Annotated in this window: 64 protein-coding genes and 2 tRNA genes (2 of these 66 running past the window's edge); 16 read left to right on the top strand and 50 right to left on the bottom strand. The window is 37.7% G+C overall.

The features are described 5' to 3' along the window. Positions 1 to 1,325: the 3' portion of a DNA topoisomerase I gene (locus QEN48_RS05425; RefSeq protein WP_280107887.1), read on the top strand. 748 nt of this gene lie to the left of the window's left edge; only the last 1,325 of its 2,073 coding nucleotides appear in the window; its start codon lies off the left edge, out of view; its stop codon occupies positions 1,323 to 1,325. A gap of 84 nt (positions 1,326 to 1,409) precedes the next feature. On the opposite strand, the gene panD is transcribed toward QEN48_RS05425, so the two are convergent. Next, a complete protein-coding gene (panD, locus tag QEN48_RS05430) occupies positions 1,410 to 1,751 on the bottom strand; it encodes an aspartate 1-decarboxylase (protein WP_280107888.1) in 342 nt (113 codons plus the stop codon). 317 nt (positions 1,752 to 2,068) lie between these two features. Between panD and QEN48_RS05435 the strand changes: the two genes are divergently transcribed. Together QEN48_RS05435 and QEN48_RS05440 are read left to right on the top strand one after the other, a co-directional pair. After that, positions 2,069 to 2,743: a DUF4013 domain-containing protein gene (locus QEN48_RS05435; RefSeq protein WP_280107889.1), complete on the top strand. Its 675-nt coding sequence runs from the start codon at positions 2,069 to 2,071 to the stop codon at positions 2,741 to 2,743. Positions 2,744 to 2,906: 163 nt separating this feature from the next. Beyond that, complete coding sequence (locus QEN48_RS05440; RefSeq protein WP_280107890.1) at positions 2,907 to 3,308, top strand: pyridoxamine 5'-phosphate oxidase family protein; 402 nt, start codon at positions 2,907 to 2,909, stop codon at positions 3,306 to 3,308. 48 nt (positions 3,309 to 3,356) lie between these two features. Here the strand turns inward: QEN48_RS05440 and QEN48_RS05445 are convergent, their stop codons facing one another. The 13 genes from QEN48_RS05445 to QEN48_RS05505 form a co-directional block, all read right to left on the bottom strand. Continuing rightward, positions 3,357 to 4,301 carry a methyl-coenzyme M reductase family protein gene (locus QEN48_RS05445; protein WP_280107891.1) on the bottom strand — a complete coding sequence of 315 codons (945 nt, stop codon included), beginning with the start codon at positions 4,299 to 4,301 and terminating at the stop codon, positions 3,357 to 3,359. Between the two features lie 3 nt (positions 4,302 to 4,304). Continuing rightward, complete coding sequence (locus QEN48_RS05450) at positions 4,305 to 4,862, bottom strand: methanogenesis marker 17 protein (protein ID WP_280107892.1); 558 nt, start codon at positions 4,860 to 4,862, stop codon at positions 4,305 to 4,307. A gap of 29 nt (positions 4,863 to 4,891) precedes the next feature. Continuing rightward, positions 4,892 to 6,034, bottom strand: a complete 1,143-nt coding sequence (locus QEN48_RS05455) for an AAA family ATPase (protein ID WP_280107893.1) — start codon at positions 6,032 to 6,034, stop codon at positions 4,892 to 4,894. Between the two features lie 38 nt (positions 6,035 to 6,072). Next, the gene (locus tag QEN48_RS05460) at positions 6,073 to 6,354 is read right to left on the bottom strand and encodes a hypothetical protein (RefSeq protein ID WP_280107894.1); all 282 of its coding nucleotides are present in this window, start codon (positions 6,352 to 6,354) and stop codon (positions 6,073 to 6,075) included. 374 nt (positions 6,355 to 6,728) lie between these two features. After that, positions 6,729 to 6,899, bottom strand: coding sequence for a hypothetical protein (locus QEN48_RS05465; protein WP_280107895.1), 171 nt, complete (start codon positions 6,897 to 6,899; stop codon positions 6,729 to 6,731). 21 nt (positions 6,900 to 6,920) lie between these two features. Next, complete coding sequence (locus QEN48_RS05470; RefSeq protein WP_280107896.1) at positions 6,921 to 7,469, bottom strand: hypothetical protein; 549 nt, start codon at positions 7,467 to 7,469, stop codon at positions 6,921 to 6,923. 4 nt (positions 7,470 to 7,473) lie between these two features. Next, the gene (locus QEN48_RS05475) at positions 7,474 to 9,057 is read right to left on the bottom strand and encodes a hypothetical protein (protein WP_280107897.1); all 1,584 of its coding nucleotides are present in this window, start codon (positions 9,055 to 9,057) and stop codon (positions 7,474 to 7,476) included. Positions 9,058 to 9,106: 49 nt separating this feature from the next. Then, positions 9,107 to 9,535, bottom strand: coding sequence for a hypothetical protein (locus QEN48_RS05480; protein WP_280107898.1), 429 nt, complete (start codon positions 9,533 to 9,535; stop codon positions 9,107 to 9,109). Positions 9,536 to 9,898: 363 nt separating this feature from the next. After that, on the bottom strand, positions 9,899 to 10,543 hold the full coding sequence (locus QEN48_RS05485) for an endonuclease V (protein WP_280107899.1): 645 nt from the start codon (positions 10,541 to 10,543) through the stop codon (positions 9,899 to 9,901). A 73-nt stretch (positions 10,544 to 10,616) separates the two neighbouring features. Next, positions 10,617 to 11,771, bottom strand: coding sequence for an aminotransferase class I/II-fold pyridoxal phosphate-dependent enzyme (locus QEN48_RS05490; RefSeq protein WP_280107900.1), 1,155 nt, complete (start codon positions 11,769 to 11,771; stop codon positions 10,617 to 10,619). Between the two features lie 38 nt (positions 11,772 to 11,809). After that, entirely contained in the window at positions 11,810 to 12,301 is a 492-nt protein-coding gene (locus tag QEN48_RS05495; RefSeq protein WP_280107901.1) for an Lrp/AsnC family transcriptional regulator, read from the bottom strand. Between the two features lie 219 nt (positions 12,302 to 12,520). Then, the gene (locus QEN48_RS05500) at positions 12,521 to 14,281 is read right to left on the bottom strand and encodes a ribosome biogenesis/translation initiation ATPase RLI (RefSeq protein ID WP_280107902.1); all 1,761 of its coding nucleotides are present in this window, start codon (positions 14,279 to 14,281) and stop codon (positions 12,521 to 12,523) included. Between the two features lie 16 nt (positions 14,282 to 14,297). After that, positions 14,298 to 14,585, bottom strand: coding sequence for a hypothetical protein (locus tag QEN48_RS05505; protein WP_280107903.1), 288 nt, complete (start codon positions 14,583 to 14,585; stop codon positions 14,298 to 14,300). Positions 14,586 to 15,030: 445 nt separating this feature from the next. On the opposite strand from QEN48_RS05505, the gene QEN48_RS05510 reads away from it, so the two are divergent. The 3 genes from QEN48_RS05510 to QEN48_RS05520 all read left to right on the top strand — a co-directional run bounded on the left by QEN48_RS05510 (position 15,031) and on the right by QEN48_RS05520 (position 18,527). Continuing rightward, a complete protein-coding gene (locus QEN48_RS05510; protein ID WP_280107904.1) occupies positions 15,031 to 16,161 on the top strand; it encodes a hypothetical protein in 1,131 nt (376 codons plus the stop codon). A gap of 91 nt (positions 16,162 to 16,252) precedes the next feature. Then, complete coding sequence (locus tag QEN48_RS05515; RefSeq protein WP_280107905.1) at positions 16,253 to 17,563, top strand: hypothetical protein; 1,311 nt, start codon at positions 16,253 to 16,255, stop codon at positions 17,561 to 17,563. Between the two features lie 43 nt (positions 17,564 to 17,606). After that, a complete protein-coding gene (locus QEN48_RS05520; protein ID WP_280107906.1) occupies positions 17,607 to 18,527 on the top strand; it encodes a succinylglutamate desuccinylase/aspartoacylase family protein in 921 nt (306 codons plus the stop codon). A gap of 15 nt (positions 18,528 to 18,542) precedes the next feature. Here the strand turns inward: QEN48_RS05520 and QEN48_RS05525 are convergent, their stop codons facing one another. From QEN48_RS05525 to QEN48_RS05535, 3 genes are all read right to left on the bottom strand, one after another. After that, positions 18,543 to 19,181, bottom strand: coding sequence for a 2,5-diamino-6-(ribosylamino)-4(3H)-pyrimidinone 5'-phosphate reductase (locus QEN48_RS05525; RefSeq protein ID WP_280107907.1), 639 nt, complete (start codon positions 19,179 to 19,181; stop codon positions 18,543 to 18,545). A gap of 13 nt (positions 19,182 to 19,194) precedes the next feature. Further along, a complete protein-coding gene (locus tag QEN48_RS05530) occupies positions 19,195 to 20,049 on the bottom strand; it encodes a sugar phosphate isomerase/epimerase family protein (protein WP_280107908.1) in 855 nt (284 codons plus the stop codon). Between the two features lie 413 nt (positions 20,050 to 20,462). After that, on the bottom strand, positions 20,463 to 20,804 hold the full coding sequence (locus QEN48_RS05535) for an SHOCT domain-containing protein (RefSeq protein WP_280107909.1): 342 nt from the start codon (positions 20,802 to 20,804) through the stop codon (positions 20,463 to 20,465). A 123-nt stretch (positions 20,805 to 20,927) separates the two neighbouring features. On the opposite strand from QEN48_RS05535, the gene QEN48_RS05540 reads away from it, so the two are divergent. Both QEN48_RS05540 and QEN48_RS05545 read left to right on the top strand, forming a co-directional pair. Continuing rightward, positions 20,928 to 21,086: a hypothetical protein gene (locus tag QEN48_RS05540; RefSeq protein WP_280107910.1), complete on the top strand. Its 159-nt coding sequence runs from the start codon at positions 20,928 to 20,930 to the stop codon at positions 21,084 to 21,086. Positions 21,087 to 21,339: 253 nt separating this feature from the next. Then, positions 21,340 to 21,996 carry a hypothetical protein gene (locus tag QEN48_RS05545; protein ID WP_280107911.1) on the top strand — a complete coding sequence of 219 codons (657 nt, stop codon included), beginning with the start codon at positions 21,340 to 21,342 and terminating at the stop codon, positions 21,994 to 21,996. Here the strand turns inward: QEN48_RS05545 and QEN48_RS05550 are convergent. From QEN48_RS05550 to QEN48_RS05690, 29 genes are all read right to left on the bottom strand, one after another. After that, positions 21,993 to 23,147, bottom strand: a complete 1,155-nt coding sequence (locus tag QEN48_RS05550; RefSeq protein WP_280107912.1) for a transposase — start codon at positions 23,145 to 23,147, stop codon at positions 21,993 to 21,995. The genes QEN48_RS05545 and QEN48_RS05550 overlap by 4 nt on opposite strands. A 2-nt stretch (positions 23,148 to 23,149) precedes the next feature. Next, the gene (gene tnpA, locus QEN48_RS05555) at positions 23,150 to 23,539 is read right to left on the bottom strand and encodes an IS200/IS605 family transposase (protein ID WP_280107913.1); all 390 of its coding nucleotides are present in this window, start codon (positions 23,537 to 23,539) and stop codon (positions 23,150 to 23,152) included. Between the two features lie 229 nt (positions 23,540 to 23,768). Then, positions 23,769 to 23,856: transfer RNA gene (locus QEN48_RS05560), tRNA-Arg, on the bottom strand. A gap of 10 nt (positions 23,857 to 23,866) precedes the next feature. Next, on the bottom strand, positions 23,867 to 24,859 hold the full coding sequence (gene ilvC / locus QEN48_RS05565) for a ketol-acid reductoisomerase (RefSeq protein WP_280107914.1): 993 nt from the start codon (positions 24,857 to 24,859) through the stop codon (positions 23,867 to 23,869). Between the two features lie 5 nt (positions 24,860 to 24,864). Next, the gene (gene ilvN / locus QEN48_RS05570; RefSeq protein ID WP_280107915.1) at positions 24,865 to 25,359 is read right to left on the bottom strand and encodes an acetolactate synthase small subunit; all 495 of its coding nucleotides are present in this window, start codon (positions 25,357 to 25,359) and stop codon (positions 24,865 to 24,867) included. A 3-nt stretch (positions 25,360 to 25,362) separates the two neighbouring features. After that, positions 25,363 to 27,057 (bottom strand): biosynthetic-type acetolactate synthase large subunit, encoded by a 1,695-nt coding sequence (gene ilvB, locus QEN48_RS05575; protein WP_280107916.1) that lies wholly within the window; start codon positions 27,055 to 27,057, stop codon positions 25,363 to 25,365. 1 nt (position 27,058) lies between these two features. After that, positions 27,059 to 28,519 carry a 2-isopropylmalate synthase gene (locus tag QEN48_RS05580; RefSeq protein ID WP_280107917.1) on the bottom strand — a complete coding sequence of 487 codons (1,461 nt, stop codon included), beginning with the start codon at positions 28,517 to 28,519 and terminating at the stop codon, positions 27,059 to 27,061. Between the two features lie 457 nt (positions 28,520 to 28,976). Next, a complete protein-coding gene (locus tag QEN48_RS05585) occupies positions 28,977 to 29,633 on the bottom strand; it encodes a peroxiredoxin (RefSeq protein WP_280107918.1) in 657 nt (218 codons plus the stop codon). A gap of 154 nt (positions 29,634 to 29,787) precedes the next feature. Next, on the bottom strand, positions 29,788 to 30,057 hold the full coding sequence (locus QEN48_RS05590) for a metalloregulator ArsR/SmtB family transcription factor (RefSeq protein ID WP_280107919.1): 270 nt from the start codon (positions 30,055 to 30,057) through the stop codon (positions 29,788 to 29,790). Positions 30,058 to 30,130: 73 nt separating this feature from the next. Continuing rightward, positions 30,131 to 31,321: a redox-regulated ATPase YchF gene (locus QEN48_RS05595; protein WP_347985132.1), complete on the bottom strand. Its 1,191-nt coding sequence runs from the start codon at positions 31,319 to 31,321 to the stop codon at positions 30,131 to 30,133. Between the two features lie 202 nt (positions 31,322 to 31,523). Next, the gene (locus tag QEN48_RS05600; protein WP_280107921.1) at positions 31,524 to 31,880 is read right to left on the bottom strand and encodes a DUF2095 family protein; all 357 of its coding nucleotides are present in this window, start codon (positions 31,878 to 31,880) and stop codon (positions 31,524 to 31,526) included. After that, a complete protein-coding gene (locus tag QEN48_RS05605) occupies positions 31,870 to 32,844 on the bottom strand; it encodes a polymer-forming cytoskeletal protein (RefSeq protein ID WP_280107922.1) in 975 nt (324 codons plus the stop codon). Before QEN48_RS05605 ends, QEN48_RS05600 begins: the two co-directional genes overlap by 11 nt. A 1-nt stretch (position 32,845) precedes the next feature. After that, complete coding sequence (locus QEN48_RS05610; protein WP_280107923.1) at positions 32,846 to 34,063, bottom strand: 2,3-bisphosphoglycerate-independent phosphoglycerate mutase; 1,218 nt, start codon at positions 34,061 to 34,063, stop codon at positions 32,846 to 32,848. Positions 34,064 to 34,220: 157 nt separating this feature from the next. Further along, complete coding sequence (locus QEN48_RS05615; protein ID WP_280107924.1) at positions 34,221 to 34,991, bottom strand: DUF92 domain-containing protein; 771 nt, start codon at positions 34,989 to 34,991, stop codon at positions 34,221 to 34,223. 145 nt (positions 34,992 to 35,136) lie between these two features. Continuing rightward, positions 35,137 to 35,853, bottom strand: coding sequence for a 30S ribosomal protein S3ae (locus QEN48_RS05620; RefSeq protein WP_280107925.1), 717 nt, complete (start codon positions 35,851 to 35,853; stop codon positions 35,137 to 35,139). Between the two features lie 84 nt (positions 35,854 to 35,937). Next, a complete protein-coding gene (locus tag QEN48_RS05625; RefSeq protein ID WP_280107926.1) occupies positions 35,938 to 37,494 on the bottom strand; it encodes a serine--tRNA ligase in 1,557 nt (518 codons plus the stop codon). Next, positions 37,485 to 37,739: a KEOPS complex subunit Pcc1 gene (locus QEN48_RS05630; protein WP_280107927.1), complete on the bottom strand. Its 255-nt coding sequence runs from the start codon at positions 37,737 to 37,739 to the stop codon at positions 37,485 to 37,487. The genes QEN48_RS05625 and QEN48_RS05630 overlap by 10 nt, the downstream gene beginning before the upstream one ends. Further along, positions 37,732 to 39,057, bottom strand: a complete 1,326-nt coding sequence (locus tag QEN48_RS05635; RefSeq protein WP_280107928.1) for a DHH family phosphoesterase — start codon at positions 39,055 to 39,057, stop codon at positions 37,732 to 37,734. Before QEN48_RS05635 ends, QEN48_RS05630 begins: the two co-directional genes overlap by 8 nt. Positions 39,058 to 39,136: 79 nt before the next feature. After that, positions 39,137 to 39,550: a 30S ribosomal protein S15 gene (locus QEN48_RS05640; protein WP_280107929.1), complete on the bottom strand. Its 414-nt coding sequence runs from the start codon at positions 39,548 to 39,550 to the stop codon at positions 39,137 to 39,139. A gap of 146 nt (positions 39,551 to 39,696) precedes the next feature. Then, entirely contained in the window at positions 39,697 to 40,245 is a 549-nt protein-coding gene (locus QEN48_RS05645) for an XTP/dITP diphosphatase (protein ID WP_280107930.1), read from the bottom strand. A 123-nt stretch (positions 40,246 to 40,368) separates the two neighbouring features. Continuing rightward, positions 40,369 to 40,962, bottom strand: coding sequence for a Kae1-associated kinase Bud32 (locus tag QEN48_RS05650; RefSeq protein ID WP_280109099.1), 594 nt, complete (start codon positions 40,960 to 40,962; stop codon positions 40,369 to 40,371). Further along, positions 40,959 to 41,930, bottom strand: coding sequence for a bifunctional N(6)-L-threonylcarbamoyladenine synthase/serine/threonine protein kinase (locus QEN48_RS05655; protein ID WP_280107931.1), 972 nt, complete (start codon positions 41,928 to 41,930; stop codon positions 40,959 to 40,961). Before QEN48_RS05655 ends, QEN48_RS05650 begins: the two co-directional genes overlap by 4 nt. A gap of 36 nt (positions 41,931 to 41,966) precedes the next feature. Further along, entirely contained in the window at positions 41,967 to 42,113 is a 147-nt protein-coding gene (locus QEN48_RS05660; RefSeq protein ID WP_280107932.1) for a 30S ribosomal protein S27ae, read from the bottom strand. 2 nt (positions 42,114 to 42,115) lie between these two features. Beyond that, the gene (locus QEN48_RS05665) at positions 42,116 to 42,430 is read right to left on the bottom strand and encodes a hypothetical protein (RefSeq protein WP_280107933.1); all 315 of its coding nucleotides are present in this window, start codon (positions 42,428 to 42,430) and stop codon (positions 42,116 to 42,118) included. Next, the gene (locus tag QEN48_RS05670) at positions 42,427 to 42,933 is read right to left on the bottom strand and encodes a DUF359 domain-containing protein (protein ID WP_280107934.1); all 507 of its coding nucleotides are present in this window, start codon (positions 42,931 to 42,933) and stop codon (positions 42,427 to 42,429) included. The genes QEN48_RS05665 and QEN48_RS05670 overlap by 4 nt, the downstream gene beginning before the upstream one ends. 13 nt (positions 42,934 to 42,946) lie before the next feature. Further along, positions 42,947 to 43,135, bottom strand: a complete 189-nt coding sequence (spt4, locus tag QEN48_RS05675) for a transcription elongation factor subunit Spt4 (RefSeq protein WP_280107935.1) — start codon at positions 43,133 to 43,135, stop codon at positions 42,947 to 42,949. A 2-nt stretch (positions 43,136 to 43,137) separates the two neighbouring features. Next, a complete protein-coding gene (locus QEN48_RS05680) occupies positions 43,138 to 43,980 on the bottom strand; it encodes a DNA-directed RNA polymerase (protein ID WP_280107936.1) in 843 nt (280 codons plus the stop codon). Between the two features lie 16 nt (positions 43,981 to 43,996). Then, positions 43,997 to 44,437, bottom strand: a complete 441-nt coding sequence (locus tag QEN48_RS05685) for a hypothetical protein (protein WP_280107937.1) — start codon at positions 44,435 to 44,437, stop codon at positions 43,997 to 43,999. A gap of 65 nt (positions 44,438 to 44,502) precedes the next feature. Beyond that, complete coding sequence (locus QEN48_RS05690; protein WP_280107938.1) at positions 44,503 to 45,726, bottom strand: translation initiation factor IF-2 subunit gamma; 1,224 nt, start codon at positions 45,724 to 45,726, stop codon at positions 44,503 to 44,505. A gap of 295 nt (positions 45,727 to 46,021) precedes the next feature. On the opposite strand from QEN48_RS05690, the gene ilvD reads away from it, so the two are divergent. After that, on the top strand, positions 46,022 to 47,665 hold the full coding sequence (ilvD, locus tag QEN48_RS05695) for a dihydroxy-acid dehydratase (protein ID WP_280107939.1): 1,644 nt from the start codon (positions 46,022 to 46,024) through the stop codon (positions 47,663 to 47,665). A 26-nt stretch (positions 47,666 to 47,691) separates the two neighbouring features. Next, positions 47,692 to 48,540: a methanogenesis marker 8 protein gene (locus tag QEN48_RS05700; protein ID WP_280107940.1), complete on the top strand. Its 849-nt coding sequence runs from the start codon at positions 47,692 to 47,694 to the stop codon at positions 48,538 to 48,540. Between the two features lie 52 nt (positions 48,541 to 48,592). On the opposite strand, the gene QEN48_RS05705 is transcribed toward QEN48_RS05700, so the two are convergent. After that, positions 48,593 to 48,805 carry a hypothetical protein gene (locus QEN48_RS05705; protein WP_347985106.1) on the bottom strand — a complete coding sequence of 71 codons (213 nt, stop codon included), beginning with the start codon at positions 48,803 to 48,805 and terminating at the stop codon, positions 48,593 to 48,595. A 267-nt stretch (positions 48,806 to 49,072) separates the two neighbouring features. On the opposite strand from QEN48_RS05705, the gene QEN48_RS05710 reads away from it, so the two are divergent. Together QEN48_RS05710 and QEN48_RS05715 are read left to right on the top strand one after the other, a co-directional pair. Further along, complete coding sequence (locus QEN48_RS05710) at positions 49,073 to 49,627, top strand: hypothetical protein (RefSeq protein ID WP_280107942.1); 555 nt, start codon at positions 49,073 to 49,075, stop codon at positions 49,625 to 49,627. Between the two features lie 248 nt (positions 49,628 to 49,875). Continuing rightward, on the top strand, positions 49,876 to 51,015 hold the full coding sequence (locus QEN48_RS05715) for a tRNA (guanine(10)-N(2))-dimethyltransferase (protein WP_280107943.1): 1,140 nt from the start codon (positions 49,876 to 49,878) through the stop codon (positions 51,013 to 51,015). Between the two features lie 12 nt (positions 51,016 to 51,027). On the opposite strand, the gene QEN48_RS05720 is transcribed toward QEN48_RS05715, so the two are convergent. Next, positions 51,028 to 53,322, bottom strand: a complete 2,295-nt coding sequence (locus QEN48_RS05720) for an amino acid permease (protein WP_280107944.1) — start codon at positions 53,320 to 53,322, stop codon at positions 51,028 to 51,030. A 568-nt stretch (positions 53,323 to 53,890) separates the two neighbouring features. Here QEN48_RS05720 and QEN48_RS05725 point away from each other — a divergent pair. The 3 genes from QEN48_RS05725 to QEN48_RS05735 are packed head-to-tail and all read left to right on the top strand — an operon-like array spanning position 53,891 to position 56,253. Further along, positions 53,891 to 54,505, top strand: coding sequence for a hypothetical protein (locus QEN48_RS05725; RefSeq protein WP_280107945.1), 615 nt, complete (start codon positions 53,891 to 53,893; stop codon positions 54,503 to 54,505). 30 nt (positions 54,506 to 54,535) lie between these two features. Beyond that, positions 54,536 to 55,096 carry a 6-phospho-3-hexuloisomerase gene (hxlB, locus tag QEN48_RS05730; RefSeq protein ID WP_280107946.1) on the top strand — a complete coding sequence of 187 codons (561 nt, stop codon included), beginning with the start codon at positions 54,536 to 54,538 and terminating at the stop codon, positions 55,094 to 55,096. 35 nt (positions 55,097 to 55,131) lie between these two features. Next, positions 55,132 to 56,253 (top strand): aminotransferase class I/II-fold pyridoxal phosphate-dependent enzyme, encoded by a 1,122-nt coding sequence (locus QEN48_RS05735; protein WP_280107947.1) that lies wholly within the window; start codon positions 55,132 to 55,134, stop codon positions 56,251 to 56,253. 60 nt (positions 56,254 to 56,313) lie between these two features. Here QEN48_RS05735 and QEN48_RS05740 read toward each other — a convergent pair. Together QEN48_RS05740 and QEN48_RS05745 are read right to left on the bottom strand one after the other, a co-directional pair. Next, positions 56,314 to 56,386: transfer RNA gene (locus tag QEN48_RS05740), tRNA-Gln, on the bottom strand. Between the two features lie 107 nt (positions 56,387 to 56,493). Further along, the gene (locus tag QEN48_RS05745; protein ID WP_280107948.1) at positions 56,494 to 57,228 is read right to left on the bottom strand and encodes a hypothetical protein; all 735 of its coding nucleotides are present in this window, start codon (positions 57,226 to 57,228) and stop codon (positions 56,494 to 56,496) included. 81 nt (positions 57,229 to 57,309) lie between these two features. On the opposite strand from QEN48_RS05745, the gene QEN48_RS05750 reads away from it, so the two are divergent. Then, on the top strand, positions 57,310 to 57,671 hold the 5' portion of the coding sequence (locus QEN48_RS05750; protein ID WP_280107949.1) for a flavodoxin domain-containing protein. It continues 196 nt past the right edge of the window; the window shows 362 of its 558 coding nt (coding positions 1-362); its start codon is at positions 57,310 to 57,312; its stop codon lies off the right edge, out of view.

Here is a 57,671-nt window from a genome sequence, read left to right on the forward strand (position 1 = left end):
CAAACCAAATCCACAAAAACATCCAAAAAACAGCAACAGTCACATCAATAAAAACCAAAACCAAAAAAGACAAACCACCAACACCATTCAACACCACCGCCTTCATGAGAGCCGCCGGAGCAATAGGCCTAAACCCATCACGAGCAATGAACACCGCAGAAACACTCTACACAGCAGGATACATCAGCTACCCAAGAACAGACAACACAGTATACAGCGAAAGCCTAGACATCAAACAAAAACTAAACATGCTACAAAGCCATCCAGAATTCCAAAAAAACGTAAAAAAAATACAACAACAAAAAACAATCACACCAACACAAGGAGACAAAACAAGCAAAGACCACCCACCAATACACCCAACACAACTCGCAGACAAAGACAAACTAAACAAAACAGAATGGAAAGTATACGAACTAGTAGTAAGAAGATTCCTAGCAACACTCTCACCACCAGCAACCAAAAAACGAATAACAATAAAACTAAAAACAGGCGGCGAACCATTCCAAACAAAAGGAACCAAATACACCAACCTCGGATGGAGAGAACACTACCCATACTACAAAACAAAAGAAACAATCCTACCAGAACTCAAAGAAAAACAAGAACTAAAAATCAAAGAAAAACACAAAGAATCAAAACAAACAAACCCACCAAACCGATACAGCTCAAACAGACTAATAACCAAAATGGACAAAAAAGGACTCGGAACAAAAGCAACACGACACAACATAATATCAAAACTATACAACAGAAACTACATCTACGGAGACCCACCAAAACCCACCAAAACAGCCGAAGCAGTAATAGAAACACTCGAAAAATACGCAGAAAGAATAACACAACCAGACATGACCTCAACACTAGAAAAAGAAATGAACCAAATAATAGACGGAGAACTAGAAAAACAAGACGTAATCGAAGAATCAAGACAAATGCTAGAAAAAATATTCCAAGACCTAAACAAAAACAAAGAAAAAATAGCAGACTCACTAAGAACAGGACTCCAAAAAGACAAAATCATCGGCCCATGCCCCAAATGCGGAGAAAACCTCAGAATAATGAGATCCAAAAGAGGAAGCAGATTCGTAGGCTGCAGCGGATACCCAGACTGCAACCACTCACTACCACTACCAAAAAGAGGAAACCTAATCCGAACCAAAAAAACCTGCCCAGACCACAACCTAAACAAACTCAAAGTAACATACAACAAAAACAAAAAACCATGGACACTCGGATGCCCAAAATGCAACTACGACGAATGGCAAAAAAACAAAGACAAAGACAAAGACAAAGACAAAGACAAAGACAAAAACAAAAAATAAAAATATCTAAACCCCTCTAATTAAGGGGTTTACCCCTCTAGCCCGCTCAACCAATACATTTTTATTTTTGGTTCTTAGTGGTTTTTAGAGATAGGCCTTAAATCTATTCTCATCATCCACACTAACAACTTTAGGGTCAACCTGAGAATCAGATAAAACAAAACTCATTATAGTAACATTCTCACCAACACTGATTTTGTTGGCCGCAGCGCCATTAATGCAAATTTCTCCAGAACCTGGTTCACCAGGAATGACGTATGTTTCAAGCCTAGCTCCAGATGTATTACTAACAACCAAAACACGTTCATTAGGCCATAAACCAACATACTTTAACAACTCACTATCGATAGTGATACTACCCATATAATCGACATCTGCTTCAGTAACCCTAGCCCGATGAATCTTAGACTTCAAAACACTTCTCATTAGAAAACACTCCAAGATCTAAATCAAAAATCCTTAGCCCTTAAAAACAATAACAGTTTCGAATAACAAAAAAATAATAAATAGTATATGGAAAGAAACGGAGTATCGGTGATAACCACGGTTTTTTTGTTAGGACTGTTAAGTGATCTATTTTTATTTTAAAACGGTAATTTTTGATGAAGAAGGGAACATCATTCCCTACTTAAATAAAAAAAGGAGTCTGATGGCCCGTTTAACGATAATTTCGGGAACTCCTTTACTTTTTTTTGTTTTTGTTAGAAATCTTTTTATGTTTATATTTGATAAAATAGTTTGTTATGTTAATGGAAGCACTTAAGTATCCTATTAAGGAAGATAAAGGGTTAATTAATATATTAATTGGTGGTTTATTACTCATATTGTCGTTTTTGTTGATACCTGCGTTTATAGTGATTGGTTATTTAATTAAGGTTGGTGCTGAAACCTCTAAGGGGTCTGATAAATTAATAGAGTTTGGTGAATGGATTAATTTATTGGTAACTGGTTTTGTTGGCTGGATAATCACTATTATCTACTCAATAATACCTTTTTTGATTTGGGGTTTAATAGCATTTGTTTTAATTGGTGTATTAGGTCTTGGTGGTGATTCAGCGTTTGTAGCTGGAATTGGTGTTTTAGGTTTCATAGTACTATGGCTGCTCGGATTGTTGATTGGAATATTGATTTATTACACAGTTCCTGCTGCATTGATAAACTATGGTCGTGAAAGTTCATTTAAAGCGGCTTTCCGATTATCCCAACTTAAAGAAATCTGGATGACAAGAGAATACTTCACAGCAGCTTTATTACCAATCTTCTTGATGATCATACAGTACATAGTGATTACGATACTAGGATTTACAATAATAGGGCTTATTTTAGTTCCATTCGTTGCATTCTATTTCCATCTAGTGATAATACGAATATTCGGAATTGCTTTCCGACAAGTAGTAGGCGGAACATCCGGACTATAAACTAAAAACCAAATTAATATAGCCTAATGGGTTTTTAGGTTTCCCTCCAAAAAACCTTATTTATTCTATTTTTTTTCTGTTTTTGGGGAAAGTGATAAGTAATATAATTGAGAGAATTTTTATATAGGGATGGTGTTTAAAGCTGTCTCTGGAGGTAATTTATATGGTTAGAATACCTGATGAGGTTTTGGATTTGATTGGCGACCCTGATACTCAGATTGTTTTGGCGACTGCGGATGATGATTCTGTTCCGAATGCAGTGCCTATGAGGAATGTGTGGATAGTTGATGATGATAAAATGGCTTTAGGTGATGTTTTTTTCGATAAAACAAGAGAAAACATTGAGGCTAATGGAAGGATTAGTTTGAGTCTCTGGAAAGGTACTGAGGGATATCAAGTTAAAGGTAGTTGTGAAGCAATTAAATCCTCTGGTCCTTTGTTTGAAGAGAAAAAAGAGATGCTTGCGGAGAAAATGGATCTTGATTTAAAGGCTCTATGCATGATTGACGTAGAAGAGGTGTATTCCACTACTCCAGGACCTGAAGCCGGTTCTAAAATAGTTTAAATAAAAAAAGGGGTGTTGGGGGGGTTCATTCCCTCCGTTTTTCTTTTTTTAGGCTTTGATTTTGTTTTTTTGTTGTTTTTGGTTTTCTATGATTGATTTTGGTAATACTTGGAGTAATATGTCTTCGGCTTCGTTTTTGGATTTATTGAATTTTGCTATTTCGCTTAATTTTTTTTCCCCGACCTTGGTTTCTTTTACGAGGTCTATGTGTTCGTCGTATGGGAGTTTTATTCTTAATCCATCTAGGTGTAGTACTATGGGGCTGTGTCGGGCTTCATGTTTTTCTAGTGGAAGTTCTTTCTGTAGTATTTCTTTTATTTCTAGTGGATGAATTGTTAATGGGTCTTCGTTGATTTTTTGTCTTTCTTTTTCGATTAATTGGCCTAATGCGTCTGCGATTTCATCTAGTTTTTCTTGGTCTTCGGTTTTTCTCATTCTATCTACTTTGCGGCCGACTCCTGGTATGTATTTGTCTGCGTTTTCTAGTTCTTCTATTTCTGGAGCGCCGACTGCTATAACTGGTTTTTTTATGTTTTTAAGTAGTTTGTGTTTATGGTTGACGAGGCAGTTTCCGAAGTTTCCTAGAATGAATACTGCTGCATCGTATTCTTCGATCATGGTTTCTTCTTCTTTGGTTATCTGTGAGATTCTTCTGCCGACTCCTCTTGCTATGCTGACTATGTTTGTTAGGGCTCCTGCTCTACGTAGTCTTTCTGCTATGTCGCAGACTGGGTGTGGTAGGTGGTGTCGGGATATGCTTGGAGATACTACTGCTATTTCTGTTCCTATTAGTTTTTCTTTAAAGATTTTTCCTTTTAGTTGGCTTGCTAGTTCTTCGATTGTTGGTACGTCTTCTTGGGGGATTGCGGTTAGCATTGTGATTTCTCTTGATTCTTTGTTTTTTTGTATTATGTAGCCTCCGAGGTCTTCGATTTTCTCGATCATTAGGTTTGATTTATAGACTCCTCCTTGGTATGTGAGGAATTCGTACATCTTTTAGGCCTCCGTTATTTTGTTGTGGGTTTTTTGGAGACGTTCTATCCATTTTTCTTCCATTGGTTCTTCGGTTGCTAGTATTGTGAAGACTTTCTTGGATTTAAGGCTTCTTCGGACTCTAAATCCTTCTGGTATTATCTGCCAACTAAGGTTTAGTAGTGTGTCTGTTATTTCTTCGCTTGGGGTTAAAACCATGTCTTCTATTTCGCTTTTTTTTATGTCTTTACAGATGATTTCAAGTCTTGTTGGTTGTTCGACGTTTGATTTACCAAATTCTTTCCATAGTTTTGATAGGAGGTTTGATGCGTAGCCTTCGTCACGTATTTCAAGTGTACATCCTTCTTCTGTGTCTCGTAGTTTTGCTATGTTTTTGATTTTGATTGGTTCTCGAATTCCTTTTACTTTGATGGAGATTATGAATATTGGTTCTTTTACTTCTATAACCATGTGTATGTGTTCTACTAAACTTGATATACGTGAGTTTCTTATGATATCTCTAGCGATGTCTTTGTATCCTGCTCCTTCATCATTTGTTGGGCTTTCTACAGTTATCTTCAAGTTATTGGGCCTCCAATTTAGTGGTTATCTTAGGTTTTAGGTTTTTTATCGGGTTTTTCTATCTGTTTTTTTAGTAGGTTTGTCTCTGTTTCGATGTATTTTGCGAGTAATCTGGATTCGTTTTCTGATAGGTTGTATTCTAATCTGAGTACGTCTTTGTCTATATATCTTCCTTCTTTGGTTTTGTAGTTTTTTATGTATTTTTTGTTTTGTGTTTCTGTGATTTTGTCTCCGATTTTTTTGACTTTTTCTGTTATGCTGTCTTGTTTTTCTTTCCATCTCCATCCTGTTGATTCGTATGTATCGAATGTGTAGTTGGTTTTTGGAATTCCTTTGATTTTTAGTTCTATTTCCATTGGTTCGCCATCTGGACCTATATCTTTACAGAAAACGGCGTCTTTTTTTGTTAGTTTTTTTATTTTATCGCTGGATAGTCTTCTTATTTCTGGGTGTACGTCTTTTCCTGTGTGTCCTATTATTATTAGGTGTCCTTTGTGTTTTCTGAATTTTTTTAGTAGTTTTGAGAAGTATTTTGTTGTGTCATAGCTGTCGGAACCATATCCGGATACGTGGCTTGATGCTTCGTCGAAAACGAAGATTTTTTCTTTTTTATTGCTTGAAAGCCATGTTTTTAGGGCTTGGAAGTTATCGATGTATCTTTCTTTCTCTTTAAAGCTTTTGATGTTGCTGCCGATTTCTCTTCCATGTCCATTTGATTTCCAGAGTTCGGCTAGAAGTAACGCTAGGTCGGTTTTACCGGTACCCATTTTTCCATATACATAGCAGATCCAGACCGGTTGATCCATCTTTCTTTCTATTTTTCTGAGTGTTTTAATTCCTGAGATGTCTCTTCCACGGGTTTTCCGGCCACTAACTCTTTTCATAACTGATATGTTGCCATCTATAACTGCTTTGTTTAATAGTGATGTTGCTTCTTTTCTGATTATTGAGATTGCTAGTTCACTGTCCATGAATTCAAGTGGGAGTTCTTTTTCTACTTTTTCTGATTCTCTATGGATTTTTTGCCAGTTGTGTGATAGATAGCTAAGGAGGTCGAGTGTTTTTTTGTTTTGAACTAGCCCCATATGTCTATGTAGGTATTGTATGTCGTCGTTGTCGACTTTTTCTTTGAGTTCTGAAGTGGATATGGATAGGGCTGATGGCTTAACCAAAAAAACCAGAACTCCCGTTTTTATTTTGTTTTTTTGTTTTATTCGACATCTTTTTCATTCTCTCCGAATTCTTTTATCGTTTTCTCTACAACTTGGTTGACTATTTCTCCGTTGTATATTGATTGTTTTTCTATATGGCTAGCCATCTCCATTGTTATTTGATTTACTGCGTCCCTAACCATTGAGGGCATTCGTATTCTTGTTTTTAATCCTTTTTGAGCCATTTTTGTTAGTTTATCATGGATTTCTTGAATTTGTTCTTTATTTCTCAATAACTCGATATCGCTTACCGATCCTCGCCATGTGCCCTTTGCCTCCATTGTTTCAGGGTTGAATGATTTGCATATAAGTAGGTCTCCTTTTTTAGTTTTTTCTTTATGCAGTTTTCCTTCAACTACCTCTAGTTTTTGATATTGTTTTTCAGTTAACCTCCATAACCCGATTTCTCCCTCGTTAACTCCGATTTGAAGTATGTATCTTTGTTTGGGTTGAACTAACCAATCGATTAGTTTGGTTGCTGGTATGAAAGCGATTAAGCTACCTAAAACTAGTGTTAGGTAGAATACTGTGATGTATTGAGGCGGATCTAAGAAGGGTATTGTTAGGCCTATTGTTGTTATTAGAATTAGTGTTGTTGTGGCTGGCTGTTTTTTTATTTTATCTATCCATTTATCTATTGAACTACCTCCCTTTTTTATAGATATCTGTTTATTAGGTTAACCCACCATTCAACGGATTGGTTGAATATCTCTGTTATTGAGTCTACTCCACCCATTATTAGGGGTATTCCTAGGAAAAGTATCGCTAGTAGGAATATTATCTGTATTATTAGTTGGTATCTGGATTTCTTTTTGTTTTTAGACATGTTTTTACCTCTATAACTTGTTTATAGTATTCTATCTGGTTTGATTGATTCTTGTTGACGTTTTTTGGTTGCAATTAATGTGATGACTCCGATCCCGGTTATTATCCCTCCAATGGCTGCAGCTCTAACCTCCATCCAGCCGGGGTCTTCTTCTAACATACCTGTTTTTTCTATTAGTATCAGGGATTTTGTTGGAGTTGTTATTCCGAGAGCAGCTTCTCCTCGATTTTCGGTTACTTTATAACTGATTTTTTGGGTGCCTGGCTCTATTAAGAATGTTTCTTCGTTTATTATGATTAAATCAGTTCCAGTTGTTCTTATTCCGGTTGCATCACTTAGGGTTATTTTTAGGTGTGTCTCTGTTTCTATTTCTAGATTGAATTTATTGTCTGTAGCATCATAACTGTAATCTATTATGTAGGCGTTTCGATCTATCTGTATTGGTGTGCAGTATATTTGTTGAGTGGTTATGGATACTGATATTACTATTAGAAGTATTAGTAAACTGGATATCCGTATCCAGTTTATATAGTTGTTTTTGTTTTGTTTTGGCTTGAGTTTTTGTTTCACTTGTTTACCTCCGTAAGATGAGTATGGCTATTAGGATTGTTGTTATGATTATCCAGTAGTTTGTTTGGGTTGGTGGAGGATATATACTGGATTGGTTTATGTCTAATATTTCGTTGTACATTTCTTGGATTTCTTTGAGGTCTTCATTTAGTTTGTTTGGCTCAATGTTTTGATGGTTGTAACACTGGAAAGTAACTTCGTTTATATGGTTTCCATCGATGTCAATTATTTTTGTTACTTTAAACGTTGTGTCTTGTAGTAGTTGGATTCCATCGTTGTTCAGTATGTAGAGTAATGAGTCGTCTGTCCAGTTTGTTGTGTTGTAGGTTGATCCATTATTGATTGTTTTTGTACCATTGAAGTCATAGTTTGTGAACAACATTCCTGTAATCGATTTGTTTGTTTGTAGGTGTGGTGATTGTTTTATTTGGATTTCGAACCTTTCATGTAGTGTTGTGTTTATTCCTAGTAATGTGAGTTCGGCTGCTGCATATCCATAATAACCGGTCTGGTTATATTGTGTGTTAAGTTGTCCTGCTAGTATGTAGGGATCTATTAATTCGGTTTGGTTTATTTCTCCTTTTGTATATAGGTCATATACTTCAGTTATATATTTGTCTGCGTTGTCAACCATCATGTCGTGGCGGTCAATTAGTTTTTGTTGTAGGTTGTTCCATTTGCAGTTGTCTATCACTATCGATTGAGTTCCATGAGGAGAGCTAGCTTTTATACTGGATTCAATGCATTCTGCAGCACCATCCATTACAGGTTGGTCGCTGTATGTTATCAATTCGAATAATTTGGTTCCATGGTTGTTTGGTACACTGGAAACTTCTTTTGGTTCTAGGTCTGTTACCGTTATGTTTGTTCCATTTAGAAGTGTTACTGTGTTGTTATATGTTTTAATTTGGTCATGGGTTCGAGTGTCGGTCTGAGTGCTGCCGTCTTGCCAACTACTATATTTATATTTAAATTCAGCGTGGAATGGTTTTTCAATCGCTGTATTGCTTTGATTGTTCAGGTTTTTGAGATGTAGTAATGTTTTGATCTGACTGTTTAACTGCATGTCAAGGTTTTGTTGTATACCTGAGTAATGGTCTGAAACTATCTTTGTCGTGTTTGCTTTAGCAGCTGACAATGATACATCGTTTGATAGGTCTTGAGCCACCTGGATTTTAATTTTTGACCAAACAATGTTCTCCGTGTCTTTAAGGTGGTTTTCGGTTATTGTTAGGAAGGTGGATTCATCTCGATTCATGTGCAGGGCATAATCATAGATAATTGCTGAGTTGTATTCCGCTGTTTCATTAAGGTCTCCTATCGATAAAAATGTCCTTATCCAGTCCCAACCCATCCCTATCTGTAGGTCTGTACCTGGTATGTCGATTGGGTTTGTCATGACTCTGATGCAGTCATAAATAATTTCTTTACCAATTTCCTGGATTTTATCGTTTAATGAAGATTCTATTGTTTCTTCTGTATGGCTTGCTGAGGCAACTCCAGTTATTAGGTTTAAAAATAGTATTAATAGGATTGTTGTCGTCAACAATTGCTTAGGTCGATAGACAACTATAAGTGTTGCCTCCATACAACTGTTACCTGGGGGTTTTTATGGCTCGATGTTTTTTGGTCTATTTTCACTCCCCCATTGTTAGGAAGGCATATCCTAGTACTGTTGTAAGGAAGGCGGCCATTGTGAAGAGAGGATCGCTGTAAACCATGTTTGATAGCGGTTCGAAATGTTCGATACCAATAAGCAGGAATATTGTTGCTGCGATTGTTCCTAATTGATATCCCTGTAGTTTCATGAGTTCTTGTCCACCACTCTCCATGTAGCCTATCATTAATGCCATTAACGCGATGTAGTTGGCCTGGTCATCAATATTAATGTTCATGAACTCTAGAGTTCCAAGTCCAAATGTTATCATGCTTGTAGCTGTGAATACTAGGAGTAGTAGTGGTGCTGTGGGGTTTTTTCTAAAATCTTTTATTCCTATATTGATCAACTCCTTTTTAGGGCTTTTTAGGCCTTTGTTATAGGTGGTTAGGGTTGGTAAATAAAACAACCGATTAATAGACTAAAATTAGACTAAAAACGTTTTTATTGGAGATAGAACACAAAAACACCAAACAAAACCAAACAAAAACCAAAAAAAAGCAATAAAAACCAGAACACCAAACAAAAATAAACAAAAAACTTAGAAACCTCCCTAACTAATCATTGAAACCAAAAAAAAATACACACAACACAAATAAAGAAACAGATACAACAAAAACATACATACTCAGTATAACATACCCATCAATGAACTCATACCTAAAGCCATGTGTTTCCCTCAATCTATAGTGTATTAATCCTTTTACTTAGAGCCCTAACCACCCCAATGCAAACCACAAACCAAAAAATTCTCAAAACTACCTAAATAGATTTATTTATAATTATTTTTCTCTTCACCAACCAGTTGATCAGCCAACCTAATAGGTTCAGGAAGTTTATATCCATCAAGACAGTTATCAACAACCTCAACAGCAGTTTTGGGTGAAACCCTATGTCCTGGGCTTACATAAATTGGATTACAGGCCTTTTTAGTTAAGAAACAATAGCCAACCAAATCGCCATCCAACCTAATCTCCGTACAATCACCAACTTTGTTGGGCTCACTAACCAACTCCCCACACAAAAGATTCTTAGTAACCCCAATCGTTGGCAAATCAAGCTCTACACCAATATGAGTTGCCATCCCTGCCCGCCTAGGATGTATGATGCCAGAACCATCAACCAAAACAATATCTGGAGCCCTATCAAGAGAACTTAATGCATCAATAGCAGATGGAGCCTCTCTAAATGCCAGTAAACCAGGTATATAAGGAAAATCCAACTCTCTAACAGATACACTCTTTTCAACTAAATCTCCACCAACACCTATTGTTACAGCAACAGAAACCACATAATCTCGCTCGATAAAACCCTGATCTACACCACCAACCAACTTAATGTCACCAAAATCATCAAAAATCTCTGCTTTATCAGCAATAGAATGCTGTAACCCAATCAACTCATCCTTAGACTTCATACTTAACATCACCTCCAACCCAAAGGAGGTGGTCTTATCCCTATGTTCATACAAAAAACCTAGGTTGATTAAACTAAACCTTGTCTTCGATAAACCTACTTATCTTATCAAGAGCTTCCTTTAAAACATCCTTTGAGTTAGCGTAAGAACACCGTATATATCCTTCACCGGCCTCGCCAAAAGCTGTTCCTGGAACAACAGCTACCTTTTCTTCTTCAAGTAATTGACGAGAAAACTCTTCAGAACTAAGCCCCGTCTTCTTGATTGATGGGAATACATAGAAAGCTCCCTTCGGCTCCACACACTTCAGACCCATCTTATTAAACCTTCCATAAACCAACCTACGACGCCGGTTATACTCACTCACCATCTCCTGAACCTCACCATCACAGCTTTCAATAGCCTCAACAGCAGCTTTTTGAGAAACTATTGGAGCGCATAACATCGTATATTGATGAATCTTATTCATCGCAGAAATAACTTTTTTAGGCCCAGCAGCATAACCAATTCTCCAACCGGTCATAGCATGTGATTTGGAAAAACCATCAAGTAAAATACATTGCTCTTTCATTCCCTCAAAATCCAGTGGACTATGCAACTCATCATTATATACAAGTTTACTATATATCTCATCACACAACAACGGTACATCAAACTCCTTTGAAATCCGCGATATTTCTCTAGCAGTATCAAGATCTAAACAACTACCAGTAGGGTTATTAGGATTGTTTATAACCATTAAAGCAGTATCACTAGAGATATTTTCTCGAATAACATCTGGAGATGGAACAAACCCAGACTCCATATCCAACTTAATTCTCTTAGTCTTACCTCCACTAAACTTGACACAAGGGTCATATGACACATAAGATGGTTCAAAAACGATAACCTCATCACCAGGATCAACAACTGACCTCATTGCCAAATCAAAAGCCTCACTCACTCCAGTAGTAATCAATATCTCTTCCTTAGGGTCATAATCTATGGAATACCGCTCCCTTAATTCCTCAGCGATAAGCTTACGAAGCTCTAATAAACCCTTATTCGAAGTATAAGACGTATAACCAGTTTCAAGAGAATAAATTCCAGCTTCTCTAATCCGCCAAGGAGTTACAAAATCCGGTTCACCAACCCCAAGCGAAATCACATCATCCATATTCAAAACAAGCTCGAAAAACTCCCTAATCCCCGATGGCGGAACATCCTTCAATCTACTAGAAACCTTCATAATACAAATCCTCCATAACAAACAACTCCACAAAACTATCAAGGAGATATAGATAACCTTTTATTATCCTCTTTGACAAAGAAAACCTCCCCATCCTCCTTATAAGTCTTAAGAACAAAATGCGTCACAGTATCCCTGACACTCTCAAGAGTACTAATCTTCTCAGAAACAAAAGAACTAACCTTCTTCATAGACCTCTCCTTCACCAAAATCTGCAGATCATTCTCCCCCGAAATAAGCCTAATAGTCTCAACCTCAGGAAACCTAGCAATCCGCTCAGCAATATCATCATAACCACTCTCCCTACTAAGCTCGACATTAAGCTCTATCGAAGCATAAACATACTCCTCACCAGCCAAATCCCAATCAATCAAAGCCATATACTTCTTAATAACACCCTCCTCCTCAAGCCTCTCAATACGAGACTCAACCTCATCCAAATCAAGATCAACCATATTAGCAAGATCCTCACACGAAGTACGGGCATCACCCTCCAAAACATCAAGAATTTCAACATCCTTAGAATCCATCAAAAACACCAATACAACAATTAATCCCAAAGCATATTTAAACTAACAATACAAAACCAACAAAAAAAACAAAAAAACTAAATAAAAACAAAAAACAAAGAAAAAGATAAAAAACCTATAAACACCAATACAACAATTACTATTGATATAAAACTGGTTAAAATCTTTTCTGCCGAGAACCATCCTCCAAAACATCAGGTTTAGTGAATTAGAAGGTCATTAAGAGTAGTAATATTCACCTTCTCTTTTTTGTTTTCTATCTAGATGGCTGTTTTCTTTGTTAATTCTCGGTCGTCTTGTGTCTTCATCCCTCCGGAATGTTATTCCAAGAGTTTTTAGAAAGTTATTCATTCCTTCACGCATATCATATGGCCCATGAGCATGTCCTTCCACTCCAGGCTCCCCATCGAAAACCATTAAACGATCGCTCAATAAATCAATCATGTATATATCATGGTCCACAACCAATGCAGAGCTATCTCTACTTTGAACAATTCTTTTAATCGTTTTAATCGCCATAGTCCTCTGTTCAACATCTAGATGTGCTGAAGGTTCATCAAGTATATAAAGATCTGCTTTTCTGGATAGACACGCGGCTATTGCAACCCTCTGAAGCTCTCCACCACTTAAATCCCCTAGATCTGATTCAACCAATTCATCTATCGATAAAGGATTCATCAACCGGGTTTTGTAGTAAGAAGAACCATAATCACTAGAGATTGTTGCCAGGAAACTACCAACATCCATATCGACATCGGCCTTGATATACTGAGGTTTGTAAGAAATACTTAAATCTAAGTCAATATCTGTGTTGGTTGGCTCTGTCTTCCCTGCCAACATACTAACAACAGTTGTTTTCCCTATCGCATTAGGCCCGACAATACCTACTGTTTCACCTTGATATAACTGACCACCATCAATTTCAACGCGGAAATCACTGTATTCTTTAACAAGGTGTGGTAATGAAATTAATTTTTTACCACCTGTTCGACCAGTGGCACTTGCTTCCTTGAAATCTATAGATTCATCCCGAATCCGTATGTTTTCATCGGGCAAATATCCATCTAAGTATTGGTTTATTCCTTTTCTAACACCCTTTGGCTTAGTTATGATACCATAAGCGCCGGGATCACCATAACCGAGATGTAATCGATCTGTAAGTAAGTCAAGAATAGCTATATCGTGTTCAACAATTAAAACAGTACTCTCTTCAGGCATTTCACGAATAAAACTTGCAACCCTCTTCCGTTGATAAATATCTAGATATGGTGTTACTTCATCCATAAAATATAGATCTGCTTTTCTGGATAGACACGCGGCTATTGCAACCCTCTGAAGCTCTCCACCACTTAAAACATCCAGTTCCCGCTCCCAAATCTGTTTCAAATGAAGACGTTCAGCCACTTCATCCAACACACCTCTTTCATCAACACCCTGTAACAACTCACCAACTAAACCAGTATATGCTTCTGGTATCGACCTAATGTGCTGTGGTTTGATAGATATCTTAATATCCTGATTACTTACCTTTTCAAAATGAGTTTGAAGAACAGAGCCATTGAAATGTTCAATCACGTCACCCCAATCTTCAGCACCACTACCAAGGTTCGGGAATAAATCCCCTGAAAGAATATTGAGCGCGGTTGTCTTACCAATACCATTTGGACCTAAGATACCTGTTACATCTCCCTCTGAAACAAGCGGAAGTCGATATAAAACAAAACCGTTCTCACCATACCTATGAACCGCCTGTTCCTCCAGCTCTTCAGGCAAATTAACAATTGTAATAGCATCAAAAGGACATTTCCTGATACATATATTACAGCCTATGCAAATAGATTCATTAATCTCAGGCTTACCATCCTCAGAATTAACTACGATAGCTTCCTCACCACTACGAACCTTTGGACAGAAATTTATACATTCATCAGAACATTTCTTAGGCTGACACCGCTCCCTATCTAATACAGCTATTCTCAAATCAACCACCAACTCCTCAGAGGTTTAGAATCAAAGCCCAAGTGATATAAGCAAAAGTAATCGTCATAAACCCAACAAAAGCCCAATCCTTACCTCCAAAATCATCGGTATCAACATCAATAAATGGGAAAATACTCTGCTGTATCCACATAAAAAACAATATAACTATTAATCCAAAAACCTCTCTCTGCAGGGGTCCAGCTGGACCAGCTGAAATAACATAAGCAATGAAACCTGCAAGTATACCCATAATACCCGGTAAAGCCGTTTTCTTTAGAGCTTTCTTGTGTTCTGCATCAACCAAAAAATCACACCTACATTAAAATTATTATAACTCTCTGAATCTACTGATCCAAGTAAGTTACAACCCAATATACAAAAAAACTTTCCAACAAAAACCTACACGAACTGAAAAACTCAATTAACTATGTTTCCAATCAATTCATTAGCCCAATACTTAAATAAATCTTTGGCACAAACCACAGAACCAATTAAACAACCAAAAACAACAAAAAAATACCACTCGAACTTAATTCAAGATATTAAAACGAAAAAATAAAGTTTTATCCAAAAAACAATGATAAAACCCATTAATTAAGAACCAACCAATATCTGGTGGACATAGGGGAAATATGAATAGTCCACTAAGACTAATTTTATGAGATTTTAAGTTCAATTACTGTTGTAGGTTTACAACTGATATATCAATATATTGGTTTTTTAAACCTGTATTGAGAGTGGTATATTTGATGGAAGATTTAGAGGTTGTTAAGGATAACACCTATTCAATTGCTGTCGATGACAGTAGTTCTAGAGTGAGTATTTTGAACACTAAGTGTGGGTTATCAAAAATTTCACATGTACTTAAGGCGTTGGGTGTTGAAGGCCGGCCTTTTTCTTTTTTTGGCCCAGATGCCGGGATTACAAGAAACTATGAGCGTTGGGCAAATGGTTTTGGATATGGATGTGTGATTTCATGGCCGGATGAAGGATTGGCTTTTCCACAGATGAAGCCTAATGGTTGCGGTATGATTGTCAGCCGTATCGATGAGGCTCCAACAATAGATGAATTATCCAGTCGTATACTTCGTTTAAGTGAAAACCCACCTAGTTTGATGGGTAGAGAGATAGAGTGGGATGCTGGAGATAGTAATCATTTCGTTGAGGTTTTAAGAGTTGAAAGTTCAAAACATGGTGATTTAAATGAGGGGGATTATTGTGCTCTACTTCATACCTCTGCATCTGAATTAAAGAACCTGATGTATGATTTTGATAGATGGAGTGAAGAAGGTGGTAAATGGATCGATACTCCTTTTGGAGAAATGCTTGTTTTGATAGATAGTCTTGCATCGAGGTATTACAGCGAATTTAAGAAACTTGAAGAGTTTTCTAAAAAGAAGAGAGAGATAATTTTTGATCATCTATTTGATGAACACGAAATTATATGCAATCCTACGCACCAGGGATTGTTTAAAGAAAATGAAATCAGGTTAGGGCTATATGAATCGACGGATGGAGTTTATCCATTATCTTTGAGACCAGACCTACCGGTATATTTAGTTCAGGGAAAGGAAAATATAAAGCCTGAACTACTGCCAAACGACATTCCACAATGGAAAAAGGAGTTGTTGGAAGGTATAAACGTAATGCCACACGGCGGTGGATACGAACTTAAAATAAACACAAACCAAATTAAGATGACACAGAAAAACGATTTAAGGTTGTTTAAAACCTCTGTAAACGGTAGAGAATACCTATTCACAAACCCCTCTCAAATACCATACGACTATCGAGGGGAAAAAGTTTTAAATAAAATAAAAGAATGGGACCTTGGAGATCCAATAGTAAAGATGGAACAGAAATACACCGTTAAAATCTAAAGTAAAAACCACCTCCAAACCCAACAAATAATTAAAACCCATTTATAGAAAAATTAGTAATAAACCTTTTTCACCAAATAGAGGTGTATAGTTGCCTCCAAACCATGAAGAACTTGAAAATTTTGTTAAGTACTCGAAGTTTTTTGGTGACCAACAGATATCGACTAAAGAGATATACAGTAACCAAGACCCTGAACTAAACAATATGTTGATTGAAGAAGCATCTGAAGAACTTACCGATGAAGGTTTGAATAAAGTTTCTGGAACTGATTTTTATCTCGGTTGCGTTGATTTTATGATGGAGGAGGTTGATGGTGAAAAAACATATCGAATAATCGAAACAAACGGTGGGAGCAGTAGAGGAATATCTTCACTACCAAAAGACCAATGGAATTTCTGTAATAAAGCTTATCTCGAAACTTTAAGCGCTTGGGATGATGGTATAGTTTTGATAGGCCATCCTCCTAAAGACAAAATGCTTTATGAAAAAGCGTTTTTAACTGAAGAGTTTATGTCCCATGGATTGGATTACTATAGATCTAAGGAGTTAACAAGCAATCCAGGTGTTGTTTTAGATTCCTATGATGAGATAATCCCTAGGTTAAGTGTTGAAAATAAAAAACCCATGTTGGATGGACATCCAGTTGACGTGATAATTGGAGATGGCGTTGTTCGAAGACATCCAGTGCTAACAGAGAAAACGATTGAAAATGAACTTGATGCAGTTGTTGTAAACAAGGTCTTTCCAGTTACAGACGATAAATCAGCCACATACAAAGCTCAAATAATTGCTGAAGAAGAACTCAGGAAAGCAAATGTCAAGCCAATAGATTTTACAAGAGCATATAACAAAGAAGAGATAATAACCGAAGTTAACGAAAGAATCAAAAAACACGGCTCTGCAATTATAAAACCATCAAGAGGTAGTGGTGGCCGTGGAATAGAGATTATACAAAAAAAGAATAAAGTTCGAGAAAAAGTTGAACAAAGCTTAAGTGAGTTTGGTGAAAACTTCAAGTTCCATGAAAACCCCTACCCCTACACTGTTAGTGAATTAATTGACTCTAAACCAATAAAATACCAAGATACATATAGAAACTTCGATATGCGGGTTTACGTTGCCAGAGCAGGGAATAAACTAAAGCCAGTTGGAGGGCTTGTAAGAGTCGCTTTAGAACCACGATCACAAGAATACAAAAAACCAAGTATAGTTGTAAACCTATCTGGATACGAAGGAATCGACATGCATAGAGGGCTAGCAATAAACCAAAAAACACTTAACAAACTTGACACCACACCAAATGAATTCAAAGATATATACAAATCCGCAGTAATCATGTTCTCAGTAATACTCAAAAACCAAAATAAACTAATAAAATACGCTATAACCCAACCTAAATAACTTTATATACAAAAAATACGCCTAAAAAATAGGGAATATCAAGATGGATAGAACAAAAATACAGAACTTTAATAAAATCAAACTTAAAGGCAAAAAAAAGCTGAAAATAGATACATTCAAACTAGCAGACGACTCAGTTATATCACTACCATGTGGAGTAATATCCAATGGCAAAGGACCTAAAATAGCGATTACAGGAGGACAACATGGAAACGAATGGAACGGAACATACATAGCTCAAAGACTCTACAAAGAAATCCCAAACCAAAAAACAAATGGAACAATAGTTATATTACCAGTACTAAACCCACCAGCCTTCAACCAAAAAAACCGTGTTTCATCAATCGACAACATCGACCTCAACAGAACCTACCTTGGAAGCGACCGGAAACCTACAGAGAGAATAGGGAAACTATTGTTTGAAAACATATTCTCCGAAATGGATTACATAATAGACATACACACAGGAGGGCCAGGAGAATACCTACCACACACCGTCATAGTGGATAGAGAAAGAGTGAAAGAAGCATCACTAATACTACCACACCTCTATATAGCAAAAGCCACTGGCGGCAGCCTAGTAAGCTCCGCAGAAAGAGAAGGAATAAAATCATACCTAATTGAAGTAGGTCGTGGCAGAAACATAAACTACAGATTCGTAAAACAGGTCATTAAAGGAATCAAAAACTTCCTCAAAGGAACAAACATAATAAAAGGCCAAGTAGAAAAACAAAAAACCGAGACCTTCCTAAACAAACAAAAAATACCATCCCCCCAATCAGGGTTCTTCAAATCAAAAACAAAACTGGGAGAGTTTATAGAAAAAGGACAGACAATAGGAAAGATCGAAAAAATGATGGGTGAAGAAAAAACAATAAAATCCCCCATATCTGGCCGAGTAATATACATAAGAAGAGAAAGAGTGGTAGCAGAAGGAGAAAACGTACTACACCTACTCTACTAAAAACCCAAAAAAATCTTAAGGTTGATTTAGAACACGCCACTCCAAAACCACACCACTACCCAACCTATAACAATCCTTTAACTCCAGTTTCACTGCATCTGACAAACCACCTGCACCCTTACCATCAGCCAAAGTTGGAGCACGTTTACCACCAAAAACCATATTACCAACATAAGTATATAGCTCATCGACCAAGCCGTTGGACAACAAAGACCAATTTATAGTTCCTCCACCTTCAACCAATAATTTATCCAAACCACGATCTCCCAACAAACTCATCAACTCACTTAGATCCACACGATCACTCCCAACCTCAACAACCTCACAAACCTCTTTTAATCGCTCAACACGGTTTTTTGGAGCAACACTAGAAACCGCAATTAATGTAGGACTATCCCCAATAAAAACCTCACTATCAACTGGTGTCCGAGCCCTACTATCCACAACAACCCTATAAGTATCTTCCTCTAACAACTTAGGGTCATCAGCGAGAACAGTACCTATACCAACCAATATTCCATCAACATCCTTCCTTAACTGATCAACCCTACTAAAATCTTCTTCAGAAGAAATAGAAATCTGACGCCTCTCCCTAGTAGATATCTTACCGTCACAACTCATTGCGCTATTAATAACAACATATGGCCTAGACATAAAAACACTCTTACTAACTAGATTCAATCTCTGAAGGCCTTATCTCCATAAGATAATCCTTCAAGAAACCGATACTTAATTTAACTAAGGTTTCTTTACGCTCCCACTTCGGAAGCCAACCCTCTAAAGTAATTTGGCCATCATACTCAATATCGGATAAAACACGAAGTATAGGTTTAAAATCTATGTTACCAACCCCTATAGGATAATGCATACCATCTCCACGGTTATCACTAATATGTACGTGATAAACATCATCTTTAATAGCCATTAAGTATTCTTCAGGCTTCATATGAGGTATGCTGTTAGCATGAGCAATATCAAAGGTTATACCAACATTATCCATATCTACTAAATCGATAGCTCTAGACAACTCTTCAGGCTCCACACACAAAGCCTTAGGTGAATGCCTCAAGTTCTCCAGACCAAGCCTAACATCTTTTTCCTGGGCATAACGACCAACTTCCTTTAAACTACCAACCATTTTATCTAAAGTCTTTTCTCTAGAAAACTTTCCTGAAGGTAAGTAACCAGGATGTACAACAACGATATCTGAATTAAGAATCGAAGCAGCATCAATCGACTTCATAACCTGGTTAATCGCGACATTTCTAACTTCATCATTCCAGGTTGAAATATTTACATCATAGTGGGTAGCATGGGTAACAACATCCATCCCACACTCCTCGATTTTATCTCGAATCACCCTTAATTCGTCTCTAAAACCATTTTCATTCCATTTCTCCAAAAAAGGATATTCACAATAAACTTCAATTGACTCAAACCCCATTTCACTCAACCGCTCAATCTCACGTATAAGGTCATAATCCTCATGCCAAAAAATAGCCATTCCAACTCCAAACTTCATATAAACCACCAAACAACCTGAAAAACCAATTAACCATGTTTTTCCATAAACAATACACACTAACTTTGTTTAAACATCCTAATTAACTAATCGATTTATCTCGCTTCAGGCCTCAAGACCTACTTTCTCTTTAAGGAGAGGTCAAGCCCCGAGGCACTCTACCTCTTCCGCCTAGAGATATTTTTTATGTTTTTGTTATAGAACCGGGTTTTTTACGACGAACCTGCGAACCTCTCCGTATCCGTGGGTTCAACCCCCAGTGGGGGAACCCCACAGCTTTAGCCGTAGGAGGATGTCAGAAGAGAGATGACAAGTGACATTCTCCTCTCCCTAAAGAGGAGAGGTCTTAGCCCTGAGTTAAGATAAAATCCCCCTACTAAGTATGTGTATTGAGTAAGTTTAAAATAGATATTTTATTTGAGTTTATCCTTGAGTTCTTCGTATTCTTCCAATGTAATCTCTCCCTTGGCAAGCCGTTCATCAAGTATTTCGTCTGTGTTTCCAATCACTGGTTTTTCTTCACGAACCACTATGTATATCAATAAGAAGAGTAAACCAACCATCGGAATCAATATTAATACTAGCCATAAAAGGCCGTTCATCCCTCTTTTTTCAGCATCCTGGTAAACTAAAACACCGATAATTAAGAAGAATGCAAGCCATAACAATAGAGGTAGCCATCCAAAACCCCAGAAACCCCATCCCTCCATTGGGTGGTGTTCAAAAATCAGCGGTAGGTCGGTATAAAGATTCATCTTAAATTATGTTTCATATTTTGGATTTATAGGTTTTTTGGTTTGTTTCTGGGTAAATGTTATCAGGTTTGGTTAGATAAGTTGTTTTAGTGATATATTATGTGTTATAACTGTGGTTGTAAAATGCCTGACGAAGATCACGGTAAAGGCCATGCAGGCCTAGACCCTGAAGGTAAAGCCATCACCTCAAAGACATTTGAAGAAGCTGGAAAAGCATTCAACCAAGATGAAAAAAAATCCAAAAAAAACACTTACAACTTAATCAAAGACAACGACATGTAAACCAAACCAAACCAAACTAAACAAAAATACATCCATCCCCCTATCTTTATATTTTTTATTTTAGTTCTCATTTTTTTCTGGGAAGAGTGATAATTGGTTTTTGATAGTAGGTTTTATCTGTTATTTTGTAGAAATACTAGTTGTGATGACTAAAGATGGTATGTGGCATTCGTATTTTGAGGACTTTCTTTTGAGAGCTTATAAGACGGAGGCTGTAGGGGAATATCTCTATTATAACCGGGGAGTTCTTGATATGTCGAGTAGGGGCAAAGATACATTGGATTTCTATGATTTCTCAGATCAGGTGATTGAACTTGCTGAAGACTCTAAACACCATAAAGAGATGCTTGAGGAAATATTTACCAAAATCGATTTACCGTTAATCCAAAACATAGGTAAACAAAAAGAAGAGCTTTTCAAGCTTTATTTCAAAAACATGGAGCAGTATCACGAGTATATATTTATCAACCTAATAAAAAATGAAGACATGATGATAGATCTATACACCGAAATACAAGACCGATTAAAACCTAAAGACATTGAGGTTATCTGGCTTGATAAGGAGCCTCAAAGTTTTTTCGAAACAATAGATGAGTTAATTGAATCAGAGGAAAAACACCAAAAATACATTATAGAACTCCTTAACCACAAAGAATTCAGGGATTTAGTTGGATGTGTCGAAATCGAGTCAATAGAAGAGTTATCTAAATTAATCAAAAAAACTGAAAGGAATTTAAATAAAATCCGGCATGGTATACAAGATGTCTTAGTGATACAGGTAGATAGCTTGAAGTTATTACGTGAATCCAAAAAAAGTTTTCAAGATAAACACAACATCAATATCCGTAGCATTGAAAAAATTGATGACAAAAATACAATGGTTCTCGATCTGACATCCTCCTACGGCTAAAGCTGTGGGGTTCCCCCACTGGGGGTTGAACCCACGGATACGGAGAGGTTCGCAGGTTCGTCGTCACGTTGGACGATGACCTGCGTTTTGGGCTGTGCCAGTACAGCCCCCGCCATGGACAGCGGTTTCGAGAACTTGCCCAAGGCTCGTTTGCCAATATTCAGCGCACCGTTCTTGTCGGCGTTGTCGTCCAGCCCACACTCGGGACACTTAAAGCGTCCCTGCGTCTCTCGGACGCCCTCGCAGGCACAGCGGTTGCACGTTTTCGACGTGTCGTATTCTTCGACCAACTGCACGTCGATGCCCGCGTCGTGGGTCTTGTACTCGATGTAGTTGAGCAGGCGGGCGAACGGCATCTTGTGGGTCTTGTCGTTGACGTACCGCCCTTTGTCATTGTCCTTGCGGATACCGCCGAGGTCGCCCACGACGATGATTGCGTTCCGTTGTTCGGCGTCCTCCACGATTTGGCAGGCAATCTTGTGGAGGCGGTCGTCCACCTTCCGCGCTTCCGCGTCCCCGATACGCTCAACCACCTGCTGTCCCTGTCGGGGTTTCGCTTTCCCGATGGACTTCCGCAGTTGTTTGTAGTGTTCGCGGATACGACGCACTTCCTCGCCGTAGAACGTGGTCTTGCGGTCAGAGAGGAACGCAGAGGTGGCGACCCATCGTGCGCCCATGTCGATAGCCAGCACGTCGTCGTACTCGTCTTGGACGGTCACAGACCGCTTCACGACGAGATGGACGTACCAGTCACCGTTACGGCGCACCAACTCGCTGTCCCGAATATCGCCCTCACGGACGAGTTGTTCGTCCTTGTTCGGAACGTGGGCGGGACACCAGATGGAGTTGCCCCGTCCACGCTCAGGGTCGTAGACGGGGAGTTTGACCCACCATGACGAGAGAACGGTGTCCTCGTCGTAGGACACGTCGAACACGTCGTTGCGGAGAACGACAGGCTGTTCGGTGTCGGGGTTCGGGTCTTTCTGTCGCTGGACTTTCGATGCCTGCTGTTTGGTCGCGGAATAGAGGTCGGCGTCTCCACCGCGAACCTCTGTCTGGAACGCCTCGTACTCACGGGCGAGCAGGTCAGCCTTCCTGTTGGTCAGCGAGTGGAGTTTGACCCGCACCGTGGTTGAGACGTTCCGTTGCATGACTACTCACCTGCTTGGTCATCGATGTACTCCTCGATGACTTCGCTGGATACGTCGCCCGCACTTGAGACGAAGTACGAGCGCGTCCACAGCGACGGCAAGCCGAAGTCAAACTCGTCGCGGAGGTGGCGCGAAGAGTAGCCCTTGACCTGTTGCATGATTTTGTTCGGGGCGAGCGTTGGGTCGCCCGTGATGAACAGGTGTACGTGGTCGGGGCGAATCACCAACTCCAGTATCTCTAAGTCGAGTTCGTCGGCTTTCTCCCCGATGAGCTCTTCGAGACGGTCGCATACCTCGCCCTCAAGCACCGATTTACGGTACTTCGGACACCAGATGAAGTGGTACTGGAGTTTGTGGACATTGGTACGTTCCCTGTCGAACCCACGAGGCATAGTCAGTATATAGAGACTACTCACCTAAAGATGTTACGCAAACATCCAACCCCAACCGTGGCTATGAATGTAATTAAATTCTAGTTGACTTCACGGTGTTTTAGGGTTTCTTCTTCTAACCTCTATTTCTTGATTAGTCTTCACTATGTAGTTGGTTGTTATGTCGTGCGGTTATCTCGGTAGGTAGAAATAATGGAAAAGAGAGGGAGGGGGTTTTGGGGTTTTAAGGCGGACGTGGCGGGATTTGAACCCGCGGTTTGCAGCTGTCTCCATGTGTTTAGGAGGCTGCCGCCTTTGTCCTGCTAGGCCACACGCCCTAATGATTTTTTATTCTTGGTTGTTGAGCCAGGGCATCATTTCTCTTAGTTCTTCTCCGACTTCTTCGATTTGGTGGTTTCTTTCTTGTTCTCTTGCTCTTTTTAGTACTGGTTGTCCGGATTTGTTTTCTAGTATCCATTCTCTTGCGAATTCGCCGTTTTGTATTTCTTTGAGCACTTCTTTCATGTTTTGTTTGGTTTGGTTGTCTATTACTTGTTTTCCTCTGGTTAGTCCGCCGTATTCTGCTGTGTTGCTTACTGAGTGCCACATGCCTTTTAGGCCTTGTTCGTGTATTAGGTCGACTATTAGTTTCATTTCGTGGAGTGATTCGAAGTAGGCTACTTCTGGTTGGTATCCGGCTTCGACGAGTGTTTCGAATGTGTCTTTGATTAGTTTTGTTACTCCTCCACATAGGTCGACTTGTTCTCCGAATAGGTCTGTTTCGGTTTCTTCTTTGAATGTTGTTTTTAGTAGGCCTGCTCTTGTGCAGCCTATTCCTTTTGCGTAGGCGAGTGCTTTTTCTTGGGCTTGACCTGTTACGTCTTGGTTTATTGCGAATAGGCCTGGTGTTCCATTGCCTTCTTCGTAGACTCTTCTTACGAGGTGGCCTGGGCCTTTTGGAGCTACCATTACTATGTTGACGTTGTTTGGTGGTCTGATTTGGTTGTAGTGTATGTTGAATCCGTGTGCGAATAGTAATGTGTCTTGGGGGTTTAGGTTTGGTTCTATTTGTTCTTTATATACTTGGGGTTGTACTTCGTCTGGTATTAGGATTGCTGTTAGTGTTGCGTTTTTTACTGCTTTTGGTATTGTTTTTACTTCTAATCCATCGTTTTTTGCTTTTTCCCAAGATTTTCCGTTTTTTCTTACTCCTACTACTACGTCTACTCCGCTTTCATGTAGGTTTAGTGCGTGGGCGTGTCCTTGGCTTCCGTATCCGATTATTGCTACTTTTTCTAGTTGTGAGAGTTCTATATTTTCTCCGTAATACATTTCTGTCATCTTTTTTATCCTCCTATTGATTTTCTGCCTCTGTTCATGGCGACTGTTCCTGTTTGTGCGATTTCTTTTATTCCATGTTCTTTGAGCATGTTGATTATTGCGTCGATTTTTTTTCGGTCGCCTGTTACTTCTAATGTGAGGGCTTTTTTACCTACGTCTACTACGTTTGCTCTGAATATGTCTGCTATCTGTATTATTTCGGATCTAGTGTTGGGGTTGTCTGCGTTGACTTTTATTAATGCTAGGCCTCTTTCGACGTAGTTTTCTTTTAGTTCGGTTACTTTAATTATGTCCATTTGTTTGTTTAGTTGTTTTATTACTTGTTCTAGGACGTCTTCGTCTCCTTTGAGGGTTATTGTCATTCGGGAGATTTCTGGGTTTTCTGTTACGCCTACTGATATGGTTTCTATGTTGTATCCTCTTCGGCTGAATAGGTTTGCTACCCGGTTTAGTACTCCGGGTTTGTTTTCTACTAGTAATCCGATTACGTGTACATCCATTATTTATTCCCCCTCTACGTCTTTTCGGTCTATTATTTCGCTTAGTGTTGCGCCTGCTGGCACCATTGGGTAGACGTTTTCTTCTCGATCTACTCTGAAATCTATCATTACTGGTCGTTCTGTTTGGTTTGCTCGTTTAACTGCGTCTGGCACTTCTGTTTTTTTGTTTACTGTTATTCCTACTGCGCCAAATCCTTCAGCTATTTTCTGGAAATCTGGGTTGTCTCCTAGGTCTGTTTGGGAGTATCTTTCATCGTAGAATAGTTCTTGCCATTGTCGAACCATGCCGAGATATTTGTTGTTGAGTATTGCTATGTTGACTGGGAGTTGGTATTTGACTGCTGTGGCAAGTTCCTGTATATTCATTTGGATGCTTCCGTCTCCAGCGATGTTCCATACTTTTCTGTCGGGGTAGGCTACTTGGGCACCTATTGCTGCTGGGAGGCCGTATCCCATTGTTCCGAGTCCTCCGCTTGTTATGAATGTTCTTGGGTGTTTGTATTGGTAGTATTGAGCGGCCCACATCTGGCATTGACCGACCTCGGTAGCGATTATTGTGTTGTCTGGTGTTTGTTTATCTATCTCTTTAACTATGTATTGTGGTTTTATTGTGTCGGTTGTTTCGTCGTATTCGAGTGGGAATTCTTTTTTCCATTTTTTTGTTTTTTTGTGCCACTCGGTTTCTTTTTTTTCTTGTTTCAGTTTGTCGATTTTTTTGTTTATTTCTTTTAGTATGTTTTTTGCGTCTCCGACGATCGGTATCTGTGTTTTTATGTTTTTACTTATTTCGGCTGCATCTATATCGATGTGTATGACGGATGCGTTTGGTGCGAATCCTTCTAGTTTTCCTGTTACTCTGTCATCGAATCGTGCTCCAACTGCTATTATTAGGTCGGATTCTGTTACTGCGTAGTTTGATGGTTTTGTTCCGTGCATTCCGACCATTCCAAGTGATAATGGATGTGATTCGTTGAAGGCTCCTTTTCCTGTTAGTGTTGTCACTACAGGTATCGTGCATTTTTCTGCCAGTTGTTTTAGTTCTCCTGAAGCTTCACTTGCTATGACTCCCCCACCTACGTATAGGACTGGACGTTCTGCTTCAAGTATTGCTTTGGTCGCCTTTTTGATTTGTAGTGGATGGCCTTTGTATGTTGGTTTGTATCCTCTTAACTCGATTTTTTCAGGATAATCGAATTCGGTTTCTCCTTGTTGAACGTCTTTAGGTAGGTCGAGTAAGACTGGACCGTTTCTACCTGTCCCAGCTATATAGAATGCTTTTTTCATTGTTTTTGGGAGTTCTTCTGGATCTTTGACTAAACAGTTGTATTTTGTGATTGGGATTGTTATCCCGGTTATGTCGGCTTCTTGGAATGCATCGTTACCGATCATGTGTGTGGGTACTTGGCCGGTTAGGGCGATTAGGGGTACGGAGTCCATGTTTGCTGTTGCTATACCGGTCACAAGGTTTGTTGCGCCTGGACCGCTTGTAGCTATACACACTCCGGGTTCTCCAGTAACCCTAGCGTATCCATCTGCCGCATGTGCAGCGGCTTGTTCATGTCTTGTTAATATGTGTTGTATCTCGTCTTCCTGATGTATTGTGTCATATAAGTCGATTACAGCTCCACCAGGATATCCGAATACTTTGTCTACTCCTTCTTTCTTCAAGCTCTCGATAATCGCCTCACAACCTTTCATCTTATTCCTCCGTGATCAATCTATTCACACCTTCTAGCATGGCCTCAACGGAAGCCATTATGATGTCTGTTCTCGCGCCTCTAGCTGACACGATTTTTCCATCTTTCTTCAACTTTACGATAACTTCTACGAGGGCGTCTGTCCCACCTGTTATTGACTCAACTCTGTAATCTTCGAGGTCTATATCTCCTAGTTCTGAGAATGCTTTCCCTACTGCCTCTATTGAAGCGTCGACAGGGCCTGTTCCAGTTCCGGATTGAATTACTTCTTTACCATCTATTAATAACTCGATTGAAGCGGTTGGGGTTACTTTATTCCCTGAGACTACAGTTAGTTCTTCTAGTTTAACCCTTGGCTCTTCATATATGTTGAGAACTGTTTCGATTATTGTTTTTAGGTCTGCAGTGGTTACTTTTTTACCTCTATCCCCTATGTCTTTTATTCTTTTGACGATGTCGGCTAGTTGTTCTTGGTTTGCTTCTACACCCATTTCTTCAAGCATTGCTTTCACAGATGCTTTTCCGGTGTGTTTTCCAAGAATGAATCTTCTCTGTCGACCTACTTCGCTTGGGGAGATTGGTTCGTATGTTGATGAGTCGCTTAAAACACCGTGGGCGTGTATTCCAGATTCATGTGTAAATGCATTGTCTCCAACGATTGATTTATTGTCGGATAATACAACTCCAGATAGCCTTGAAACAAGTCTAGATGTTTCATAAAGTAGTTCTGGCTCGACATTGAACTCCATATCATATAGTTTCCTGCCTGCCATAACTACTTCTTCTAAAGCTGCGTTACCTGCTCTCTCACCTAAACCGTTCATAGTTACGTGGACCTCATCACATCCAGATTTAATGCCCTCAATTGTGTTTGCAACTGCGAAACCAAGGTCATCATGGCAATGTAGGCCGACCGTTACGTCGAAAGTTTCTACAAGTTGTGATAGGTCGTTTCTTACTTGTTCAGGTGTCAAAACACCAACTGTGTCACAATAACATAACCTGTCGGCTCCAACATCTATTCCATTTTTGAATACTTTTTCGATATAACTTATGTCTGCCCGGCTTGCATCTTCTCCACTTAACTCAACTATCAAGCCATGGTCCTTAGCGTATTGAACAACATCGGTAGTCATCTCGATTATTTCAGACCGGTTTTTCTCTAGTTTTTTCTCAATATGTAGGTCAGAAACCGGTACAACTAAGTGTACTGAATCTACACCGCAATTTAACGCTTCATCGATGTCTTTTTTGACTATTCGTGTATAACTACATATCTCAGCGTCAAGCCCTTCATTCGCTACCTTACGTATGCCCTCTTTTTCCCCTTCAGATGTTACAGCGCTTCCAGCCTCTATTATGTCAACCCCTAACTCATCAAGCTTCTTAGCTATCCATAGTTTTTCATCTGGGGTTAATGAGACTCCAGGTGTCTGTTCACCATCTCTCAGGGTAGTGTCCAACAATTTAACCAATAAAACGATCCCTCATATTAAACACCTAATAAACGAGTATTAACTCTAGAAATCTAAATATCTTTAGATATCAAAAGCCAACACCACATCCTTAATCAATAATCATTATATACCTAAATAGTTATTCATCCTACGGAAAAAACCAAAAAACACAACACCAAACACAGAAAAAATAATCCAAGAAAAAACAAACCAAAAACACAATAACAATATTTAAAATTTAATATTTAAAATTTGTGAGAGTTTGAGAGAGCAATAAGTCCTCTTCCTTTAGGGAGAGGAGGATGTCACCCAACTACTGTTACCATTAAAAATAATTTAGGTAGGCCGATATATTAATAATCTAATTTTTCTAGAATCCTTTTTTTCATTTTTTTATTAATAATGGATTTCTTTAAAAAACTGTATGGTTGGGCCTAAAGTAGGCCCAATTGCTTTATTTTTGTTATTTTTTGAAGCAAAGCCACCAGTCGTAGCAATCGATTTCACCATCTGCTTCTTGTTGTTTTCTTTTCTTGATTGTTTGAACATCTCCTGCTGGTGGTATTATTACTCGATCTCCTTCTATTTCGTTTTCTGGCCAGTTTGCTGGTATTGCTACTCCTTCTTCGCTGTTTTTTTGGAATCCTTTTATCATTCTTATTATTTCACTTATGTTTCGACCTAGTTCTGCAGGGTAGTAGAGTATTGCTCTTATTGTTGATTGGGGGTCTACTATGAATACTGCTCTAACCGTCATTGTTGCTTTTGAATGTATTAGTCCAAGTTTTTTGGCAACACTACCGACAGGGTCGGCTATTATTGGGAACTCTATCTCAGTATCCATGTTGTCTTTTATCCATTCAGTCCATTTAAGGTGGCTGTGCACCTGGTCTATGCTTAGACCTATTAATTCGGTATTAAGTTCTTGGAACTCGTCATATTTTTTTTGGAATGCTACAAACTCTGTGGTGCATACAGGTGTGAAGTCGCCAGGATGTGAAAACAGGATGAACCATTTTCCTTTATAGTCTTTTGGTAACTCTATATCACCATGTGTTGTTTGTACTTCCATTTCTGGAAATTTGTCTCCAATTAATGGCATTGGTTTTTTTTCTTCCATAAATTTCACTATACAAATGTATGTAGGTTTAGAATTTAAATAATTTGGGTTTTAACTAAAATTAAGGAAATATAGAAGGTATATAATGATTTAAAGACTTATTTTAGATTAAAAAAAGATATTGTACCTTTATAAAATTATTTATGGTCTATACTTACTTGTTTTTCTGTATCTGTTTTGCTGTTTCTAGTATTTTTTTGGTTTGTTTTGGATATTTTAGTTTACACTCAACTTTTTTTCCACTTCTACGAGTCTTTAGTAAGTTTGCTTCTTCAAGTTTTTTGAAGTGCCTATACACTACCGATCTATCTCGTTCTATAAGGTCTTCAAGCTCACATATACATACATAATCGTTTTCTTGAAGTAAGGCTTCTAACAGTGTTATTCTATGTTCCGAACTTAATGCCTTGAATAGTTTCTGCATTTTTCCCCTTTTTTATTTTTTTATTTTTTTTAGGTTTCTCTGTTTCTATATTTGTTGGTTTAGGGTAGGGATGTTAAGTTGATGAAACTATTTTTATTATATCTCCATTTTGGAGTTTTTCTTCTTCAGATATTCTCATATCTGTTTTAGCGTTTACGGCATATAGGTAGTTGTTTCCTATATCGCTGTGGATTTTGTAGGCTAGGTCTTTTGGGGTGGAGCCTTTTTCGAGGAGTATTGCGTCGGGTAGTACGTTGTCGTTTTTATCGGTATAGTTATTTTCATCTTCAACAGGGTAGACTACTATTTGGTTTAGTAGGTCGCGAACTGATTTTTCAATGGTTTCTTGAACTCCTGTTCCTCCGTATTTATGTAGTACTTCTTTTTTTATGAACTCAAGTCCTTTTTTCTGTTTTTCTGAGAGTTTTTCGGGTTCGAGTATTTTGTAGTCGGTGTCTCCGGGACGGTAGTCGATTATTTTGTTTTGGCTTGCTTTTTTCAATGCAAGTTCGGCGCTAGCACTTGTTGGAACGACCTTTTGTTTTGTTTCTTTTATTTTTTCTATATTTTCTTTTGGAGCGATATCTGCTTTGTTTGCTGCTATTAAGATGGGTTTGCTTTCTCTTCGCATGTTTTCTATGAGGTTTTCTCGATCTTTTTCACTCCAGTTACTGGGTTTATTCTGATTTAGATCCAGTTTCGATATCGACATTTTTATGTCGTTTAGTGTTAGGCCAAGGCCTGTATATACGTCGTGGATTTCGTGTGACAAGTCTTTTTTTTGTACTTCAACTCTTCTGATGAGTGAGCTCCATTTATCTTCTATTATACTTAACATCCACATTTTTATTTCGTTGGTAAGGAAATCGATATCTTCTGTGGGATCGTGTTGGGATATCTCGACTGGATTGCCTTTTTGGTCTGTAGATCCACTGCTATCTATTACGTGGATTAATGCATCTGCTTGCCGTAATTGGTCAAGAAACTCATTTCCTAATCCTTTTCCTTTATATGCATCTGGAACTAGGCCTGCTACATCTAAGAGTTCTATTGGTACGTGTCTTGTTCCATCTATGCATCTTGAGTTCTGGGGGTTACAGGTTATATCTAGTTCTTGACATGGACATGGTTCTCTTATGTATGCGTATCCTCTGTTTGAATCGATTGTTGTAAATGGATAGTTAGCTGTTTCAACGTCTATACCGGTTGATGCCATAAAAAAAGTTGATTTGCCTGCGTTGGGTTTTCCTACAATTCCTAGAATTTTATTACCTCCAAATTTGCTTTCATGACTAAACGTTTTCAAGGGGGAAATTTTGGAAAAATTTTGGGTTGATTGAATTAATTTTGTTTTTTTAGGCTTAGTTTAATCTCAAGTTATTGGTTTTTTTGGAATTAAATTGGTTAAAATTTATTTTTTTGTTTATCTAGGGGTTTTTTGGGATCTATTGTTTATGTTTTTGGGTTTACAACCCTTTTTTTTCTATTTCGCCTTTTTCTCTTTTTTCTCCGAAGGATCTTAATCCCTCTGTCTTTAGTTGTTTTTTTAGTTTTTTTGCTTGTGTTTTTGTGATTTCTTTTTGTTTTTTGAAGTACTCGATTATTTCTTTTGCTTGTTGTGGTGTTTCACAGCCTTTTAAGTGGTCTTTTATTGAGGGTATTTTTGTTTCTTCTTTTATTGGTGAGTGCTGTTTTTCTGTGTTTTTGTTTGCTGGACAACTAGTTTCGTTTGGGTTTTTTATTTCATCTATTCCTATTGTGGGAGAGGTCTTGAGGTCTTCATATATTTTTGGGAATTTTTCTTTTAGGTTTTCAATTTTCATCTTTATCACGTTTTATTTTGTTTTTTTCTTCTACAATTGAATCAATCTTCTCAGGGGTTAGTAGTGATAGGGTTGGGAGTTCTTTGGTTTTGATTCCTATATCATCTGGGGTTGGTTGTGGTTTCTTGTTTTTTTGTTTTTTTGGTATTATCTGTACGCCTTTTTTTGCGTGTATGGTTCCTTCTGTATGTGCTTCATCGTGTATTCGTACTATATCGGCTGTTATGTCTCCTAATATGCTTGCGTTTTTCTCTATCTCTACTTTTCGTTTGCTTGTTATGTTTCCATGGACTACTGTTCCTTTTTTAAGTTTTACATTGCCTTTTGATTTGATGCTTCCAAAAAAAGTGGTGTATTTATCAATTTTTACGTCTCTTGCTCTAAGGTTTCCTATGAACCTACATTCTTTTCCGATTATAGCTTTTCCTGGTGCATCTATCTCGGATCCGAACTCTACTCCTTTTGGTATTATTAATGCGTTTTCTGGAATCTGTTCTTCAAACATTTCTTCAAGTATTTCTTCTATCTCTTCTGTTTCGCTTCTCCTCAAAAGGTTTGAAAAAAGAAGCAGGAAGTACATGAAAAGTGGTATTGGGTTTCTTATGGTTATCCATCCGTTAGCTTCAAACCCTTCATCGATATCAACATCGTTACCTATGTCGAGGTTTTTTTCTACAAGGAGTTTACCATTTATTTTACATCGCTCACCTATATATGCATCTTGGCCGACTATGAGGTCTCCATCTATTAATGACCACAGACCTAACTCAACGTCACCATCTGCATATACATCGTCTTCGATGTCTACTCGCTCTCCGGTTTGAATCGACTTCGGTGTCTTTATTCCATACTGTAGATTACTGTTGCTTCCAATAACAACATCGCTGTCGGTGACGATTAAACGTTCTTCAATCCGGGTTTTATCAGGTATTATGAATAATTCATCGTCTTCCATATTTCTCATCTCATGCTCCATATTTACTTGATTTGTTTGTTATATCAAGGCAGATTGGCATTAGGTCCTTTCCTTTAATTCTCAGTAAACCACCTTTGTATGTATTTTCATCGAACCTATCTACATCATCAACTCTAACTCCATCACCTACCATTGTAATGGGGACAGGATCACCAGAATGATCTTTAATTGTTAATGGTGTGGAGTGGTCTGCAGTTAAAACCATCAATGTATCATCAAGTTCTTGTAGTAAATAACCAACTGCTGGATCTATTTTCTCTTCTATATACCGAATTTTTCCCTCTCCATCTCCATCATGACCGGCTTCATCTCCACCCTTTAAATGAAGTAAAACGAAATCCTTAGTTTCTAGTTGTCTGACAGTTTCAATAGCCTTATTCATCACGTTAGAGTCGGTACTACCGGTCGCACCATCAACATCGATAACATCCATTCCAACAACCTTACCAATACCTCTCATTAACCCTGTTCCTGAAATAATAGCTGAATCCAAACCAAGTTTTTCGTCTATAGGTTCCACAGATGGTACCTCACCAACCCCTCTTAACAGAACAGTGTTGGCAGGATAAAGACCCTTATCAACTCTCTCTTGATTAACTGGATGTTTCTCTAAAACTTCACCGGCTTTCTCAATAAACATATTAAGGATTTTAGCCGTTTTTTCACCACTTGGATCCAATGCCTTTACTTCTTTAGGAGCATAACCAGGTTTCTTAGGGTCTGAACCTGTTACTTTACTTGATAAACCGTCTCCACGAAGCACTAAAGCACCACGATGCCCTGTAGATTCACGAAAAATAACTTCAACCCCATTTAACCTCTTTATGTTTTCTTGAACGGCCTTAGCCAACTCACTTGTTTTATTAATTCTTCCAGCCCTTCTATCAACAATCAAGCCATCCTTTTCGGTAGCAAAATTACATCTAAACGCTATATCCCCTTCTTCTACATCAATCCCTACTCCAGCAGCCTCAAATGGACCACGACCAGTATATGTATTATAGGGATCATAACCAACCAAAGATAGGTGAGATGTATCCGACCCAGGCCTTACACCCGGAGATATCGGATCCATAATTCCAGAAACACCTAATTTAGCTGCTTCATCAAGGTTTGGAGTCTCTGCAACTTGAAGAGAAGTAAGGCCATTTAGGCTTGGAGTAGGCCTACCACTAATACCATCCATAACTACTAACAAGATATTCATTTTAACCCCTAAACAAATCTATTAAATAAAAATATTGATATAACCAAATAAACTATTGAACTAAGTTAATAAAAAAAGATTGTATAAAGAAAAACCTACATTTTTTTAGATAAACCCGATAAAAAATGTATAATTAATTCATTTTATTTTTTGGTTTTTAGATTAGCATTAATAGGGCGCCGATTATTGCTCCTGATAGTGTTGCTGTTAGGTTTACATGTTCGTTGTTTAGTATTCCTTTTTTTTCTAGTGTTGCACCTAGTAAACTATCTATGTTGCATCCGATGAATCCTGCTATGGGACCGACTATTAAAGCGAATTCTATTCCAAAGGCTAGGTAGGCTATTATTCCTATTATTAGGCCACCTATGATGCTAGCAAGTTCACCTGCTATTGAGATTCCTCCATTCGATCCAGTTTTAACTTTCTTTTTGAGGTTGGTTATTAGTCTTGTTTCGTTGTCAAGTGCACCTATTTCGCTTGCTATTGTGTCTGATGTTGCTGTTGCTATAGCCCCTATGTAAGCCCCTATAAAGACTAATTCATACCCTGTGTATGGAGAGTACATCGTTTCAACTGCCAGTGTCTGTATTTGTGTTGGGTTTTGGATGTAGGTTGTGTATATCCAAGTTAATATTACTATAGCTACGGGGACCATTCCGTTGGCTATAACGTTCTTTACTTTCCTTTCACCGTTTTCACCTTCATGGATTTGTTTATGTTTTTTGTATTCGTACTCGAATTTTGTAGCTATCCAGGCTATTATTACGAAAGAGATTAGAAGCAAGAGCCATTCTATACCACCAAATATGCTGACTATGCTCCCCATTATGAAGGCTGCAACACTGCCACCTCTATCTAGTATTTCTCTGTGATAGGCAGTTATTGCTAGAACGGTGGCTATCCCAACCCCTATTACGGCGTCCATAAACACCACTAGACTATAATCAAATCGAGGTATTTCATTTTAACGGTCCATTTTATATGTCCCATGAGACCTCTATTTCTGTATTTTATTTCTGGTTGTCTCATAGGTTTTTCTATATTTATTTTCTTTAAAAAGTTTTGATTCCTTATTGTTCTTCTTGTTCTTGTTCTTGTTCTTGTTCTTTTTGTTGTTCTTTTTGTTTTTGTTTTCGTTGTTCTGATTCTATTTGGATTCCGGCTTCTTTTGCTATTTCTTCGAATCCTTCTGGTATTTCTTCTATTTCTTCTGGTTCTGCGGTTACTTCGCTTTTTCTTATTTCTACTCTTCTTAATGGGTATATTGATTTAACTGTCTGGTATATTTCGCTGGAGATTTGTCCTGTGACTAATTCTTGTGTGAATTGTTCGTATTCCATTTTTTTGGCGTTTGTTTTTATGACTTCTGTTGCTTTTTTGCGTAGTCCTTTTTTCTGTGATGATTTTCCTCTTTTGACTGTGAATAGTATTGGTTTGACTCTGATTTTGTATCCGTCTTGTGTTAGTACATCTACGGTTAGGTCTATTCTGTCGGTTCTTCGTCTTATTAAGCTGCCTATGTAATCGCTTGTTAGTTCGTGTCCAATGAATTGTGTGTATGCTTCGTTTCCTGATACTTTGTTTATTTTGAAGTATAGTTTGACGTTGTTTTTTGAGAAATCTCCTGTTAGGTCTCCGACTGTTGTTTCTATTACTCTACCTGTTACTTTTTGGGGTTCATCTGCTGGTGTTTCTCCGATTTTGCTTTCTCCAAACATTTCGGGAGCAAAGACTGTGTACCAGTCTTTTGCTTCCCATCCGAACTTTCTTGATTTTCTTTTTGACATGTATGGTCCTCCAATTTGAAGTTTAAATTTATTTATATGATTGTTTTAAAACTGTTTTTATTTTAGGTTTGTTTGTTTTGTTTTTTATGGCCATTCAAGTGTGTATGGTGTTTCTGGTAATGGCTCGGTTTTTTCTTGTATTTCTTTTGGCCAGTTTTCTGGATTGAATCCGTTGTATGCTAGGAACGCTACTACCCACCTGCTTAGACCCAGTCCTGCACAACCGGTCCAGAGAGGTTTCTCGTAGGGTGATCTAATTGAGAAACCGTCTACAAAATGGGTTCCATGTAAATTTACGCTGCCGATGCTTAAACCTTCTTCATTCTCTGGCATCTTGACTCTTATCTCTCTTTTAGGGATATCGGGATATTCAATGTCGTCTAGTTCTCCGTGTCTTCCTTCTAGGTAGAATGGGTCGTCTCCTACTTCGATGTGCCAATCTGCTTGTATGTATTTATCTATGAAATCTATGTATGCATTTAGTACTTTGTCTGCTACTTCTTCGGTTTGTTCTGGTTTACCGATCCATACCAACTCGTTTCTCTGGAACTCGTTTACTCTGTCAAGGCCTTTTGAACCTCCACCTTCCCACCTATATGTGAAGCCTGAGTTGTCGTATATTTTTATTGGTAGGTTTTCTTTGCTTAACATTTCGTGTGTGAACATTTGGTAGAATGGTTCACATTGTGCTGGAGCTAGTACATATCCGGGTTTTTTCAGTCCTTTTTGTAGTAGGTCTATTGGTGGTTCTCCTATTACTTTTAGTTCTTTTTTGAATAGGTTGTATAGTTCGTCGTCTCTTTTTGGGTTTGATGCATAGTACATTCCTTCTGGCAATCCCTCTAGGTATTTCATTTTGTTCATTATATCTAGTGGAATGAGTTTTGGGAATAATGCTTCGTTGAACCCGGTTTTTTCTGGTATGTGTTTTCTGGCTAGTTCTCCTAATGCTCTGAATAGTTTTGCGTATGGGGGCATGTAGATCCATTGGCCTTTTCCTGGGAATTTCTTGATCCATCCTTTTTCTTTTGCTTTTTCTGTTGGATCTGTTTTTAACTTCATCTCTCGTTTTGGGCTTTTTTCAAGTATTGTTCCTGGTTTGATTTCTGAAACTTTGAATGTTATTTCTTCGTCGTCGGTTATAACTTCGTTTGTTAGTTTTAGTAGGCGATCTATAACTCCGTTTCTTATATCGCTTTCGTTTAGGTTTGTTAGGTTAAGTTTAAGGCCGTTTTCTGTATCGATGCTTGATATCCATCTTAGGTTCTTCATCTCTTTTTTGAATTTCTCGGTTTCTTTATCGCTGAGTTTTCTTTTTATTTTTGCTTGATAACTATCTATCTCTATTCCTCTTACTCCTATGTGGTGTTTTGGACCTAATTTACTTGAGATAGGGTTTAAAAGCCTGATTAAAGCTTCATGTGCTCTTACATACCTATTGCTTTTTATTGATATCTCTATTTTATCTTCAATAACCTGCCAGTTTTCAATTGTTGCGCCCATATTTTCTGGCGCTCCTTTTTTGAGCAGGTCTTGTTCTGCATTTTGTAGAAAGATATCTATATCGTTGGTTACTTCTTCATCAGCTTTATCGCTTAGTAAAATACTGCCTTTAAGTTTTAATTCAAGCTCTATCTCCATAATCCATCTACCTCTTCGGCCACATCTATACATTTCAAAATATCATCTAACGAGGCTATTGATTGCCTAACGCTTGAAAAACTAAATCTAATTTTTATTTCTCTTACTTCGCTATCTATGTCTTTTGTTTTTTGTTTATAATCGATTTGTATGTTTGGGAGGTTGTCGGGTTCAAGTGCTCCGATTAAAACTTTGGGAGAATCTGTCTCTATTTTCATTTCACCTTCAACAGGCGGTTTATCCATCTATATCCCCCAATTGGCTACATATTATTTCATCGATTTTTTTATAGAAGGTGTCTATTGATTCATTTGGCACTGAAGCTCCACTCGCTATGTTATGGCCTCCGCCTCGACCTCCAACCAGTTTTGCTGCTTTAGACATCGCTTCTGATAGGTTAAGTCCATTATCTATTAGGTTTTCATTTCCTCGGGCACTCACTTTTGTTTCATCTTCATCTCTGTATATAGATAAAATTGGTTTTTCAGTAAGTAAGCAGTTTACAGCTATCGATGCAACCGCTCCTTTTATCGATTGTGTTTCAACCTCGATTACGTTGAAACAGTCATGTTTAATGGTTTTTTCCTTGATCCCATCAAGTTCGTCTAACATTTTTTTATTGAATTCTTTTTCATAACCACGTGCTTCATCTATATGTTTTTCATCATCTAAAGCCAGTGATAAAGCCATGCCGTATTTTTCTTTACGAGCACAAGAGTTTATTAGTGAAGTTAATTCTGTGGCGTAGTTTACAGGGCCTTTTTTTATTTTATATAAATCTCCAACCATCGATGTTATTGATTTAGCTGTGGCTCCTTGACTTAAAAGCATTAAAGATAAAGTTTTTATCAATTTTTTTTTCTCTTCTTTGGTTAAATCAGTAATCTGTTTTTCAGATGGAATATTGAGTCTTTTTAGTAAACGATTTACACGTTCGATGTTATTTAGATTATTGAAGTAGGGGTCTGTAGAGGTTGTTAATGCTTGACTTGTTTTTCCATAAAGCCTTAAACCCTCTTCTATCTCTATTGCTCCGACCTCTATTCCGTCCATAACCAATTTTTTGTTTATTCCTTTAAGTGGTAAGTGTTGTCTGTCACCTATTGCTCCAGCAAGAGCAATGCAGGATAGATCTTTGTTTTCTTGATTCATTTCACGTGCTATAAGGTATGAAAGCCCTGCCGCACTCACCTCAGATGACCCATCTATGTTGTAGTGATGTGGATTTAGATGTAGGTCAGCTATCCCATCACTGTATTCAGGTGGATGGTGGTCTGCTACCAAGACTTTTTTATTAATTTTATCGATTACGTCTGGCTGTCCACTACCCATATCGAAGAAAACCACGGTTTCCTCTTCTTCTTCATTTATTTTATCCACAATCTCCATTGAAGGCCTGCTAACTATGGTTGTGTGGAAAGGAATTTCTTCTCTATTTAAAGCTGTGCATAAGACTCCAGCTGAGGTTATTCCATCAGCGTCTTTATGAGAGATACATCTAACGAAATTTGATGAAACAAGTTCGTCAGCCAGCTCTCTAGCCTGAGCAACTATCTCCTTCAATGTTCTCACTAAAAAATTTATTTATAGAAAAAACAGGTTTAGTTTTAGAGGGGTTGTTTAAACGCCCTCAAACCAATGTTTATTCAGAAATTAATAAATCAGCTTTTTCTGGCTTGTATTTCCAGTTTTCTGGAATTCTGCCTTTATCTCTATAGTAATTAGCAAGTTGATGGACTTTTGACTCTGTTATCTGGAGACCTCTTTTACTACTATTATCGTTTGGGTTTTGATTTTGGTGTTCACGAAGTTTTTTAGCTTTGATAACAAGGTTTTTCAGGTCCTCAGGTATCTTTGGCTCTGCATCCCTGTCACTTAATATATCTGAGATTTTTTTACCGGTGACTTCTCTGACATCTGGAACTGCGTATTTATCTCTTAACACCATTCCAATCTCACTTGTTGAATAACCTTCTTCTTTTAAATCAACGACCAAGTCTTCGATTTCCTCAACATCCATATTAATCCATTCATATTTATCTTCTGAAGTTGACATAATATATCCTCCATAACTGAAACTTAAAAGACCTTAGAATTACTTTTATCTTTTGGAACATCAAAACAAAAAAATCTATAATATATCTATCATTTTTTATCAACTCAAGCCTTAAGACCTACTTTCTCTTTAGGGAGCGGGTTACTTCACTGTTTTTTTAGCCAATGATCTAGTTTTTTCAATGCCTTTCTTCTATGTGATAACTGGTTTTTTGCTTCCATATCCATTTGACCAAACGTTTTGTTTTTGTTTTTAGGTATGAATATTGGGTCGTATCCAAAGCCATGCTTCCCTTTTTGTTGGTGAGCTATCTTTCCAACGACTTTGCCTTTAAATATCTTAGTTGTATCTTTGTCTATGTATGCAACTATAGATTTAAAGTGGCAATCTCTGTTTTTTTGGTTTTTCATTAACTCTAAGATGCCTTTGTTTTTGATAGTTTGATGTACGTATGATGAGTATGGTCCTGGGAAACCGTTGTATGCATCTATAAATAGTCCTGAATCTTCAACAATCAATGGTTTTTTCAATCTTTTGAAGGCGTTTTCAGCTCCGTTGGTCGCAACGTTTTCAATTTTGTCTTGTATTTCAGGATAACCAATATCAGATATTTTTACCTTTATCGGATGAAGTATTTCTTGCGCTTCCCTGGCTTTATTTTCATTACCCGTTATGAATGTTATTTGTTTTTTCATTGTACTCCTTCCTTTTTAGGTATACTATAGTTATAGAGTTTTAGTTTGGTTGTTATTTAGTTGTGTTTTTATTTTTTTTAGGTGTTGGCTGATGGTTTCTGTATCATATGGGGAGAGGGGTTGTTATTGTGGTATGTATTTTCCTCTTTTTTGTATTTCTCTGAGTCTTTTGAATACTTTTTTGTGTTTTGGGAATGTTTTTTTGTATCCTTTTTTGATTTGTTTTATTGAGTTGTTTGGTTGGTGTGTTGCTTTTATTGATTGGAATAGTATGTGTAGGTCGACTCCTCTTGCTTCGATGTGGACGTCGTATTCTGCTAATCCGAAGTCTATTATGTAGATTTTGTTTTTGTGTTTGATCATGTTGCTTGTTGTTAGGTCGCCGTGTACTAAACCGGCGTTATGGAGTTTTCCTATGTTTTTTCCGATTTCATTGTATTGTTGGGGGTTTAGTTTGTTGTATATGTTTTTTAGTTTATCGCCGTCTATGTATTCGAATTCGATTGTATGGTTTTTGATATCGAGTATTATTGGTGTTGGGACTCCGGCTTGACGTGCTTGTGATGTTATTTTTGTTTCTTTGATTACTCTTTCTCTTCGTATTCTGTTGTCCAGTTCTGGGTGTCTGTATTTTTTTGGTATTCTTTTTTTTAGGATTTTGTTTCCTTTTAGATATATCTCTGCTTCTGCACCGCGATCTATTAGTTTTGGTTTCATCTCCAATTGACCTCCACGCTATCTGGTCTGTAGTCTGGTTTTATTTTGATTTTTGGTGTGTGTTTGACTCCGGCTTTATACATTTTGAGGCCTGTATGAGCTATCATTGCGCCGTTGTCGCTGAGGAATTCGGGTTTTGGTTTGTATAATTTTGAGTCTCTTTCGTTTGCCATGGTTTCTAGCATTTTTGTGAGTCTTTGGTTGTGTGCTACTCCTCCGCATAAGAGTACTTCGTTTTTTTCTAGGTGGGCTAGTGCTCTTTCTGTTACTTCTGTTAGCATTGCGAAACTTGTTTCTTGTATACTGTAGGCTAGGTTTGTTTTTTTGTTTTTGTTGATTTGGTTTTCTGCAGAAGTTATGAGGCCTGAGAAGGAGAAATCCATTCCTTTGACGGTGTATGGTAGTTTTATTAATTTATTGCCTTTTTTGGCGAGTTTCTCGATTTCTGGACCTCCTGGATGAGGTATGTCGAGTTTACGCGCGAATTTATCTAGTGCGTTACCGATCCCGATATCTAGTGTTTCGCCGAAAACTCTGTACCTATTGCCTCGGTATGCTAGTACCTGTGAGTTTGCTCCACTTACATAAAGTACTACAGGGTCTTCACACCCGGTGTTCCACCTACCCACTTCTATGTGGGCAATGCAGTGGTTTACGCCTATAATCGGTTTGTTTAGTGATAATGAGAGGGTTCTAGCTGCTGTTGCTACTACTCTGAGGCATTGTCCCATTCCGGGACCTTGTGAAAAACTAATTAAGTCTATTTCACTTGGATTTAAATCTGCTTTGTCTATGGCTATTTCTATTGAGTTTGCTATGTTGTCTGCGTGGTGTTGGGAAGCTTCTCTAGGGTGTATACCCCCAGATTTCGGTTGGTATGGTGTTGAAACATGTGATAGTACTTTGTTTTCGTCTACAACGCCTATAGATAGGTTCCAGGCAGTTCCCTCTATTCCCAGAGCTTTCATTTCTCTATCCATACCGATAAAATGAGTTTCTGTGGGTTATTTAAACTCGGTGTACCCACATTTACCGCAAGATAGCCGGTCTTCATGATCGGCTAAATAAACGCCTTTACCACATCTAGGGCAGTTTTCACGTTTCCTGTTTATTTCATCATCTTTAACTTCATAAATTTCTCTTTTGTTCAAGTTTATTCCTCCGATCCTTCTTTAGTTTCTTGTTTTTCATTTACATTACGCTCGATGATGTGTTTTTGCTCAATCTCTTTTAAATCGTCCATCCGGGTGTAGAGTTTTGCGTAACCTTCGGTGATTCCCAGACCTGTTTTTGTTTTCAAACTATCTACTATAAGTAGCGATTTGGTTAGATCTTCTTCAGCTGCAATCTTTGCTTTCACTTCGGATCTGGTTGGTGTTGCATTGCCCATGTGATCTATTTTAAACTTTATCTCTTCTCTCTTTACCGCTGGGTTTTCTTTTCTTTCAACGATATCTATTTCCATCATATCTCCTCCATCATATCTAAATAATTCTTTACTTTATCTTTACAATCTCTATCAACAGTGACAGAAACCAATCCTTCCTTAGGTTGTCCATATAGGATAATATATCCTTCCGGTGCATGAAGTACCGCAGGAAGTACAGCTAAATCTTCTTCCCCATCAACAGAAATGAGGTAGGGTTCCTCTATATCAAATCCATCTTTAATTGCTTTAACCAACTCGGTTGTGATGTGGCCAGCTGGATTAGAAACCTCCTTAATTTGATAGCTCCATTGACCAATCTCGTTTTTTATGTCTTGACTTGCTTCTTCCCGCATAACTCGGCCATCAACAATCGCTAGTGTAGGATAGATTTTCTGTTTAAGAAGGTTGTAGGTTGTTACGTCACCTACAGAAACGATTTCTTTTGAGCTGTAGTCTTCTAAAACCTTCTCAACCGATTCCTCACCATCTTTAATAAGGGTGCCAAGTGGTTTTTTAAGTTTACTCCGTAACGGTTCCTGCAACCTAAATGTCAAATTACCTTACCTTCAATGCATATTTTCCAGGATGTTCTACATTCAATTTATCAGCGATTTTAGATCGCTTTGGGTCAAGAATAACAACATAACCGGTCCATGACTCAGTAAGTGAACTAGACCTGCATATAGGGCAGGTATCGCTTTCTTTAACTATTCTATAACAGTTTCGACAAGCAGCGTCTGCCATACTTAATCACCCGGCCTTATAGGGGCATCTGGATATTCCTCTTTATATTCATCCATATCGATGTCATGAGTTGATAGATGACTACCGGTTATAGCCTTATACTCCTTTCCACAAACACGACACTCGACAACATCAGGTTTTTCTGTTTTATCTTCTGTCTCCTCTTTCTCCGTATCTCTCGGTTCTGGCTCCTCTGTTTCTGGTTTTTCAACCGATTCTTCCTCAGTTTCAGCGATTTCTTCGTCAGTTTCTGTTATTTCTTTGTCTTCGCCGATTACTTTACGGATTTGGACTTCGGTTTCTTCGGCTTTTTCTTCGTCTTTATCGATTTTACCTAGCACTGGCTGTCTCATTGTTAATCCGATTTTGGATTCTTTTGGGTCTTGTTCGTTTAGGCTTACAGCTATTATTCTGGCGCAGATGTAATCTCCTTCGTCTAGTGAGAAATCCGATTCTCTTCCAACGAGTCTTGCGTTTTTCTCGTCGTATGAAACATAGTCGGAGGTGATTTGGCTTACGTGTAATAAAGCGTCCATTGGCCCTATGCCTATGAATGCTCCGAAATCTACTATTTCAACAACTTCTCCTTCGATTATTTCTTGCATCTCTGGGCGATATGTAATGCACCTGAATTTGACGTTGTAATAAACACCGGCGTCGTTTGGAATTAATTTTCCATCACCGGCTTCTATAATATCGGTGACTGCAACGAACATCCCGAGTTTTCGGTCTATTCTTCCTTCAACTTTATTCTCCAGCATCTCTTTGATTACTTTGTCTCTTGGTTCTTCCAGCCTTGTTGGAGGAACCCTAACTGTATCGATAGCTTCCAATTCTCTATACAAATCTAATCACTCCAGCTCAAAACTCTTTAGTTAGGTGGCTACCCTGTCTCATATATATGAGGGGTATACCTTTTTTTCTAAGTCTCTCTCTTAATTCTTTATCGTTGGTGGCGACAACTGTATTCTCCTTAGAAACTGCTACCTCGATTACGGCGTCATCACCAACAGCTTTTGTGTCGACAACACTGTGTTTTTTCGCTAACAATAAACCTATTTTAGCAGCACGTTTGTCGACACCACTTCCTGAACTTACAATTTCCTCAAGCTCTTTCACAACTGAACTTGGAACTAAAATACTGTAATTGCAGTTAAGTATCCTGTCGATTTCTCTAAAAACATCTACATTAAACTGTTCAGGAACCATTAAAATGTTTGTGTCAAGAACCACGTTTACTTGGTTCCTTTCGTTATCTATAGGGCTAAAAGACTTCATGATGGACACAATTTCACTTCCCACCCTGCAACACAAAACTCCATTTTGACCACAAAAAACTTAATGTTGGTGGTAAACTCGGAATGGAGTTATCTCTTAAGTTTACCGACACCGATAAGTCTCCAGCGAGCACCTATACGTCTACTAATAGCCATGCTAGAGCCTTTTTCTGCACAAACAGGCCTCTTTAACTTGACTTCAGCTTCGTTTTCACGTGCACTTGTTATAACTCCGACAGTTGTTGCAGTACCTAAGTTAAGCATCAAAGGTTCGTTAGTGCGTAACCCTTCAACCTCTGATTCATCCTCAACACCAACAACCCTGTCAAGTAGGTCGAACTCGACAACAAACTCGTCCCAAACAGGTGGAAGATTTTCAGGAAGACCCATAATCTGACCAACAAGCCCATCGCTTTTAGTCATAAATGGATCAAGTTTCGTACCTATACCAACCAAACCACCAGGAGTTATTTCGTCTCTATAATCTCCACCGGAAAAAATACTAACCGTTTCAGTTACTATCGGCTCCCACCAGGTTTTACCACCTGAATCAACTTTTTTCCCCGGCCGAATCTCAATCTCCGTTCCATTAGAGATACTTCCTTGTTTAAGAGACCCACCTATGATACCGCCTTTTATTTCATCTATCTCAGTACCTGGTTTGTTAACATCGAAAGAACGTGCAATCGGCATCAAAACAGGTTTTTCCAACTTTCTATCCGGTGTTGGAATAACATCTTCAATTGCTGTAATAACCATATCGATGTTTGTTCTTTGTTGAGCAGAACAAGGAATAATCGGAGCACCCTCAGCAACGGTGCCTTTAACAAATTCCTTTATTTGGTTATAGTTATCAATAGCCTCTTCCTTAGAAACCAAATCAATTTTGTTTTGAACAACGATTATATCTTCAACACCAATAATATCGAGAGCCATTAAATGTTCTTTAGTTTGAGGTTGAGGACAATCCTCATTAGCCGCAATAACAAGAACAGCTCCATCCATTATGGCAGAACCGGACAACATAGTAGCCATCAATGTTTCGTGGCCAGGAGCATCTACAAAAGAAATAGCCCTAGTTACCTCAGCTTCACCACCACACTCACAAACCTCCTCTGTAGTATAAGCCTCAGGAGGCTCACAATCACTGCACATCCTAAACACAGTGTCAGCGTAACCAAGCCTTATCGAAATACCTCTCCTCAGCTCTTCACTATGCTGATCCGTCCACGTACCGCTTAGAGCCTCAACCAATGTTGTCTTCCCATGGTCTACATGCCCAATTAATCCAATGTTTACTTCTGGCTGTTTCAAAGTGACACCCTTCTAATAATAAGAACCTTGAATATTCTATGCGATACTAATCTAAAAACCTTTCCACATAAAACCCCTATTCTAAACCAACAAAACCACACAAAACAAATAACTTAACAAAATAACTTAACAAAATCTATCTCACAAACTAAAGACAACCCCTATCCCTAAAGAGAAAGAAGCCTCTAGGCTTGATTAGGGATAAAACCTTCAAACCGATAAAACCAAATAATAAAAACCAGATTTAAATTTACTAAATAATCAAATTCGAAGTTTTTATTCAGGATTGTTACATATGAGAAGCAACAACGTAAAGAAAGGTCTTAAAAGAACCCCATCAAGAGCTCTACTAAAAGCAAATGGAGTAACCGATAGCGATATGGATAAACCATTTATTGGAATAGCAAACGCATGGAGTGAGATAGTGCCAGGACACCTACACCTAAAAGACCTCTCCAAGGCAGTAAAACAAGGAGTTTCAGCCGGTGGAGGCGTACCATTTGAATTCGGCTCAATAGGCATCTGCGATGGACTCGCAATGGGCCATAGAGGCATGAGATATTCATTACCCTCCAGAGACCTAATAGCCGACTCAATAGAAGCAATGGCAGAAGCACATCAATTCGATGGCATCGTCCTAATAGCAAGCTGTGACAAAATATTACCAGGAATGTTAATGGGAGCCCTAAGAATCAACATACCAACCATAATGGTTACCGGCGGCCCCATGCTATCTGAAAAAATGGATAACAAAGACCTAACCCTCATATCAACATTCGAAGGAATAGGAAAATATAAATCAGGCGAAATCAACGAAGAAAAACTCCAGGAAATGGAGAACAAGGCATGCCCCAGCTGTGGAAGCTGTCAAGGAATGTATACCGCAAACACATTTGCATGCTTAATAGAGACAATGGGGCTTTCACTACCAAAATGCGCAACATCCCACGCATGTTCATCAGAAAAAAGACGGATCGCAAAGGAAAGTGGTGAAAAAATAATGGAACTAATCAACCAAGACCTAACCATTAAAGATATAGTAACAGAAAAAGCCATCAAAAACGCCATAAAAGTCGACATGATGTTAGGAGGGTCAACAAACACCACACTACACATACCCGCCGTCGCAGCAGAAGCAGGATACGACATAACCCTCAAAGATTTCGATCAAGCAAGCCAAAACACACCCTATCTAGTATCAATGAAACCTGGAGGCAAACACGTAATGACCGACCTCCACAACGCAGGAGGAATACCCGCCCTCATAAAACAATCTAAAAAACTATTAAACAACACAACAACAGTAAGCGGAAAAAAATTATTCGAAAACACCGAAACAACCCATGTAAACAACGAAATAATCAAACCACTTAAAAACCCATTGAGAAAAACAGGCGGAATAACCGTATTACAAGGAAACATAGCCCCACGTGGATCTGTTTTAAAAGTAAGTGCAGTTGACCCAGAAATGTACAACTTCACAGGCACCGCAAAAATATACGAAAACGAAGACGAAGCTGTAGACGCAATACTCGATGGCGAAATAAAAAAAGGAGACGTAGTGATAATAAGATACGAAGGACCAAAAGGAGGGCCAGGAATGCCAGAAATGCTTGCACCAACATCCGCATTAACAGGAATGGGACTAGAAAAATCAGTAGCACTACTAACAGATGGAAGGTTCAGCGGTGGAACCAGAGGCCCATGCATAGGACACATCTCACCAGAAGCAGCAGACGGAGGACCAATAGCATACCTAAAAAACGGCGACCAAATAGAAATCAACATACCTAAAGGCGAAATAAACGCCAAACTCACACAAAAACAACTAACAAAAAGAAAAAAAGAAACAAAAATCAAAAAAACAAACGAAAAAGGCTTATTAGGCCGTTACAGCAGACTTGCAGAATCACCAGACAAAGGCGGACGAATAACATAAAAAGGGAGATAAAAAAGGTGTTTTAAATGGAAGAGAAATCAAAACACGTACTTGAATTACTAGGTATGACCAGGGTAGTAGTTGAAAACGGAGAGATAACCAAAGTAGAAGGAGGAGAAATTGACTACTGTCCATTATGGCATAAAATGCATGGAGTTGAAAAACTAAGCGAAGGAGCAAGATGGCAAGTTAAAAGATTAATGGAAGAAATCGGGTTCTGCACCGAAAACCGCCAAATAGAGATGGAAGAAAGAATAGTAACATTCGGAACATCAGAAACCATAATGACAGGTCTAGAAAACAACGAGATAGATATATCAATAACAGTTTGCGATGGAGCAGGTACAGTAATCACATCAAACCCAAAAGTAGTTCAAGGAATAGGAGGCCGGTTAAGCGGCATAAGCCATACAACACCAAACCCAAAAGTAATCAAAAAACTCAGAGAAAAAAACGCCGAAGTTCTAAACCAACCAAGAATAGACCAACCAGCCGGACTTAAAAAAGCATTAAAAAAAGGATATAAAAAACCAGCAATAACAGTAAGCACTCCAGAAGACGCAGTAAAATGCCGGAAAATAAGTAAAGAAGCTATAATATTCGGAGTACACCTCACAGGCGTAAACAAAAAACAAGCAAAAAAACTCGTAGAAACCTGTGACGTATTATCAGGATGCGCATCAAAAACAATAAGAAAAACAGCAGGAGAAAAAGCATTACTCCAAGCAGGAAGATCCATCCCAATATTCGCCCTAACAAAAAAAGGAAGAAACCTAACACTAGACCAAGCCAAAAAAGTACCAGGCCAAATCTACATAACACAAAAAAACCTACCCCACCTAAAAGACGGAAACCCACCAAAACCCCTAAAATAAAAAAAAGAATCTGAGTTCTTACGGAAGTTCTTACGAAAACTATCAATCAAATTCAAGTCTTCTCATCTTTAGGGATTGGTTCATCCGGCTTAACACCATAATAATCATATCTAGCCTGACCAAAAGGACAACCCTCATCACCTGTAATTCTTAACTCTATACCCTGAATCCATTCAAAAAAACTATAACCTGCTCTAGCAGGCCTACATACCGGACAGTACTTTTCACAAAAAACAGGTTCTTTTTTATTACTCAACAAAAACACCTATTTAATGATAACAAACCTATTATTTAAAAAATAAACCCATCAAATTAATTTCTAATCATTTAAAAACCAAAAAACCAAAAAATGTAATTATAAAAAACAATAGATATTTCTCTTTTTTAGAAAAACTGTAATTTATTTAGAATTAATTATTTTCAATTGAGGCCATCTTAAAGATATTTTATCAGAAAAAAGGTATTGATAACTCCCTAAATGCAAAAGTCTTAAATATGATTAATTAAATATACTTTGAATTAGTGGGGAAACATGATAGGATACGAAGGCGTAGTTTTACTGGTTGCAGCAGCACTGTTCACTGACTTCTTTTCACTACTACCACCAGGACTCCATCTAATGGGATGGGGCAAAGGAAGACCTGCATGGACAATCTTGTTCATCGGTGGTATTGTACAGTTCTTACTAGGAATAGCAACGATTTTTGGTGGCGGAGACGTATTAACAGGATTTATAATAGTAATATTCGGTGTCATATTCGTCGGTATAGGGTTCATGGTTCATAGAGGCTATGACCCTGCAGGCGTAGGCCACTTAGCACTAGCAACGGCGATACCATTCATAGTGTTTGCGATATACTTTGCAGCAGTGTACGGCGGATCATACGGATGGGTATGGTTCATTATAATGCTCTCAATAACAGTGATACTTCTAATCGTTGCACTAATGGACTATGGAAAAATCTCAGAGAGAATTACAGGAATAGCCCTTGTATTATGGGCAATCTGGTTCTTCCTTCTCGGAGCAATAATATTCCTAGGAGTAGGGCTAGAGACATACGAATGGATAACAGGGCTTGAGTACTGATATATCAGTAAAACTAAAACAAAGCGGATTGTGGGTTTGAATAACCCACAAAAAATTTTTTTATTTACTTTTTTTTTTAAATCAAATCAATATTTTTTAAAAACTGATTTTAAGTAATTTATTTACTTTTAAAAAAAACTAACTGGATGTATAAACTGTTTTTTATTCTGTTTAATGTATGTTTTGGGTTTATTTTTTTGGTTAAAAGTAATGTTGATTTAAGTTTATTTTGTATTTTGGTTTTGTTTATGGTTGAAGATATGAATATTGTTTCTGAGGGGGGTGTTGAGTTTTTTGTTCCGGTGGTTGATGGTGATGTTGATTCTAGTATGGAGGTTTTTTATAACCCGGTGATGGAGTCTAATAGAGATATCTCTGTTGCGTTTATTGACGCTGTTTCTGGTGTTGGTGATCGTTATCTTGATTGTCATGGTGGGACTGGTGTGAGGGGTCTTAGAATGGCTGATATGGTTGATGGGTTAGATGTAACTATTAATGATTGGTCTCGTGATGCAGCTAGTTTGATTGAAAGGAATGCTAGTCATAATTCGCTGGATGTTGAGGTATGTTCTGTTGATGCAAATGTCCTTTTGTCTAAACGTAGGTTTGATATAATTGATGTGGATCCATTTGGTTCTCCTGTTCCTTTTTTAGATTCTGCTGCCAGGTCTCTAACGCGTGGTGGTGTTTTGTGTATGACTGCTACAGATACCGCTCCTCTCTCTGGGGCTCATAAAAAACCGGGTATACGTAGGTATAGTGCCGTCCCTTTGAACACTCCTTATCATAAGGAACTTGGTGCTAGAATTTTGGTTGGTAAGACGGCTTTAATTTTAGCGCAATATGATATTTCAGTTAGGTCGTTGTTCACTTACTATAAGGATCATTACTTTCGTTCATATCTTGAGACTGATGTGGGTGCTAAAAAAAGTAATGAGACATTGGAGAAAATGGGTTTTCTTCACCATTGTTTTAATTGTGGGTGTAGAGAGGTTGTTTATGGTTTAGAGAACCCTGGAAAACTCCCGAATAAATGTAGTTGTGGTCAATCTATGTCTTTTTGTGGACCTTTATATCTGGGAGAGTTGATGAATAAATCATGTTTGAAAGATGTTTTAAGAAATCTGAAGAATGGTTTTTTTGGAACTAAAAAAGAGTCAATGAAGCTTATTGAAAGATGTATTTCGGAATCTGGGTTCCCACCAACATTCTATGATCTACATCATTATTGTAAAATGGAGTCTATAAGGGCTCCCAAAACAAATGAAGTATTAGATAAATTGGGGGATAGAGGGTTTAAGGCATCTCAAACACATTTTCATCCGCTTGGAATTAAAACTGATGCTAGCTCCAGCATATTAAAAGAAATACTTAATGAGCTTGTTTAAGATAACGGTTTTTTATGATTCAAGTTTTCTAGTTATCCATCTTGTTAGACCTGAAATCTTTATTTTGATTTTTGTTGTTGTTTTAGGTCTTCTTGATTTTTTTTCTTGAACTATTAGGATTGATGTATCTGTTTTGTCCGCTACTTCATTGGGTATTGTTCCAAATAGAAAGCCTTTTAAAGCTGATTCTTGACTAGCTGACATTACTACTAAATCGAATTTTTTTGATTCAGAAATTAATGCCTTTGACACGTCTTTGTCTTTAATTATTCTTGAGGTTGATTCTACTTCTATTCGTTTTTCTGACCTTTCTTGGAATTTCTGGATTTTCTCTATTTCTTTTGATGATGCTCTTGGGTCGATTACTCTTAATAACTCTATAAAGCCGTCTCCTTTACTTGCTATTGCTGAAGCCAGATCAAGGGTTAACCCTATTTTGGATGATAATCGGGTTGGAAGCAATATTTTGTTGTGTTTATTTGGCATAAATCCACGATCTTTGAATATAGCTACATCACAATCCGCGTTATGCAAAATGTAGTCTATTGAACTTCCTAGTAATTCACTGTGGCTAAATTCTTCAAGCCATTCCACTAAAATCATGTCTGCATCTTCTTTTTCAGCTAGATCTATTACTGTATTTTTGTAGCTATGGGTGTAAACAATATGTTCTTCTTCCATTATGTCGTATTCAGCGTTTTCTTCAATAATGTTTAAAACAGCATCTTCAAGCATTTCGCGTTTCTTGGCGTACCTATCTTTGTATGCGTATAATGGTGTTTGATCGGGTATTTCAAGGATTATCGCTGGGATTATTTTTCCACGTTTGTCTTCTGCAACTTCCATTCCAATTTTAATGAGATTTTCTAGGTGTTTGATATCTGTGATTGGAACTAAAACTCGATAGTCATCTAAATCATCAGGGACTTCATCAAAATTATCAAGTGCTTTACTAGCTTTTCTCTGAGTTATAGCACCTCTTACTTCACTTTCATCTCTAACCCCATCTTTCACGAAATAATACCAAACTAGACCTAGAAAGATAACTAGAAAAGCGAACACAATCGGCATTAATTCTCCCATACTAAACAACATTACAAAAGAACCTACAAAACCAATAGCTGGAAGATAAGGATAAAATGGAGCTTTAAATTTAGGTTCATACCAATCAGTTTCTGCTTCTCTTAAAACAATCAATGAAAGATTAACAAAAGCGAAAACAAGTATATTGAGAGCACTGGTCATTTCAGCTAGTCTCTGCACCGGGAAAATCAAGAGCATTATTGTCAATACTATTCCGCTTAAAACTATAGCTGTGATTGGAGTTTTAAACCTACCATCAATTTTGGTTAACCACTCTGGCATCAAACCATCTTTAGCCATAGCAAAGGGATAACGTGCTGAAGACATTAAAGAAGCATTACCCGTAGATAATGTAGCAAAAACACCAGCCAAAACCATTATAGTAACACCAACAGACCCTAAAAAAGACTCAGCCACATCCAAAATAGGAGTAGTAGATTCAGCAAGTTCTTCATACGGATAAGCACCGACAACAACAATCATAATCAACGAATAAAGTAAAATTACAAACAAAATAGAACCAATAATCGCTCTCGGAAGGTTTTTACCTGGATCCTTCACCTCCTCAGCGATAGCACTCGCCTCAGCAATCCCAACATAAGAAACAAAAACAAATCCCGCTGTAGCCAAAGTCTGACTCACACCGGTATCAACCCAAACAAACTGATCGATACTAACATGACCCATACCTAAAAAAATAAAGAAAAAAAGCAGTATAGTCAAAAACAACAACATTAGATTTTGAATTCCACCAGAACTCTTAACACCAACAATGTTAATCGCAATAAACAAAACAGAAGCAACAACAGCTAAAGTTAATTCATTAACAGCTATTAAAGCAGCCAGATAACCACCAAAACCAACAAAAGCAAAAGAACCTTTAATCAAAAGACCCAGCCAAGTTGCAATACCCACAGAACTACCCACAGCCGACCCTAAAGACCTCTTCATAAACACATAAGTACCACCAGCTTTAGGAATAGCAGTCGCCATCTCAGAAATACAGAAAGCAGTAATCAAAGCAAGAACACCAGAAAGAATAAAAGAAATTATAGAACCTGGACCAGCCATCGCCGCAGCCATACCTGGTAAAACAAAGATACCAGCACCAACCATAGTCCCAACACTAATAGAAAAAACCGAAAGAAAACCCATGTTCCGCTCCAACTCAACAACCCGGTCAGAACCTCCATCACCAACTTTCGATATAACTAAACCCTCCATTAAACAAAAATCTAAAACTCAGAAATTTTACGATTAACCATTAAACAAACAACCAAAAAACCTTTTCCCCAAATATACTAAAACCTAACACCAAAACCCGTTAGAAACAAAACAATAAACAAAAAAAACGACAAAAAACATCGATTAAACTATTTTTCTGAATACAAATCCCAAAAACATAATATTAATTTAAAACCTATTCATTGGAGCAATTCACATTGAATACAAGAAATGAAAAACAAAAAACAAAGATAATTTCTAAAAAAAACACAGAGAAATCCATTAGAAACCCAAAAGAAATATCTAAAATATTTTTCTACGATAACTGAAATCAGATAACCAATTAAGAAATAAATCCAAATAAACTATTAAAAACTGTTAAATATGTCCGACTTGAAATAATTAAATTACTAAAAAATCCCAAATCAAAATACAGTCAATTCATTAAAACAGCAATTATCTAAAAAACATATTTAGAAATTAAAAAACCCTAAATCACCTTCATAACTCTTGAGATATCTATAAATAGATAATCAATTTCAACTTAAAAAGGCCTCGGTTTGAAACAATGAATCGGTATAGAAAACATCTAAAAATACAGCAATCTGAGGTAACAAACCTCGGTTTATACAATCTATATAAAAAAATCCGAAAAAAAGCAGATGTTAATATATACGAGATGAACCTCTCAAAAAACAACAACACCATCGTTACAACTCCAGGGAAGATAGAACTTAGATTCTGTCCAGAACTCAGTTGGGAATCAATAGCAAGGACCTTAAGCATCATAAGCGAAATTGATAACAACGCTCACCACGAAATCACCGTTGAAATGAAATACGATGAAATCGAGCGTTATGAAAAAGAAGGATATGTCCTAGTTTCATACGGCAAAATAGAAGGAGATAGATATCGAGTAATATTCGAAATCCCTTTTTCAAGAACATCAGCTTTAAAAAAATTCGCCTTATCCATATACAACTCAAAACAACATGAAGTTAAAGATGTAGTGTGGAACGGCGGAAACAAAAGAATCTCAACCCTCTATGAAGAACTAAACAAATTCAACTGGAAAATAGATAAACTACAGTTAATGGGGGAAAAAGACATAAGAATCGAGTTTACAGAATCTAAACAAACAAAAAAAGAAATAGATAAAATAATCGAAAAAAAAATAACATAAAACCCAATTTTTAATTCAGGAGTGTATAAAGTGAGCAAAATAACAAAAAACTCTATGAAAGTAATAGGAAAACACCTACGAGAAGTTGGAGAAGAAATTGATGAAGAATCAATAGATAAAGCAGTTCAAGAAATAATCAATGCAAACAAAATCTTCGTTGTTGGTGCAGGAAGATCCGGCTTAGCAGCAAAAATGTTCGCAATGCGACTAATGCACCTAGGTCTAAATGTATACGTAGTCGGCGAAACAATAAATCCCGCACTTGAAAAAAACGACCTAGTAATCGCAATAACAGGATCAGGAGAAACATCATCAACAATAGAAGTATCAAAAACAACGAAAGAATTTGGAGCAAGACTTGTCTCAATAACAAGCTCACCAAACTCAACCATATCAAAACTATCAGACGACTCAATAATCGTTAGAGACGAATTCTCAAACAAAAAACTAACCCAAAAAGAAATAGCACCACTAGGAACCCTCTTCGAACTAACAGCAGCAGTATTAATGGACTCAATAATCTCAGAACTAATGCACGTATTGGAAAAAGACGAAGAAGACCTATCCAACAAACACGCAACACTAGAATAAAAACAAAAACCAAAAAAACAAGCAAAACAAAAAAAATGAAGCAATTTTCTGACAGGGTAAAAAGACTTCAGCCATCAGGCATACGCGACCTATTCGATCAGGTAGGTCCAGAAACAGCAAACCTTGGCATCGGTGAACCAGACTACAAAACACCTAACTACATAAAAAAAGCCGGAAAAAAAGCGATAGACAATGGCTATACAACCTACACACCTAACAAAGGCCTACCAGAACTTAGAAATGCAATAACAAAATACCTATCAAAATACAAAGTGCAAACCAACCCCGATCAAATAATTGTGACCTCAGGAGCAAGTGAAGCTCTCCATCTAGCTGCACAGACCTACATAAATAACGGCGACGAAGTATTAATACCAGACCCTGGCTTTGTTTCATACCGCCCTTTAACAATTATCGCTGGAGGAAATCCCAAACCCCTCCCACTTAAACCAGAAGACGAATTCAAAATAAATCCCGAAATATTTAAAGAAAAAATAACACCAAACACAACAGTACTATTTCTAAACTCTCCATCAAACCCAACCGGAGCAATAAACAACCCTAAAGAAACAAAAGCAATAACCGAAATAGCAGAAGACAACAACATTAAAATAATTTCTGACGAAGTATACTCCGAAATAATATATGAAGGCAAACACACAAGTCCAGCACAATACAACCCAAATATAACTACAATCAACGGAATGTCAAAGACATTCGCAATGACAGGCTGGAGAATCGGATATATAACAGCACCCAAACAAGACATAGACCAAATGCTAAAAATCCATCAATACATACAAGCATGCGCACCATCAATATCCCAAAAAGCCGCAACAACAGCATTAAAAACAGACAACCAGTTTATAGAGAAAACCGTAAAAAAACTACGAGAAAAAAGAAACCTCCTAATAAACGGACTAAAAAACACCGAAATAAAAATAAAAAAACCAGAAGGAAGTTTCTACGCCTACCCAGAAATATCCAAAAAAGGAACAGACAAACAAGTAATCAAAAAACTCATAAAAAACAACGTAATCGCAGTACCAGGAAGAACATTCGGATCCCAAAAAACAAACCAAAACCACATAAGAATCTCATTCTCAACAAAAAAAGAAGACATAAAAAAATTCATCAAAGAAATAAAGAAAATCTAAACCCCATTTTTCTTAAATAATAATTCAACAACAAACAATAGAAATAGATGTTAATAGTGATAGCCCCGAGCGGATTCGAACCGCTGTCGTCGGGTCCAAAACCCGATAGGATTGACCACTACCCCACGGGGCTACATAAAATCCTACAACACCATAACAAACAACTAAGAACTGCATCAAAAATCATTCTTCCACCGATATAAATTTTAGGCCCCAAAACCCCCCAATAAAAATAAAAAATCATTTTCTTTCAACTTTCATTAAGTTCATGATACCATGACAACCACAAGAAGTACCAACTGCACAAGAACAACCCTCCAATTTATCAACATCAGACAATAGGTCCTGGACATCATCTCCACTTAGATAGCCTACTCCATTCAACCCATGGCTAACCAAAACATTACTATACCCCACTTTATCTCTAACCACATCAATTAAAATTTCATTCATCAATCCATCTTTCTCTTCTTTAGTAACAGTACAGAAATCAATGGGTTGAGGACAATCATCTAAACATCTACCTTCCTGCATATAGGATGTTACTAAAACACCCTCAATAGGGTTTGTGGTTAATACAAGATCCTTAGGAATTGATTCAACAACCCTATTAAAAACCGACTCACCAACACTACCTACTTTAAACTCATTTTTCTCAAGGTAAGATTTAAAAACCTTTCCTAAAAAATGGCCTGGAACCGCAGGAACAACAACATCAGGAAAACAACTTTCATTTAACTCTAAAAAACAATCAACAGCGTCTCCCTTTAAAAAACCTATCTCCCCAGAACTTAATTCGCTATAGACATTTTCCAAACCTACTTCAAAATCGATGTAATCTTTGGTTACTTCTTCATCAACATCAACCACTAATACTCTTGCACCACGATCTCTAAACCAACTACATGCTTTTTTACCGAAAAACCCACCACCAGCAACATAAATAAAGCCGTCACCAAATCTATTAGACATCATTAATAGATAAATGCCATTTAATTAAAAAAACTATCTGAAAAAAGGAAAGCAATATCTGTTTAACCAACAACCTCTATATTAATGTCTCGTGTTCTCTTACTTTATGGCTCATCTGAGGGTCAGACCCAGAAAATTATGAATGAGATTTCTAAACAATTAAAACAAATAGGGCATCAAACCGATTTATTTAACCTAAAAACCAAAGAAAATAAATCTGATATCGCTAATTATGATGGAGCTGTTATTGGTTCTTCAATACATATTGGTAGATATCAAAAATATGTAATTAAATATATTAAGGATAGAGTTGATGAATTGAATAAAATTCCAACTGCGTTTTTTAGTGTAAACTTAACTGCTGTAGATAAAACACCTAAAGCAATGGATAAGACAACAGAGTTTATTGATAGTTTTATAGATAAAACAGGCCTGGAACCAAGAAT

Source organism: Methanonatronarchaeum sp. AMET-Sl, from assembly GCF_029854155.1.
In the GTDB taxonomy this organism is placed as follows: domain Archaea; phylum Halobacteriota; class Methanonatronarchaeia; order Methanonatronarchaeales; family Methanonatronarchaeaceae; genus Methanonatronarchaeum.

Bases quoted from the DNA above. Each gene is read 5' to 3' on its own strand.
- panD (WP_280107888.1), bottom strand. From the start codon at position 1,751: ATGAGAAGTGTTTTGAAGTCTAAGATTCATCGGGCTAGGGTTACTGAA.
- QEN48_RS05435 (WP_280107889.1), top strand. From the start codon at position 2,069: ATGTTAATGGAAGCACTTAAGTATCCTATTAAGGAAGATAAAGGGTTA.
- QEN48_RS05440 (WP_280107890.1), top strand. From the start codon at position 2,907: ATGGTTAGAATACCTGATGAGGTTTTGGATTTGATTGGCGACCCTGAT.
- QEN48_RS05445 (WP_280107891.1), bottom strand. From the start codon at position 4,301: ATGTACGAATTCCTCACATACCAAGGAGGAGTCTATAAATCAAACCTA.
- QEN48_RS05460 (WP_280107894.1), bottom strand. From the start codon at position 6,354: ATGGAGGCAAAGGGCACATGGCGAGGATCGGTAAGCGATATCGAGTTA.
- QEN48_RS05465 (WP_280107895.1), bottom strand. From the start codon at position 6,899: ATGTCTAAAAACAAAAAGAAATCCAGATACCAACTAATAATACAGATA.
- QEN48_RS05475 (WP_280107897.1), bottom strand. From the start codon at position 9,057: ATGGAGGCAACACTTATAGTTGTCTATCGACCTAAGCAATTGTTGACG.
- QEN48_RS05485 (WP_280107899.1), bottom strand. From the start codon at position 10,543: ATGAAGTCTAAGGATGAGTTGATTGGGTTACAGCATTCTATTGCTGAT.
- QEN48_RS05490 (WP_280107900.1), bottom strand. From the start codon at position 11,771: ATGAAGGTTTCTAGTAGATTGAAGGATGTTCCGCCATCGGGGATTAGG.
- QEN48_RS05495 (WP_280107901.1), bottom strand. From the start codon at position 12,301: ATGGATTCTAAGGATGTTGAAATTCTTGATGTTTTGGAGGGTGATGCC.
- QEN48_RS05510 (WP_280107904.1), top strand. From the start codon at position 15,031: ATGGAAGATTTAGAGGTTGTTAAGGATAACACCTATTCAATTGCTGTC.
- QEN48_RS05520 (WP_280107906.1), top strand. From the start codon at position 17,607: ATGGATAGAACAAAAATACAGAACTTTAATAAAATCAAACTTAAAGGC.
- QEN48_RS05525 (WP_280107907.1), bottom strand. From the start codon at position 19,181: ATGTCTAGGCCATATGTTGTTATTAATAGCGCAATGAGTTGTGACGGT.
- QEN48_RS05530 (WP_280107908.1), bottom strand. From the start codon at position 20,049: ATGAAGTTTGGAGTTGGAATGGCTATTTTTTGGCATGAGGATTATGAC.
- QEN48_RS05535 (WP_280107909.1), bottom strand. From the start codon at position 20,804: ATGAATCTTTATACCGACCTACCGCTGATTTTTGAACACCACCCAATG.
- QEN48_RS05540 (WP_280107910.1), top strand. From the start codon at position 20,928: ATGCCTGACGAAGATCACGGTAAAGGCCATGCAGGCCTAGACCCTGAA.
- QEN48_RS05545 (WP_280107911.1), top strand. From the start codon at position 21,340: ATGTCGAGTAGGGGCAAAGATACATTGGATTTCTATGATTTCTCAGAT.
- QEN48_RS05550 (WP_280107912.1), bottom strand. From the start codon at position 23,147: ATGCAACGGAACGTCTCAACCACGGTGCGGGTCAAACTCCACTCGCTG.
- tnpA (WP_280107913.1), bottom strand. From the start codon at position 23,539: ATGCCTCGTGGGTTCGACAGGGAACGTACCAATGTCCACAAACTCCAG.
- ilvC (WP_280107914.1), bottom strand. From the start codon at position 24,859: ATGACAGAAATGTATTACGGAGAAAATATAGAACTCTCACAACTAGAA.
- ilvN (WP_280107915.1), bottom strand. From the start codon at position 25,359: ATGGATGTACACGTAATCGGATTACTAGTAGAAAACAAACCCGGAGTA.
- ilvB (WP_280107916.1), bottom strand. From the start codon at position 27,057: ATGAAAGGTTGTGAGGCGATTATCGAGAGCTTGAAGAAAGAAGGAGTA.
- QEN48_RS05585 (WP_280107918.1), bottom strand. From the start codon at position 29,633: ATGGAAGAAAAAAAACCAATGCCATTAATTGGAGACAAATTTCCAGAA.
- QEN48_RS05590 (WP_280107919.1), bottom strand. From the start codon at position 30,057: ATGCAGAAACTATTCAAGGCATTAAGTTCGGAACATAGAATAACACTG.
- QEN48_RS05600 (WP_280107921.1), bottom strand. From the start codon at position 31,880: ATGAAAATTGAAAACCTAAAAGAAAAATTCCCAAAAATATATGAAGAC.
- QEN48_RS05605 (WP_280107922.1), bottom strand. From the start codon at position 32,844: ATGAGAAATATGGAAGACGATGAATTATTCATAATACCTGATAAAACC.
- QEN48_RS05610 (WP_280107923.1), bottom strand. From the start codon at position 34,063: ATGAATATCTTGTTAGTAGTTATGGATGGTATTAGTGGTAGGCCTACT.
- QEN48_RS05615 (WP_280107924.1), bottom strand. From the start codon at position 34,991: ATGGACGCCGTAATAGGGGTTGGGATAGCCACCGTTCTAGCAATAACT.
- QEN48_RS05620 (WP_280107925.1), bottom strand. From the start codon at position 35,853: ATGTCAAAAAGAAAATCAAGAAAGTTCGGATGGGAAGCAAAAGACTGG.
- QEN48_RS05625 (WP_280107926.1), bottom strand. From the start codon at position 37,494: ATGGAGATAGAGCTTGAATTAAAACTTAAAGGCAGTATTTTACTAAGC.
- QEN48_RS05630 (WP_280107927.1), bottom strand. From the start codon at position 37,739: ATGGATAAACCGCCTGTTGAAGGTGAAATGAAAATAGAGACAGATTCT.
- QEN48_RS05640 (WP_280107929.1), bottom strand. From the start codon at position 39,550: ATGTCAACTTCAGAAGATAAATATGAATGGATTAATATGGATGTTGAG.
- QEN48_RS05645 (WP_280107930.1), bottom strand. From the start codon at position 40,245: ATGAAAAAACAAATAACATTCATAACGGGTAATGAAAATAAAGCCAGG.
- QEN48_RS05650 (WP_280109099.1), bottom strand. From the start codon at position 40,962: ATGAAACCAAAACTAATAGATCGCGGTGCAGAAGCAGAGATATATCTA.
- QEN48_RS05655 (WP_280107931.1), bottom strand. From the start codon at position 41,930: ATGAAAGCTCTGGGAATAGAGGGAACTGCCTGGAACCTATCTATAGGC.
- QEN48_RS05665 (WP_280107933.1), bottom strand. From the start codon at position 42,430: ATGATGGAAATAGATATCGTTGAAAGAAAAGAAAACCCAGCGGTAAAG.
- spt4 (WP_280107935.1), bottom strand. From the start codon at position 43,135: ATGGCAGACGCTGCTTGTCGAAACTGTTATAGAATAGTTAAAGAAAGC.
- ilvD (WP_280107939.1), top strand. From the start codon at position 46,022: ATGAGAAGCAACAACGTAAAGAAAGGTCTTAAAAGAACCCCATCAAGA.
- QEN48_RS05700 (WP_280107940.1), top strand. From the start codon at position 47,692: ATGGAAGAGAAATCAAAACACGTACTTGAATTACTAGGTATGACCAGG.
- QEN48_RS05710 (WP_280107942.1), top strand. From the start codon at position 49,073: ATGATAGGATACGAAGGCGTAGTTTTACTGGTTGCAGCAGCACTGTTC.
- QEN48_RS05715 (WP_280107943.1), top strand. From the start codon at position 49,876: ATGGTTGAAGATATGAATATTGTTTCTGAGGGGGGTGTTGAGTTTTTT.
- QEN48_RS05720 (WP_280107944.1), bottom strand. From the start codon at position 53,322: ATGGAGGGTTTAGTTATATCGAAAGTTGGTGATGGAGGTTCTGACCGG.
- QEN48_RS05725 (WP_280107945.1), top strand. From the start codon at position 53,891: ATGAATCGGTATAGAAAACATCTAAAAATACAGCAATCTGAGGTAACA.
- QEN48_RS05735 (WP_280107947.1), top strand. From the start codon at position 55,132: ATGAAGCAATTTTCTGACAGGGTAAAAAGACTTCAGCCATCAGGCATA.
- QEN48_RS05745 (WP_280107948.1), bottom strand. From the start codon at position 57,228: ATGATGTCTAATAGATTTGGTGACGGCTTTATTTATGTTGCTGGTGGT.